This is a genomic window from Cellulomonas sp. P4_A2 (assembly GCF_056402515.1).
Genome location: NZ_JBFUHG010000002.1, coordinates 228,497 through 274,052, shown reverse-complemented (window position 1 = coordinate 274,052; position 45,556 = coordinate 228,497). Strand labels below are relative to the sequence as shown.

36 protein-coding genes and 1 pseudogene (1 of these 37 only partly in view) are annotated in these 45,556 nt (G+C 68.5%); 22 read left to right on the top strand and 15 right to left on the bottom strand.

Features of this window, described 5'->3' with window-relative positions; translation table 11 throughout:
* The coding region (locus tag AC1DUE_RS03975) for a substrate-binding domain-containing protein (protein WP_477038091.1) at window positions 1-480 on the top strand (480 nt) is incomplete at its 5' end.
* A gap of 456 nt (window positions 481-936) precedes the next feature.
* Here AC1DUE_RS03975 and AC1DUE_RS03970 read toward each other — a convergent pair.
* The 4 genes from AC1DUE_RS03970 to AC1DUE_RS03955 all read right to left on the bottom strand — a co-directional run bounded on the left by AC1DUE_RS03970 (window position 937) and on the right by AC1DUE_RS03955 (window position 6,065).
* Entirely contained in the window at window positions 937-2,862 is a 1,926-nt protein-coding gene (locus tag AC1DUE_RS03970; RefSeq protein WP_477038090.1) for a glycoside hydrolase family 127 protein, read from the bottom strand.
* The gene (locus AC1DUE_RS03965) at window positions 2,859-3,737 is read right to left on the bottom strand and encodes a carbohydrate ABC transporter permease (protein ID WP_477038089.1); all 879 of its coding nucleotides are present in this window, start codon (window positions 3,735-3,737) and stop codon (window positions 2,859-2,861) included. Before AC1DUE_RS03965 ends, AC1DUE_RS03970 begins: the two co-directional genes overlap by 4 nt.
* A gap of 10 nt (window positions 3,738-3,747) precedes the next feature.
* Window positions 3,748-4,656, bottom strand: coding sequence for a carbohydrate ABC transporter permease (locus AC1DUE_RS03960; RefSeq protein WP_477038088.1), 909 nt, complete (start codon window positions 4,654-4,656; stop codon window positions 3,748-3,750).
* An 89-nt stretch (window positions 4,657-4,745) separates the two neighbouring features.
* The gene (locus tag AC1DUE_RS03955) at window positions 4,746-6,065 is read right to left on the bottom strand and encodes an ABC transporter substrate-binding protein (protein ID WP_477038087.1); all 1,320 of its coding nucleotides are present in this window, start codon (window positions 6,063-6,065) and stop codon (window positions 4,746-4,748) included.
* Between the two features lie 302 nt (window positions 6,066-6,367).
* Between AC1DUE_RS03955 and AC1DUE_RS03950 the strand changes: the two genes are divergently transcribed.
* A complete protein-coding gene (locus AC1DUE_RS03950) occupies window positions 6,368-7,390 on the top strand; it encodes a LacI family DNA-binding transcriptional regulator (RefSeq protein WP_477038101.1) in 1,023 nt (340 codons plus the stop codon).
* A 154-nt stretch (window positions 7,391-7,544) separates the two neighbouring features.
* Here the strand turns inward: AC1DUE_RS03950 and AC1DUE_RS03945 are convergent, their stop codons facing one another.
* From AC1DUE_RS03945 to AC1DUE_RS03935, 3 genes are all read right to left on the bottom strand, one after another.
* The gene (locus AC1DUE_RS03945; protein WP_477038086.1) at window positions 7,545-8,288 is read right to left on the bottom strand and encodes an SGNH/GDSL hydrolase family protein; all 744 of its coding nucleotides are present in this window, start codon (window positions 8,286-8,288) and stop codon (window positions 7,545-7,547) included.
* A 258-nt stretch (window positions 8,289-8,546) separates the two neighbouring features.
* Window positions 8,547-9,563 (bottom strand): LacI family DNA-binding transcriptional regulator, encoded by a 1,017-nt coding sequence (locus AC1DUE_RS03940; protein WP_477038085.1) that lies wholly within the window; start codon window positions 9,561-9,563, stop codon window positions 8,547-8,549.
* A 4-nt stretch (window positions 9,564-9,567) separates the two neighbouring features.
* Window positions 9,568-11,079 (bottom strand): alpha-N-arabinofuranosidase, encoded by a 1,512-nt coding sequence (locus AC1DUE_RS03935; protein ID WP_477038084.1) that lies wholly within the window; start codon window positions 11,077-11,079, stop codon window positions 9,568-9,570.
* A 143-nt stretch (window positions 11,080-11,222) separates the two neighbouring features.
* Here AC1DUE_RS03935 and AC1DUE_RS03930 point away from each other — a divergent pair.
* The 18 genes and pseudogenes from AC1DUE_RS03930 to AC1DUE_RS03845 all read left to right on the top strand — a co-directional run.
* Window positions 11,223-12,368 (top strand): annotated as a pseudogene (locus AC1DUE_RS03930) (sugar ABC transporter substrate-binding protein); the annotation flags it as partial.
* 313 nt (window positions 12,369-12,681) lie between these two features.
* A complete protein-coding gene (locus AC1DUE_RS03925; protein WP_477038083.1) occupies window positions 12,682-13,452 on the top strand; it encodes a carbohydrate ABC transporter permease in 771 nt (256 codons plus the stop codon).
* A gap of 2 nt (window positions 13,453-13,454) precedes the next feature.
* Entirely contained in the window at window positions 13,455-14,276 is an 822-nt protein-coding gene (locus tag AC1DUE_RS03920; protein ID WP_477038082.1) for a carbohydrate ABC transporter permease, read from the top strand.
* 281 nt (window positions 14,277-14,557) lie between these two features.
* Window positions 14,558-14,962: a hypothetical protein gene (locus tag AC1DUE_RS03915; protein WP_477038081.1), complete on the top strand. Its 405-nt coding sequence runs from the start codon at window positions 14,558-14,560 to the stop codon at window positions 14,960-14,962.
* Window positions 14,963-15,056: 94 nt separating this feature from the next.
* Window positions 15,057-16,088, top strand: coding sequence for a zinc-dependent alcohol dehydrogenase (locus AC1DUE_RS03910; protein ID WP_477038080.1), 1,032 nt, complete (start codon window positions 15,057-15,059; stop codon window positions 16,086-16,088).
* Window positions 16,085-16,840: an SDR family oxidoreductase gene (locus AC1DUE_RS03905; RefSeq protein ID WP_477038079.1), complete on the top strand. Its 756-nt coding sequence runs from the start codon at window positions 16,085-16,087 to the stop codon at window positions 16,838-16,840. Before AC1DUE_RS03910 ends, AC1DUE_RS03905 begins: the two co-directional genes overlap by 4 nt.
* A 70-nt stretch (window positions 16,841-16,910) precedes the next feature.
* Window positions 16,911-17,762 carry a fumarylacetoacetate hydrolase family protein gene (locus AC1DUE_RS03900; protein ID WP_477038078.1) on the top strand — a complete coding sequence of 284 codons (852 nt, stop codon included), beginning with the start codon at window positions 16,911-16,913 and terminating at the stop codon, window positions 17,760-17,762.
* Window positions 17,763-17,773: 11 nt separating this feature from the next.
* Window positions 17,774-18,532: an SDR family NAD(P)-dependent oxidoreductase gene (locus AC1DUE_RS03895; RefSeq protein WP_477038077.1), complete on the top strand. Its 759-nt coding sequence runs from the start codon at window positions 17,774-17,776 to the stop codon at window positions 18,530-18,532.
* 191 nt (window positions 18,533-18,723) lie between these two features.
* The gene (locus AC1DUE_RS03890) at window positions 18,724-22,242 is read left to right on the top strand and encodes a PxKF domain-containing protein (RefSeq protein ID WP_477038076.1); all 3,519 of its coding nucleotides are present in this window, start codon (window positions 18,724-18,726) and stop codon (window positions 22,240-22,242) included.
* A 232-nt stretch (window positions 22,243-22,474) separates the two neighbouring features.
* On the top strand, window positions 22,475-23,575 hold the full coding sequence (locus AC1DUE_RS03885; protein ID WP_477038075.1) for a sugar kinase: 1,101 nt from the start codon (window positions 22,475-22,477) through the stop codon (window positions 23,573-23,575).
* A gap of 449 nt (window positions 23,576-24,024) precedes the next feature.
* Window positions 24,025-25,026, top strand: coding sequence for a LacI family DNA-binding transcriptional regulator (locus tag AC1DUE_RS03880; protein WP_477038074.1), 1,002 nt, complete (start codon window positions 24,025-24,027; stop codon window positions 25,024-25,026).
* Between the two features lie 433 nt (window positions 25,027-25,459).
* A complete protein-coding gene (locus AC1DUE_RS03875; RefSeq protein WP_477038073.1) occupies window positions 25,460-27,916 on the top strand; it encodes a CBM35 domain-containing protein in 2,457 nt (818 codons plus the stop codon).
* Window positions 27,917-27,959: 43 nt separating this feature from the next.
* Window positions 27,960-28,607, top strand: a complete 648-nt coding sequence (locus tag AC1DUE_RS03870; RefSeq protein ID WP_477038072.1) for a hypothetical protein — start codon at window positions 27,960-27,962, stop codon at window positions 28,605-28,607.
* Window positions 28,608-28,709: 102 nt separating this feature from the next.
* Window positions 28,710-29,750 carry a hypothetical protein gene (locus AC1DUE_RS03865; protein WP_477038071.1) on the top strand — a complete coding sequence of 347 codons (1,041 nt, stop codon included), beginning with the start codon at window positions 28,710-28,712 and terminating at the stop codon, window positions 29,748-29,750.
* Window positions 29,751-29,881: 131 nt separating this feature from the next.
* Complete coding sequence (locus AC1DUE_RS03860; protein ID WP_477038100.1) at window positions 29,882-30,922, top strand: LacI family DNA-binding transcriptional regulator; 1,041 nt, start codon at window positions 29,882-29,884, stop codon at window positions 30,920-30,922.
* Between the two features lie 622 nt (window positions 30,923-31,544).
* Window positions 31,545-33,812, top strand: coding sequence for an extracellular solute-binding protein (locus tag AC1DUE_RS03855; RefSeq protein WP_477038070.1), 2,268 nt, complete (start codon window positions 31,545-31,547; stop codon window positions 33,810-33,812).
* Complete coding sequence (locus AC1DUE_RS03850; protein WP_477038069.1) at window positions 33,809-34,627, top strand: carbohydrate ABC transporter permease; 819 nt, start codon at window positions 33,809-33,811, stop codon at window positions 34,625-34,627. Before AC1DUE_RS03855 ends, AC1DUE_RS03850 begins: the two co-directional genes overlap by 4 nt.
* A 219-nt stretch (window positions 34,628-34,846) precedes the next feature.
* Window positions 34,847-36,343 (top strand): amylo-alpha-1,6-glucosidase, encoded by a 1,497-nt coding sequence (locus AC1DUE_RS03845; protein WP_477038068.1) that lies wholly within the window; start codon window positions 34,847-34,849, stop codon window positions 36,341-36,343.
* A gap of 127 nt (window positions 36,344-36,470) precedes the next feature.
* Here AC1DUE_RS03845 and AC1DUE_RS03840 read toward each other — a convergent pair whose 3' ends face one another.
* The gene (locus AC1DUE_RS03840) at window positions 36,471-37,247 is read right to left on the bottom strand and encodes a FadR/GntR family transcriptional regulator (protein ID WP_477038067.1); all 777 of its coding nucleotides are present in this window, start codon (window positions 37,245-37,247) and stop codon (window positions 36,471-36,473) included.
* Between the two features lie 127 nt (window positions 37,248-37,374).
* On the opposite strand from AC1DUE_RS03840, the gene AC1DUE_RS03835 reads away from it, so the two are divergent.
* Both AC1DUE_RS03835 and AC1DUE_RS03830 read left to right on the top strand, forming a co-directional pair.
* Window positions 37,375-38,520: a mandelate racemase/muconate lactonizing enzyme family protein gene (locus AC1DUE_RS03835; protein WP_477038066.1), complete on the top strand. Its 1,146-nt coding sequence runs from the start codon at window positions 37,375-37,377 to the stop codon at window positions 38,518-38,520.
* Window positions 38,517-39,164, top strand: a complete 648-nt coding sequence (locus AC1DUE_RS03830; protein WP_477038065.1) for a bifunctional 4-hydroxy-2-oxoglutarate aldolase/2-dehydro-3-deoxy-phosphogluconate aldolase — start codon at window positions 38,517-38,519, stop codon at window positions 39,162-39,164. Before AC1DUE_RS03835 ends, AC1DUE_RS03830 begins: the two co-directional genes overlap by 4 nt.
* A gap of 181 nt (window positions 39,165-39,345) precedes the next feature.
* On the opposite strand, the gene AC1DUE_RS03825 is transcribed toward AC1DUE_RS03830, so the two are convergent.
* From AC1DUE_RS03825 to AC1DUE_RS03795, 7 genes are all read right to left on the bottom strand, one after another.
* Entirely contained in the window at window positions 39,346-40,329 is a 984-nt protein-coding gene (locus AC1DUE_RS03825; RefSeq protein ID WP_477038064.1) for an aldo/keto reductase, read from the bottom strand.
* Complete coding sequence (locus AC1DUE_RS03820; RefSeq protein WP_477038063.1) at window positions 40,329-41,171, bottom strand: amidohydrolase family protein; 843 nt, start codon at window positions 41,169-41,171, stop codon at window positions 40,329-40,331. The genes AC1DUE_RS03825 and AC1DUE_RS03820 overlap by 1 nt, the downstream gene beginning before the upstream one ends.
* Complete coding sequence (locus tag AC1DUE_RS03815; protein WP_477038062.1) at window positions 41,168-41,500, bottom strand: L-rhamnose mutarotase; 333 nt, start codon at window positions 41,498-41,500, stop codon at window positions 41,168-41,170. The genes AC1DUE_RS03820 and AC1DUE_RS03815 overlap by 4 nt, the downstream gene beginning before the upstream one ends.
* The gene (locus tag AC1DUE_RS03810) at window positions 41,497-42,339 is read right to left on the bottom strand and encodes a carbohydrate ABC transporter permease (RefSeq protein ID WP_477038061.1); all 843 of its coding nucleotides are present in this window, start codon (window positions 42,337-42,339) and stop codon (window positions 41,497-41,499) included. Before AC1DUE_RS03810 ends, AC1DUE_RS03815 begins: the two co-directional genes overlap by 4 nt.
* A gap of 91 nt (window positions 42,340-42,430) precedes the next feature.
* Window positions 42,431-43,372, bottom strand: a complete 942-nt coding sequence (locus AC1DUE_RS03805; protein ID WP_477038060.1) for a carbohydrate ABC transporter permease — start codon at window positions 43,370-43,372, stop codon at window positions 42,431-42,433.
* 1 nt (window position 43,373) lies between these two features.
* On the bottom strand, window positions 43,374-44,756 hold the full coding sequence (locus AC1DUE_RS03800; protein ID WP_477038059.1) for an ABC transporter substrate-binding protein: 1,383 nt from the start codon (window positions 44,754-44,756) through the stop codon (window positions 43,374-43,376).
* A 639-nt stretch (window positions 44,757-45,395) separates the two neighbouring features.
* A protein-coding gene (locus AC1DUE_RS03795) for an amidohydrolase family protein (RefSeq protein WP_477038058.1) crosses the window boundary here: on the bottom strand, window positions 45,396-45,556 show its end. Its footprint extends 745 nt past the window's final position; the window shows 161 of its 906 coding nt (coding positions 746-906); its start codon lies off the right edge, out of view; its stop codon occupies window positions 45,396-45,398.

Genomic DNA, 45,556 nt, shown 5'->3' with positions numbered 1-45,556 from the left:
AACGGCGACGAGGCCGAGTCGGGCACCTACTCCGGCGGCGACTACACGATCGTGTGCAACGAGGCCGCCCAGGGCAGCGAGGACGGCGGCACGACCGCCATGGAGACCTGCCTGTCCAAGAACCCCGACATCAACGTCGTCTACACCCTGAACGAGCCCACCGCCTACGGCGCCTTCCAGGCTCTGACGGCCGCCGGCAAGACCCCTGAGGACGTCCTGATGACCTCGGTCGACGGCGGCTGCGCCGGCGTCGGGTACGTCGATGACGGCATCATCGACGCGACCTCGCAGCAGTACCCCGTCCGCATGGCCGCGGAAGGCGTCGCGACGATCGCAGAGCTTGCCCGCGGTGGCGAGCCCACGCAGGTGAGCCCCGGTCTCGACTTCTACGACACGGGAGTCGCGCTCGTGACCAACACGCCGGTCGACGGCATGGAGAGTATCGACAGCACCGAGGCAGCCGAGATCTGCTGGGGCTGACGGATCCTGCCCGCCGGTGCCGCAAACGATGCGGCGCCGTCGGGCAGCATCGGCGACGACAAGGACGCCGCCGGCATGGCCGGCATGGCCGGCAACCGCGACCTCAGAGGACTCCGCGTGTCCCCCTGGACCACATCGCCGCCCAGACCCGGCACCGCCACCTGAAGGTCCTGATCGAGCACTACATCCGCCCCATGGAAGCACTCGCCATCACGACCAGCCGCGACCTCGGTGTCTAGCCGCCTGCACCGCTCCGGTCTCCGCATCACCGCTCGCAAGTCCAAGGTGCGCCACGCCAACCGTTGTCCCTCGCTCACGAAGGAGCCGCTGCGCGCCAGAATTCGCGCCCGCGAGCACCCCGACAGTGCCCCCGAGACGGACGAGCCGTGACCGAAGCAGATCGTGCGCTTGGTCGCTGCACGGTCTCGGTGCCTTTCGTGCTTTCGAATGATCCGATCACGCCAGCGGAATCCAGACCCTCATGGCCGCCGGCCCACGATTTGCCCAGTCGTGGTATTCGGTCAGTGCCACCTCTGTAGTCAACCAGTCGGATGGGCGCTCGTTTGTCGAACGGCCGTAGGGCCATGGGGCATCGGTGCGACGGTCTAGCTTGAAAGTCGCAATGACTTGCCCCGATGCCTCGCTGAGTGGCACCGTCGCATCCAAGCGCAGGTCGGCGATGTCGGCGCCCTCTCCAAGCATTCTGAGGTCTACAGACTCGACGCACAAGACGAGCGGCCCGCGCTCTACCGCGACACAGTTGCGGATTGCGTCGATGTGCGGGTCGGGGACGGACAGCCTCGCCGCCATCGGCAATGTCAACTCCACGACGTCACCCGCGAGGAACGCCCGACGCACGGACACCGTCCCAAGGGGCGCGGCGCGAATACCGTCTGGAGTCCGGAGCGTCGCTCCAGAGGCCCACGACGGCACTCGCAGGGTCAGCGTCCAGGGGTGTTCCTCGGTGGTGGCGACCGTCACCCGCACAGTTCCGTCGCGGGGGTACTCGGTCTCGACGTCGACAGCGATGGCGCGACCGTCGGCCAACGTCGTCCGGATGCGCGCGGGCGCGTACTGGTGGATCTGCAGTCCGTCGTCGTCGGCGGTCGCGACGTAAGTCGAGATGCTGGCCAGCGTGCGCGCCACGTTCGGCGGGCAGCAGGAGACCGCGAACCAGGGCGCACGCAGCGACGAGGACGCCCGTGGGACGGCCTGGTCCGTAGCCGGGACGGTCCCCGGGCGCCTCTGGTGCAGGGTGTTCGTGTAGTAGAACGCGGTCCCGTCGTGCGAGGGGGACGTGGCGACGACGTTGTAGAGCGTGCGCTCCACCAGGTCCGCGTACCGCGAGAGGCCCTGGGCGAGCAGGAGTCGCCAGGAGAACATGATCGACCCGACTCCAGCGCACGTCTCTGAATAGGCGCGGTCGGGCGGGAGCACGAAGTCGTCGCCGAACGACTCGTCCATGTGGTGCGAACCCTGGCCACCGGTGATGTAGGTCCGGTGCGCGACGGTGTTCTCCCACTGGGTGGTCAGGGCGGCAAGCAAGTCGGGGTCCTGTGTCTCCACGGCGACATCGACCGCACCGGCGGCGAGGTAGTTGGCTCGCACGGCATGCCCGCGCAGGACCGTGGCCTCCCGCACGGGGACGTCGTCCTGGTAGTACGCGCGGCCGTACTCGATGTCGCCGAGGGTGCCGGTCCCGCGTCGCTGGACGAACAGGGCCGCCTGCTCGACGTAGCGGGAGTCCCCCGTGGCCCGACCCAGCTCGGCGAGCGCGGGCTCGATCTCGGCGTGCCCGCAGACCGCGATGCGCCCGTCCGGCCCGAAGGTCGCGACGACGTGGTCGGCCGCGCGCCGTGCGACGTCCACCAGCCTGTCGTCCGCCGCCGGGCGCGTCCTGAGACGCGCGATCGCCGCCTGGAACAGGTGCCCATAGCAGTAGAGCTCGTGACCCCACTCGAGGTCGGAGTACCGGGCGCCCTGACCTGCGCGCCCGAACGCGGTGTTGAGGTAGCCGTCGGGTTCCTGGGCCGCCGCGATCCGAGCGACCAAGGCGTTGAAGCGGCGGTCGAGGTCTGCGTCGTCGGTCCGGCCGATCTCCCACGCCATACCCTCGAGCAGCTTGTACACCTCGGAGTCGGAGAATTCGCGTCCGGGACGGTTGCCGAGGGTGCCGTCCGCGGCGCGGTCGAAGTTGCCGATCCAGCCTTCCCGCTCCATCCAGTACTCGATGTGGGCGAGGGTCCGGGTGCCGTTGACCGCCTGCCGCTCCGCCCAGAACCCACCCGTGATCTCGACCTCGTCGAGACCTAGGGGGCGCAGCGCGCCCCGGGACGGGGCGACCGGCGTGGCCACGGTCGTCGTGGTGGTGGTCATGGTCATCCCTTGAGCGCACCCGACATGAAGCCGCGCACGTAGTGTCGTTGGAGCAGGAGGAAGAGCACGATGCAGGGCACGGCCAACACGACGACCCCGGCCTCGGTGGCGCCGTAGTCGATGACGCCCTGGACCTGCACGCGCAGGTTGGAGACGGCGAGCGGGAGCGTCATCTTGTTCGTGTCGTTGATCAGGATGAGCGGCGCGAAGAAGTCGTTCCACGCCGCGAGGAACGCGAACAGCCCGACCGTGATCAGACCCGGCCGCACCGCAGGCAGCAGCACCCTCCAGAGGGCGGAGAACGACGAGCACCCGTCGACGAGCGCGGCCTCGTCCAGCTCACGCGGGACGGACTCGAACGAGATCCGCATCATGAACGTCGAGAACGGCAGCTGGAACATGGTGAGCACCAGCGCGACGCCCACCAGAGAGTTCGACAGGCCCACCTTGTTGAGCAGGACGTACAGCGGGATCAGAAGCGAGGCGTACGGCACCATGAGGATGGCCAGCGTGACCATGAAGAGCAGGTTCCGCCCCGGGAACCTGAACCGCGCGAACGCGTAGCCGCCGAGCGTCGAGATAGTCAGCGTGAGAACGACGCACAGGCCCGATACGAACACGGAGTTGGCGAGGTACTGCCAGACGCCCGCTTGGTAGTGCACGAGCGTCTCGTAGTTGCCGAAGCCCCAGCCGTCCACCTGACCAGTCCCGGGCAGCGGGGAGACCGAGGCGACCCCGGTCCACACGAGCGGGTACAGGAAGATCAAGGCCAGCGCACCGGAGAACACCCAGAACGGGGTCCGCATCGCGACGCCGCCGATCCGGGTCACGGGCGCGGTGCGCGCGGGAGCAGCCGTGGGCCGTAAAGTTGTCGTCGTCATGATCGGTGCCTCAGTTCTCGTCAGAGCCGCGGAAGGCCCGCAGTTGGACGACGTTGATGATGACGAGAGCGGCGAGCACCATGACGGAGATCGCGGCGGCCTGACCGAGGTCGTTCTGTCCTTGGAACGCGACCGAGTAGATGAGCTGGACGACGGTGATGGTGCTGTTGTCGGGTCCGCCTTTAGTCAGGATGTAGAACTGCTCGAACGCGAGCAGGGACCCGGTCACGCACAGGATCGTGGTCAGGGCGATCGTGGGCTTCAGCAGCGGGATCGTGATCTGGCGGAACGTCTTCCACGGGCCCGCGCCGTCCATCCGTGCCGCCTCGAAGACATCGGTCGGGATGGCCTGGAGGCCGACAAGCATGAGCAGCATGTAGAAGCCGGCGAACCGCCAGACGATGAGGAACAGGGTCGAGGCGAGTGCGGCGTTCGGCGTCCCGAGGAACGACCAGCCGAAGTGGTTCATCAGCGGGGCGAACGGGCTGGCGATCGGGGAGTAAAGGACGTAGAACAGCAGCGACGCCGACGCAAGGCCCAGTGCGCTGGGGACCAGGAACGAGGTGCGCAGGAAGGCCTTCCAACGTGAGGACTCCTGCACCATCAGCGCCAGGCCGAGTCCGAGACCGATCAGCAGGATCGTCGCGAGCACCGTGTACTTCAAGGTGAACCGGATCGAGTCCCAGAAGAAGCTGTTGTCCACCGCGTTCGAGTAGTTGTCCGGGAAGTTGATGCCCTGGTCACCCGCGAGCAGCGGCCACTGCGACCCGCTCATCCGGAAGACGAGGATCAGCGGGATGATGAACAGGACGAGCACGAACAAGGCGGTGGGCGCGGCGTAGGCCCACCCCCGCAGGCGGGAGCCGTTGGCCCGCCGGTTCGTCGTGGCCGCGGCGAGCCGGGCGGTCTGAATCGACATGGGTTACCTCTCGGGCGACGATCGGGGAACCGTCCAGCCGGTGGGGCCGAGTGCCTTCGGGCACCCACCGGCGGGACGTTCAGGCGGGACTACTGACCGAGCACCGCGGTGATCGCGTCGTTGTCCTGGTCGATCGAGCTGCCGTCCCCGAAGACGGCGTTGTGCACGAGGGTCAGCCACGGGCTGTTCGGGGCGTTGAAGGCCTGCTGGAAGTTCAGCGAGACGGGCGTGTCGCCCTGGCCGGCCACCGTGTTGATCGTGACGAGTCGGGGGTCCTTCTGCGCGTAGACGTTGTCCGCCAGATCGCTGCGCGAGACGACGGAGTTGTTCTTTGCGAGTACCTCGACCTGGGCGTCCTCCGACATCATCCAGCTGAGGAAGTTCCACGCCTGGGCGGCCTTGGTCGAATCCTTCGACACGCCGATCCCGTCGCCACCGACGAACGTGGAGCCGCCACCCTTCGGCCCCGGAATTCCCGCGACACCGACGTCGAAGCCCTTCGTCGACGACAGCAGCGTCGCCGGGTACGGCATGAGGCCGACCTGGCCCTTGGTGAACGCCGCGGTCCAGGTAGGTCCGGTCTCAGCCTTCGACGCCGGGAGCACGACGCCCGCGTCCCACATGCCCTTCCAGGCCGAGTAGACGCTCTTGGCGGTGTCGCTGTTGAGCAGGGACTCGGTCCCCTCGGGGTTCATCACCTGGTCACCGTCTGCCCAGATCGACGGGAACCACGTGAACGCAAGACAGCCGCCGCAGCTCAGACCGTCAGCCGTGCCGTAGGTGTTGGGCTTGTTCAGTGCCTGGATCGCCTTGGCATCGGCCGCGTATTCGGTGAGGTCGGCCGGAGCCTTCTCCGGGTCGAGGCCCGCCTCCTTGAACAGATCCTTGTTCCAGAAGAGCATCGACAGGTCCAGCACGAACGGCAGCACGTGCTCCTTGCCGTCTTGGGTGCCCGCAGTGAGGTGGCCCTTGTTGATGTACTGCTTGTAGCTCAGCGCGTCGATCTGGCTGGTCAGGTCCTGGAAGAGTCCCGACTTGACCCAGTTCGGCACGTAGACGATGTCTGCGGCGAAGAGGTCGGGGAGGCCGCCGGAGCCTGCGGCAGCGCCGACCTTCGCCACGTAGTCGTCGTTGGGCACGACCGTCAGCTGGACCTGGTTCTTGTGGGACGCGTTGTACGCCGCGACTAGGAGCTTGGCCTGATTCTCAACAGGCGCACGCGTCCAGAGCGTCAGCTTCGCGCCGTCATCGACGCCTTCGGTGCCGGCGGTCACGGCCGCGCTCGCGCCGCCCGTGCCGCCGTTGTCGCCCTTGGCGCTCGTGCAAGCCGCCAGGCTGATCAGCAGCCCGGCCGTGACGAGCCCGGCGAGCAGGCCTCGACTTGCCGACCGGGTACGGATGTTCCTCATGCTGTCTCCTCGTGCTCTTCGTCGAGCGGGTGCCATCGGCGGCACTCCGGGGTACATGGGCGAAACCGCCATTCGGCGTTCCTAGTGGGGTGGAGCCTTGAACCTCGTCCATGGCTGTGGCTCGGCCCTGGGACGTGCTCGCGGACACCTGGCTTGCGGCCCGCGGGTCTTCCGAAACATACGGAAAAGGTTTTCATAGATTAAGCCGGAGAGCCTGGTGCGTCAACCACCCCGGGCGGTTACAGTTCGATCACGATGCGACAGGCGAGGTTTCGTCGACGAACCAGTTGGAAGGGGGTCCGGTGGCTCGCAAACCGCCCGCTCGCGTCGTCACGCTCTCGGACGTGGCGCGGCTGGCCGGAGTGTCGATTGCGACCGCGTCCAAGGCGCTCAACGGTCGCGACCAGGTCAAGGACACGACGCGGCAGCGCGTCGTCGACGCAGCTGAACAGCTCTCGTTCAGGCCGAATCCGCTCGCCCAAGGCTTGCTGGCCGGGCGCACCGGAACAGTCGGCCTTCTCACCAGCGACCTCGAGGGTCGGTTCGTCATCCCGATCCTCATGGGCGCGGAGGACGCGTTCGGGGCCGGCCAGGTCAACGTGTTCCTGTGCGACGCGCGGGGCGACGCGATCCGTGAGCAGTACCACCTGAAGGCGTTGCTGACCCGGCGGGTGGATGGCCTGATCGTCGTAGGCCAGCAGACCGACCCGCGGCCGTCGCTCGGCCACGACATCCCGGTGCCGGTGGTCTACGCCTACGCACCGTCGGACGACCCGTCGGACCTGTCCATCACACCGGACAACGTGCACGCGGGCCGCATGGCCGTCGAGCACCTGGTCGCGTGCGGTCGGACCCGGATCGCGCACATCACCGGTGAGGTCGCGTACGCGGCCGCCCGGGACCGCGCGCAGGGCGTGCGGGCGGCGCTGCAGGAGGCCGGCCTGGAGCTCGTCGGGGACGTGATGTATAGCGAGTGGTCCGAGGGCTGGGGGCGCGACGCGGCTGCAATGCTGCTCTCCCGGCACCCCGACGTCGACGCCGTCCTGTGCGGGTCCGACCAGATCGCGCGCGGCGTCTTGGACACCGCGCGCGACTTGCACCGGGCGGTGCCCGACGACCTGGCCGTCATGGGGTTCGACAACTGGGAGATCCTCACGACCAACTCGCGCCCTGAGCTGACCAGCATCGACGCCAACCTTCAACAGTTGGGCCGTACAGCGGCACTACGGATGTTCGCGGCCCTCGGCTCAGACGACATCGGCTCGGGAGTCGAGTACGTAGTCGGCAGGTTGGTCATTCGTGGATCGACCATTCCCCGCCGCTAGGGCTCGAACCTCGGCGCGAACATGGTGGACGATCGCAGCTGCAGCGCGGCGAGTTGGGTCTGCGAGTTCTCGCGCGTCTCGACATCGCGCGTCTCAGCGGGACACTCTGCCCGGTGCCAACTTGGTTCACCACCCAGGCATTTTTCGCCACCGCCTAGGAGTCTATGACCCCGAGTCTCTGGAGTTCGATGGTCATTCGTCGGGCGAGCTCGGCGTAACCGTTGTCGTTAGGATGCTGATACTGGTCGTCGGCGCGCCATTCCGGATGACCGGTGAGCCAGTCGCCTGCGCCGGCAACGTAGTCAGCACCGGCCTCAACCGCGCCCGCCCTCACCGCCTCGGCGACGGCGGTATATTCCGGTGAAACGGGTGCAGGAATCCAGAAGGGCTCGACCACGATGAGTCGCGCCTGAGGCGCCTCTGACCGGAATCGCGCGAAGTCGCTGTGGATCGCCGAGGCAATCGCGTCAATCTGCTGTCCGGCGATGAAGGTGTCATTTAGGCCCATGGTCACGACGATGACGTCGGGGTGCGCTTCGACCACTGTCTGGACGGCGTCGACGGTAACGTCGCGATTCGCGACGAACCCGAGGCCATTGATCGAGGCATTGGCCTCGATCCAGCCTTCCTGCTGACAAAGGAGCGTGCTCCAGCGATGCGCGGCTGAGCTTGCTTGCTCGCCGTACGTGTAGGAGTCGCCGTAGAAGGCAACTGTCGCCCCCATTGGCGCCGGCGTGCTGGCACCGATAAAGGGTGGTTTCGACCCCGACGGATTCTCGTTGGCGTGGCCGATCAATGTCCCCACGAGGATCGCAAGAGCGATCAGCACGAGGGCTAGAGCTGACGTGATGGCCGGACGTTTCGCCAGCAATGAGGAACGGGAATTCGGGATATCCATGATGAACAACCTAGATCATTTGATGCTCAGCGTGAACCCCTAATGGTGTTTGAATTCGGTTCGGACAATGCCGCCTAAGCAGCCATTAGCGTGCGCGGCGCAAAGCTTCTGCTCGGGTTCCAATTTCTCCTTGTTGGACAGGACGCGGCACCGGCGTGAGCGTTGCCCTATACGCCAGGGCGGCTGCGGATTTTCCGGGTCTGGCTGACTGCTGCCTTGGCCGATGCCCTGTGGGGCGAGGCGGCTGTTCCGCTCTAGTCAGGCCGACCTGCGGACGACCAGCGCGCAGCTAGTGAAGATCTCGGTCGGTGCGTCCGCGCGGCCCTCGACGCGGGCGAACAGAAGGTCGACGGCGTGCTTGGCGATCTGGTGCGTCCCGGGCTCGATCGTGGTGAGCGGGGGGACGCTGAACTCCGCCATGGGCACGTTGTCGAACCCAATGACGGCGACGTCGTCGGGGGCGGTCAGCCCTCGGGCGGCGAGCGCGTGTAGTGCGCCGAAGGCCATCGTGTCGTTGAAGCAGAAGACGGCGTCGGGGGGCTCGGGCAAATTCAGCAGCCGGTCCATCCCCGCGGCGCCGTCGCGCAGGTGCCAGTCCTCGGCGGTGACCACGTATTCGGCAGGGACGTCTCGTCCCTGGGCGGCGAGCGCCGCGCGGAACCCGTCGAGGCGCAGGGACGCAGCGCTGGTGGTGGCGACGCGGGGGTTCGAGCCGATCGCCGCGATCCGACGGTAGCCCCGGTCCACCAGGTACTGGGTGGCAAGGCGTGCGGCCTCGGTGTTGGCCATCGCGACGTGGTCGACGGGTGCCTGGAAGATCCGGTCGCCGAGGATCACGAGCCGATCATTGCCCGTCAGGTGCCGCTCGTCGCCTGGGCCTAGGGCGTGCGGTTGGAAGATCAGGCCGTCGGAGTGCTGCCGGCTCGCGCCGCTGAGGATCGCGAGCTCTTGGTCCCGGCGAGCTCCCGTCTGCTGGATGACGACCGACCAGTCGTGGCGCTCCGCCTCGATCATGATGCGACCGGCGAGGTCCGTGAAGTAGTCGATGCCGAGCTCGGGGATGGCCAGCGTGATCGATCCGGTGCGGCCGGTGCGCAGGCTGCGCGCGGAGGTGTTGAGGCGGTAGCCCAGCTCGTCGACGGCCCGCAAGACGCGGTCCCGTGTCTCGGGACGCACGGACGGGTGTCCCGAGAGCACGTTGGAGACCGTCCGGCCGGTGACGCCGGCGCGCTCGCCGACGTCCGCCATGGTGACGGGGCTCGTCCTGTTGGCCATGCGATCACCTGCCCTCGGTCGCGCACGCTACGCGGACGGTCGCCCACGATACGGGCGGCAGGCGCAGGGTGAGCCTGCCGTCTCGGATGAGAGCCGGCGCGGGGTGCGGGCTCACCGCATCGGGCGCGTCGATCGTGTTCGTCGTGTAGGGGTCCGGCGTCCAGAGTAGGTCCGCACTCACGACGTCGACCGCGCTCACGCCGGCCAGGTCGATCGTGACGTCGGCGGTCGTGCCGGGGGAGCGGTTCGCCAGGTGCACGAGCGCCTCGTCGCGGCTGGGGCTCACAGTGACCACGCAGGTGACGACGTCGTCGGGACCGTTCGTCGCGTGCACGGTGTGCCCGGCGCTCCGTGCGACCGCGGCGAACGGGTGGAACGTCGCCTGGCGCCACGCGGCCCGGCCCGGCTCGGCGCGGATGGGGCCGATGACGTTGACGAGTTGGGCCATGGCGGCGATGGAGACCACATCGGCGTGCCCCACGATGCTCTGCAGCAGCGTCCCGACGACGACGGCGTCCGCGAGCGTGTATGTCTCCTCGAGCAGCCTCGGAGCCTCCTCGAAGGGCCGGCAGTCGTCCAGGGCGTCGTACGCGGCGTAGTTCCAGACGTTCCACTCGTCGAGGCTGATCCGGATGTCGCGCGCGCTGCGGGTTGCCGCCCGGACGTGCGTGATTGTCGCGGCGACGTCGTCGAGGAACTGGTCGAGCACGTCTGACGAGCGCAGGAAGGCGCCAAGGTCGCCGTCGTCGTAGAAGTAGATGTGGCAGGAGAGATAGTCGACGACGTCGATGGTGCGGGTCAGGACGTCGCGTTCCCAGGCCCCGAACGTGCTCATCTGCGGGTTCGAGCTGCCCACGACGACGAGCTCGAGCGTCGGGTCGAACATCCGCATCGCCGCCGCTGTCGCGGCGGCTCGCGCGGCGTAGTCGTCGGCCGAGCGGTGCCCGAGCTGCCATGGACCGTCGGCCTCGTTGCCGAGGCACCACAGGCGGACGTTGTGCGGCTCGGGCGCCCCGTTGACCACGCGCTCGTCCGACAGTCGGGTGCCGCCCGGGTGGTTCGCGTACTCCAGCAGGTGCAGTGCTGACCGGGTATCACCGAGCCCCAGGTTGAGGGCGAGCATCGGCTCGACGCCGGCCCGCCGGCACCACGCAATGAACTCGTCGGTGCCGAAGGCGTTCGTCTCGACGGACCGCCACGCGAGGTCTAGCCGTCGTGGGCGCGCCTCCCGAGGGCCGATGCCGTCTCGCCATTCGTACCCCGAGACGAAGTTGCCCCCGGGATAGCGCACGACGCTCACGCCGAGTTCGCGGACCAGCTCGAGCACGTCGGCGCGGAACCCCTCGGGCGTGGCCGACGGGTCCTCCGGGTCGAACACGCCGCCGTAGACGCCCCTGCCCAGGTGCTCGACGAACGACCCGAACAGCCGGGGGTCGGCGGTCCCGACGCGACGCCCGATGGCGAGGGCCACGGAGACGACCGGGGTGTCGGCATGGTCGGCGGAGGGTGTGGTCACGGGCGAGTCTCCTTCGATTGGCAATTCATCGATGAAATTACGGCCAGCCGTCCCGGCTGTCAACCGACAGACACGATCCGGTCACGACGCTTGACGAAAAGGGTTTCAGGCCGGATCCTCGGTCCAGGGCGAATGGTTCAGCGATGAAATGGCGTCCGATCAAGTTCGCCAGCGTCCAGCAGATGCCCGGTCAACGAAGACAACGAGAGGCGGATTTGCTCATGAGGAACCAACGTCGATCCGGGGCGCTCCTCGCGCTCGCAGGGATCGCGCTCGCGCTGTCGGCGTGCTCGTCGGGCGGCGGCTCCGACGCCGGGTCGTCCAGCAGCGCCAGCAGCGCGGAGAAGGTCACGCTGACGGTGTGGCACTACTACAACACCGACGGCCAGGTGGCAGGCCTGCAGGAGCTCGCCGATGCGTTCGAGGCGGACCACCCGAACGTGACCGTCGAGTTCGAGTACGTGCCTGTGGAGCAGATGACGACCAAGGCGGTCACGGCCGCCGGCGCCGGGAAGGGTCCCGACGTCCTCGTCTTCGGGGCGTCCGGCACGTATTCGCTAGCCCAGGCTGGTGCGATCGAGCCGATGGACAGCTGGTGGGACGAATTCTCCGACAAGGACCAGTTTCCCGAAGGCGTGATGCAGCGCGTCGACGACCAGCTCTATGGGGTGCAGGGCTACGTGAACCTGCTCGGCCTCTGGTACAACCAGGATCTGCTGGACCAGCTCGGCGCCAGCGTGCCCACGACGATCTCCGAGATGGAGGACACCATGGCCGCGGCCGTGGCGGCGGGCAAGCAGGGGATCACACTGACCGGTAAGCCCGGGCTCGAGAGCCAGTGGCAGGGCTTCCCATGGTTCACGTCCGACGGGTTCTCCTACGGGGACCCGCAGGCCGCACCTATGGCGCAGACGTACTCGATGCTCCAGGACTGGACTGCCAAGGGCTACCTGTCCAAGGAGGCGTCCACGTGGGACCAGGCGGTCCCCTTCCAGGTGTTCGCCGCCGGTGACTCGGTCTTCGCGGCCAACGGCAACTGGCAGATCGGCGCCGCCGCGGAGGCCAAGTTCAACTACGGCGTCGCCGAGCTCCCCCTCACCTCGGACGGTGGAGTTCTGCTGGGTGGTGAAGTCCAGAACGTCGGTGCCTTCTCAGAGCACAAGGATCTCGCCGAGGAGTTCCTCGAAGACTCGTTCTTCTCGGTCGACGGGGAGCTCACCCTGCTCGAATCCTTCGGCTCCATTCCCGCACGGGCCGACGCGGCCTCGTCATCGACGATCAGCGACGACCCGTTGCTGGGCACGTTCGTGGACATCGTGCAGAAGCAGGGCCGGCCCTCACCGAGCCCTCAGGTGCCGTCGAAGAACGTCAACGCTGTCGAGACGTTGGTCGGTGACTACTGGAGCAAGGCCGTGGCCGGTCAGGGAACCCCTGACGAACTCGCCGACGAGCTCATGGTTCAGCTCGTCCTCGTCGGGACACGCCGTCCCGACGAGGGGGTCCGCCGGCAGGCGCGACCGCCGGCTGGCATTCGCCTTACCGGCCGCCGCGCTGCTGCTCGCGCTCGCGATCTGGCCCCTGGTGCAGCTCGGCGTGATGAGCGTGCACGACGTCACAGCCGCGACGTTGAACGACCCGTGGGCGTACATCGGGCTCGGCAACTTCACCTCAGTGCTGCACGACCCCGAGCTCACGGGCGTTGTACTGAACACTCTCGCGTTCGTGCTGGTAGTCACCGTTATCGGCATGGTCGGCGGCTACGTGGTCGCGGTCTCCATGTCGTCCTCGACACGAGGCGGCTCGTTCCTGCTCGGAATGATGGTCTTCGTGTGGGCGCTCCCGCCCGTGGTCAATGGGTCCATCTGGAAGTTCCTGCTCGCGGACAAGGGACTTCTCAACGGGGCGTTCCAGGCGCTCGGTGGGACGACGAGCATCGGCTTCCTGTACGACCGGCACCTGGCGCTCTGGTCCGTGGCCCTCGTCAACGCGTGGGCGGTTGTGCCGTTCAACGCACTGATCCTTCGGGCATCTCTGCTCAGCGTCGACCCGCAGGTCTTGGAGGCAGCAGAGATCGACGGCGCGGGCCCGTGGCAGCGCATCCGCTACGTGCTGACCCCCTCCGTACGGCCCGCCGCCACCGTTCTCTCCGTGCTGACCGTGGTCTATGCCTTCCGCAGCTTCGACTTCATCTACGTGATGACAGCCGGCGGGCCCGGTACCTCCTCCACGACGCTGCCGTACCTCGCCTACGTCCACGCGTTCGTCGAGCTCAACTACGGGCAGGGAGCTGCCACAGCGCTCATCGCTCTGGTGGTCGTGCTCGTGCTCGCCCTCGTCTATGCCCGTGATGTACGCCACAACGAGGAGGACTGACGATGACCCGGCACCGACGCGAACCGGTCGCCTTCAGCATCCGGACCGCGCTCTACGTCCTGTACGGACTCCCGCTGCTGTGGATCGTGCTCACCTCACTCAAGAGCCAAGGTGACGTGCTGTCCTCCCAGGCCTCAATCGTGTTCCGCCCGAACCTCGACGCCTACCGCGCGGCACTCGCTGACCCAGCCCTGCTCGACTCGCTCCGGCAGTCGGTGATCGTCTCGGTCGGCACGACCGTGCTCTGCCTCGTGTTCGCTGTTCCGGCGGCATACGCGCTCGCCCGCGTGCGTGCCCGGCTCGTCGTCCCAGCGCTCGCAGTCCTGGTCGTCCTGCAGATGGTGCCGCAAACCGCCAACCTCATCCCCCTGTTCTGGCTCCTGTCGAGCTGGGGCCTGATCGACACCACACGGGGCCTCGTGCTCGCGGACGCGGCGCTGTTCCTCCCGTGGGCGATCCTGCTGCTGCGCCCTTTCTTCGGGGCGATCCCCGTCTCGATCGAGGAGGCCGCCCGCATCGACGGCGCAGCGGTGATGCGCTCATTCCGCTCGGTTGCCCTACCGCTCGCACGAAACGGCGTGCTGACGGTCGCGGCGATCGTGTTCCTCGTGACGTGGGGCGAGTTTCTCTACGGCATCACGTTCATGCTCACCCCAGACAAGTACCCGCTCAGCGCGCTCATCGCCGTGCAGTCGGGCGCGTACGGCGTCGACTGGCCAGCGATGATGGCCTTCGCGGTTGTCTCGGCCGTGCCGGTGTTCTTCGTCTACGTCGCGAGCTTTCGTCTGCTGCGGACAGGATTGACCATGGGGGCCGTGAAGTAGTTCCGGGCCTTGCCACAGTACGAGCCGTGTCGGGCCGGTCTCGACGATCGCGGGACCGGCCCTCCGGCACGTGGCACCGCCGGCTGGCGCTGTCAGCTGCGGGGACCTCGAGCGGTCGACCTGTCCAGGCTGCGAGGTGGCCCGACGTGGCGGGCGTTCACAGAACAGCTCAGCGGCAACCGCGCCGACGTCGGCGGGGCGTTATTCAGGGGGTCAGGGATAGAATCCACCGAAAGTGCTGGTCAGAGGCCACGCCGGGATCCTGGAGACAGGAGCCTGACGTGGCCATCGGCCTTTTGTCGGACGTCGTGCCGACTCGACCTGTTGCCGGGTATCCGTTGCGCAAGGTCCTGACCTGCTCCATCTCCGCGCGGGGCCCCGGCAAGGTCGATGGACGCGAACGCCACGTCAACACCGACAGGCCGCCGCGCGCCAAGGTGCTCGGCTGCGTCCAGAAGGACGCTCATCGCTTCGAGAGCAGTGGGACCGCCAGCTCCCGGCGCCTCAGCCGTTGGACCGCGTGCTGCGGACTCCACAAACTCAGCGATGGGTATCAGGTCGGCCCGGGCTGCGACCACCAGCTACTACGCATCGCCGACCGGCTCCGGAACGGCGTGCTCGCAAGCCGCGCCCTGTTCGATTCGTCAGCTGAAGACGGCCGTTCGACAGAGCGACGAATGGACTAGATCATACATATGACGTTTCCTCGATCCTCCGGTAGAGTCCAAAACCGGATCGTGACCAACGACGGTCGCCGGCCGACACCGAAGGAGACGCGCTGTGCGCAGTGCTGCATATACAGGGAACGGGGCGGTCGAGGTCCTCGTGTCCGAGCCCGTGCCACCGACCAGCGGGCACGTGCAGGTCCGCGTGGCCTTCGTCGGGTTGTGCGGGACGGACCTGCACATCGTCCACGGGGCCATGGACGCCCGCGTGACCACACCGCTGATCTTCGGTCACGAGATGAGCGGGACGATCGAGAGGGTGGGCGAGGGCGTCGACGGCTGGTCGACGGGGGACGCCGTGACGGTCATGCCGCTCGCCTGGGACGGGACCTGCCCGGCGTGCCTGGCCGGTCACCAGCACATCTGCCAGAACTTGGAGTTCATCGGGATCGACTCCCCGGGTGCACTGCAGAGCCTGTGGAACGTACCGGCCCACACGCTCGTCGCGCTGCCCGCAGGCCTGGCCCTGGACGTCGCGGCGCTGGTCGAGCCCACCGCCGTCGCCGTCCACGACGTACGCCGCGGTGAGGTCGCGCCCGGCGACCACGTGGTCGTGCTCGGGGGCGGGCCGATCGGGGTGCTGATCGCGACCGTCGCGCGGCACGTCGGCGCGGTCGTCGCGATCGTCGAGCCCGATCCCCACCGTCGTGCGCAGATCGAACAGCTCGGTCACATCGCCCTCGACCCGGGCTCGACCGATCAGGCCGCCTGGGTCGCCGGATGGACGGACGGTGCAGGAGCCGACGTGGTCTTCGAGGTCTCCGGCGCTGCGGCTGCGGTCGCGGCCGCCACCGGGCTGGCCAAGGTCCGAGGGACGATCGTCGTCGTCGCGATCCATGGAGCCCCCAGAGAGGTCGATCTCCGGCAGGTCTTCTGGCGCGAGCTCCGCATCCTGGGTGCCCGCGTCTACGAACGGTCCGACTTCGAGACGGCGAGCTCCCTGCTGGCCGACGGGGTCGTGCCCAGCGAGCTGCTCATCTCGCAGGTCGTGCCCCTGACCGCTGTGCGGGCCGCATTCGACGACCTCGAGAGGGGACTCGCCATGAAGATCCTGGTGGACGTCGCCGCCGAGGAGGGCGCCAAGTGAACCCGTTCGACCTCACCGGACGGCTCGCCGTCGTCACCGGCGCGAAGCGCGGCATCGGCTTCGCCTTCGCGGAGGCGCTCGCCGCCGCGGGTGCCGACGTGATCGGCGTGAGCGCCACTCTCGAGCGCGACGGCAGTGCCGTGGCGCGGGCGGTCGAGTCGCACGGGCGCTCGTTCCAGGGCTACGCCGTGGACTTCGGCGATCGGGAGGCGGTCACCAAGCTCGGCGGAGAGCTCGCCGAGCGAGCGCCCGACATCCTCGTCAACAATGCGGGCATGATCGCCCGGATGCCGGCCGCGCAGCATCCCCTCGACTGGTGGGACCGCGTCCTGGAGGTCAACCTCACGAGCCACTTCGTGCTGACTCAGCTCGTCGCGCGCCCGATGCTGGAGCGCGGCTCCGGCAAGATCATCTTCACCGCGAGCCTGTTGAGCTACCAGGGCGGGATCAACGTCCCCGGGTACACCGCGTCGAAGTCTGCGGTCGCCGGGCTCACCAAGGCGCTGGCGAACGAGTGGGCTTCGCACGGGGTCAACGTCAACGCGATCGCACCCGGCTACATCGCGACCGACAACACGCAGGCCCTGCAGGACGATCCGGCGCGCTCGACAGCGATCCTCGAGCGGATTCCCGCCGGCCGGTGGGGCAGGGCCAGCGACCTCGGGGGAGCGGTCGTGTTCCTCGCGTCCTCCGCGTCGGACTACGTCGACGGTGTCACCCTCCCGGTCGACGGTGGCTGGCTCGGACGATGAGCCGGCGGCCTGCGACGTGGTGACGTCGCCGGCGTCCAGGAACTGAGTCGCGAGCAGAAGGGAAGAGTGGATGAGGATCGCCCGGCTCGGCCGTCCAGGCGGCGAGATTCCTGTCGTCGAGGTCGAGGGTGTCAGCTACGACCTCCGCACGATCACCGAGGACGTCGACGGAGCCTTCCTGTCGTCGCAAGGTGTGCAGAGAGCCCGCGAGGCACTGGCGTCGGGCAGCCTGCCTGAGCTGGTCGATGCCGAGTCGCTGCGGGTGGGCGCACCCATCCGCCCGCCCGGCAAGATCGTGTGCGTCGGGCTCAACTACCGCGACCACGCGCAGGAGTCGCACGCGGAGGTCCCCGCAGAGCCCGTCGTCTTCATGAAGGATCCGTCGACCGTCGTCGGCCCGTACGACACGGTGTACATCCCGCGGCGCTCCGTGAAGACGGACTGGGAGGTCGAGCTGGGCGTGGTGATCGGTGCTACGGCTCGCTATCTCGAGTCCCCGGCAGAGGCGCGCACGCATGTTGCCGGCTTCGTCCTCTCGCACGACGTCTCGGAGCGCGAGTTCCAGCTCGAGCGCGGCGGACAGTGGGACAAGGGCAAGAGCTGTGAGACCTTCAACCCGCTCGGCCCCTACCTCGTCACGGCTGACGAGATCGTCGACCCCCAGGACCTCGGTCTGCGCCTGTGGGTCAACGGGACCCAACGGCAGAACGGCACCACCGCACGCATGATCTTCGGCGTCGATCACCTGATCTGGTACCTCAGCCAGTTCATGGTGCTCCACCCCGGGGACCTCATCAACACGGGAACGCCGGGGGGCGTCGCGCTCGGCCTGCCCGACCACCCCTACCTTCGAGCCGGCGACGTCGTCGAGCTGGAGATCGATCACCTCGGCCGCGCCCGGCAGACCTTCGCCCAGGCCTAGGAGGTCCGGCAATGGCTGAGTTCGGGGGGCTCGTCGCAGCAGTCACCGGCGGAGCATCAGGTATCGGGCTCGCGACGGCGACTCTCCTGGCGGAACGTGGCGCGCGAGTGGTCGTGCTCGACATCGCCCCGCACGGCCTGCCTGCGGGGATCGTCGGCGTCGTGTGCGACGTGACGAGCAGGGAGTCGATCCACGCCGCGGTCCGGACGATCGACGTCGAGCTGGGCGCCCTGGACGTCCTGGTCAACAACGCCGGGATCAGCGCGGTCGGCACCGTCGAGGACAACGACGACGCCGAGTGGGCGCGGGTCCTGGACGTCAACGTGATCGGGATGGCGCGCGTGACTGCAGCCGCCCTGCCTCTGCTTCGCGCGTCGCGCTCGGCCGCCGTCGTCAACCTGGCGTCCATCGCGGCGCTCAACGGCCTGCCGCAGCGCGCTGTCTACAGCGCCTCCAAGGGTGCGGTGCTTGCGCTCACCCTCGCGATGGCGACCGATCATGTGCGCGAAGGAATCCGGGTCAACTGCGTCAGTCCCGGGACCGTCGACACGCCGTTCGTCAGCAGGATGCTCATGAACTTCGAGGATCCCGTTGCCGAGCGGGCGGCGTTGGAGGCGCGGCAGGCCATCGGTCGGATGGTGACCGTGGAGGAGGTCGCTCACGCGATCGCCTACCTGGCGAGCCCGCTCTCCGGCTCCACCACGGGTACCGCGCTCGAGGTCGACGGGGGCGTGAGCAATCTGCGGGTACGCGCGCCGCAGGCACGCTGACCGCGGTACTTCCGCCCCCGTGCGGAGGGCGCGACGGCCCCGGTGCACGCGGGGCCTTCGGCGTGGTCTCAAGGTTGCAGCGTTCGGAACCCAGCAGGGTCACATTGCGGACACACGGTGTCGTCATACGTCATACATGTGATAAACCTTCGACGTCAGGCATCGTCGCCTTCGCGAAGCGGGAAGATCACATGACATCGACGTCAGTTCTCCAGCCAACTACCCGAGGTCGGCGGCGCATAGCGCGCTCGTCGGCCGCAACCATCAGCGCCGTCGCCGTCGCCGTCGTCGCCTCCGCGTTGACCGCGACGAGTGCGCAGGCAGCGTCACCCACGACGTTCTACGCCGCACCCGACGGCGGCTCGTCAGCGTCCTGCACGCAGTCCGACCCCTGCTCGATCGAACAGGCCCAGGCCGTCGTCCACGGAGCGCCGAAAGACGGCGACATCACGGTTCAGCTCGCCGACGGCACCTACCGCATCGGATCCCCGCTGCGGTTCGATGCCGCCGACGGGGGCGGCGACCACACGGTCCAGTGGAGCGCCGCTCCGGGCGCGCATCCCGTGATCACGGGCGCGAGCGCGGTCTCCGGCTGGCAGAGGTCGACCGCCGGCGCCGGCATCTGGGAGGCAACGACGCCGGCCGGCCTCGACACCCGTCAGCTCTTCGTCAACGGGGTCATCGCGCCTCGGGCCGGCATCAAGGTGACGGGCTCCGACATCGCGCTCACAGCCACCGGCATCACGATCAAGAACGCTGCGCTCAACGACCTCGCGACGCTTCCCGACCAGGGCCGGATCGAGTTCGAGTCGATGGGCGACTTCACCGACCGGTACTCGCAGGTTCAGAGCATCAGTGGCAGCACCATCACGATGAAGCAGCCGGGCTGGGACAACAACACCTGGGGCTGGGACACGAACCAGAGCTCGTTGCTCGCCGCGCCGACCTGGTACCTCGAGAACTCGCTCCGCTTCCTGACCGATCCCGGGCAGTGGTACATCAGCCCCGGCGCAGGCAAGCTCTACTACAAGCCCGTGAGCGGCGTCGACCCCAACGACCTGGACGTGGAGCTGCCTCGGCTGCAGTCGCTGCTGAACATCGGCGGGACCTACGACGCGCCGATCTCGGGCCTGGCCTTCACCGGCATCCAGTTCTCGGGCACCTCGTGGCTCGGGCCGTCCTCGGCCGAGGGCTACGCCGACCAGCAGAACGGCACGTTCCTGAGCGGTAGCTACTCCTACCGTCCGAGCGATGCGTTCACGAGCTGCGCACGCGGGTGCGAGATGTTCGAGCGTGCCCGCACGACCTGGCACCAGGAGCCCGCCGCGGTGCAGGTCTCGGCCGCGAACCGGATCACGTTCACGGGCAACACGTTCACCGCGCTCGGCCAGTCCGCCCTGGGCATCGGCAACGACGCGAACGCGACGGTCACCGGGGTAGGCCTCGGGGCGAGCAACGTGCAGGTGATCGGCAACCGGTTCACCGAGGCCGCCGGGCACGGCATCGCCGTGGGAGGGGTCCTGCCGGACGCCCACCACCCGAGCGACCCCCGCATGACCAACCAGGACATCCTGATCCGCGACAACACGGTTGATCGCGTCTCGGTCGACTACAAGGACAACGGCGGCATCCTCAGCACCTACGTGACGCGGGCCCAGATCCTGCACAACGAGGTGCAGAACGTGCCCTACGACGGCATCGACACCGGCTTCGGCTGGGGCATCAACGACGCCGGCGGGTCGAACGACTACGTCGACCGCGGGTACTACAAGTGGAACCCGCTCTACACGACGCCCACGACCCTGAAGGACAACCGCGTCGAGGCGAACCTGGTGCACAACACCAAGGGTCGCTTCGCCGACGGCGGCACGGTCTACAACCTGTCGGCCAGCCCCGGGACCGTCATCGACAAGAACTACCTGTTCAACATCTCCGGTGTGGCGTTGTACGCCGACGAGGGTTCCCGATACCTCACGTACGAGAACAACGTCTTGCAGGGCGGCGGTGCGTGGGCGTTCACCAACGGCTACAGCCTGCGCAACAACACCAGCGACAACGTGCTGCAGAACAACTGGTACAACTCCGGCGGCGCGTCGACACCGAACGCGGCGGCGCACCGCAACCTGCTCATCAACAACGTCAAGGTGACCGGCGCCAACTGGCCGGCGGCCGCCCTGGCCGTGATGTGCGACGCCGGCGTCGCGCCGCAGTACCGGACGCCGCTGAACGCCAACCTCGTCGGGCTGAGCCAGTGCCCGACGACGGCCCCGGTCGACCCGGCCTTCTCGACCTACTCCTCAGCGATCACCTCGGTCTTCGGACAGTCCGGCTCCGGCTTCGGGATCGCGGCGAAGGGTGCGGACGTCTGGGGTGGCGGTGGCCAGCATGACGACCAGTACGGCTCCATCTACCGAGCAGCGTCCTTCACGCCCGATGCCAGCGTCGCTGCCCGGGTCGTCTCGGTGAACGATGCGAACGCGTGGGGAAAGTCGGGCGTCATGGTCCGCAACAGCATCTCGTCGGCCGGCTCGGCAGGCGGGTATGCGGTGGTCGCCGTCACGACTCGCAACGGGGTCGACTTCGAGTGGGACGCGAACGGCGACGGCTACCTCGACAGCAGCGCCAACGCGAAGGTCGACAGCTATCGGCCGGTGTGGGTGAAGCTGACGCGCCTCGGAAAGGTCTACACAGCGTCCTACTCGCTGGACGGGACCAGCTACGCACAGATCGGGTCGCCGGTCACTCTCGCCTCGGCGGCGCAGACGCAGGATGCCGGCATGTTCTCCACCTCGCACGACGCGACGCAGTCGGCGATCAACGTGTTCGACTCGTTCAGCCTCCGGGCCGCGAGCGTTCCTCAGGCGCCGAGCACTCCCCAGGTCATCGCGACGCCGACCGGCGTCACGGTCTCGTGGGCGGCGCCCAGCGACGGTGGGAGTCCCATCAGCGGATACCGCGTCTACCAGGACGGCGTGTCGGACCCGGTGGCAACGACCGGGCCAGGGGTGACATCGGCGACGATTGCCGGCTGGCCCGGCGACGGTGCGCGATTCTCGGTATCGGCAGTCAACATCGTCGGTGAGAGCTCCCGGTCCGACTGGGCGTCGCCGCTCGACGTCACCGCACCGGTGGTGGCACTGGAATGCCCGAGCAGCCCGGTGCTCCTCGGGGCATCAGCGACCGCTTCGTGGACCGCTACCGAGGAAGAGCACGGCTCGGGCCTGGCGACACCGTCAAGCGGTTCCCTCACGCTGGACACGTCCAGCGTGGGCACCAAGACCGCAGAAGCCCCTGAGGCGACGGCTGTCGACAACGCAGGCAATGCGTCCGTCGGCGTGAGCTGCAGCTACTCGGTCGTCTACGACTGGGACGGCTTCGCGGCCCCGGTCGACATGGGAGGCGTCGTGAACTCGGTCAAGGCCGGCAGCGCGGTCCCGATGAAGTTCAGCCTCCACGGCGACCAGGGCACCGGCGTCGTGGCGGCAGGTTCGCCGACGGTCTCGTTCGGATCGTGCTCTCCCACGGCGACGATCGACGCGATCGAGGAGACCGTCACGGCCGGGGCCAGCGGTCTCCAGTACGACCCCACCTCCGACCAGTACGTCTACGTCTGGAAGACGGACAAGTCCTGGGCCGGAAAGTGCGCCACCTTCTCGTTGCGGCTCGACGACGGGACGACGCACAGCGCGCTCTTCACCTTCCGTAAGTAGCACGTGGGATGCCGCGKGCCGCCCCGMCCGGCGGCACGCGGCATCTGCGTGTCCAGGTGCCCAGGGCTCGACGGGCTCTGAGCCGTCGCTGCTCGGACCGCAGCCACGGTCGAGGAGGTGCGCGCCGACCTGCCATCGTGGGCACTCGAGGACCATCTCGCCGTGCCCTGCGACGCTGCCCGCCTTCGTCCCTGAACCAGCTGTTCAACCGATCGATCGAGGAGAAGTCACCATGCCCCTGGACCTGCGTGCTGCGGCCGACGTCCGCTACGACGCCGTCTCGCTCGGCGAAGTCATGCTCCGGCTAGACCCGGGCGAGGGCCGGATCCGCACCGCCCGCCAGTTCCGCGCGTGGGAGGGCGGTGGCGAGTACAACGTCGCGCGGGGCCTTCGTCGCGCCTTCGGACTGCGCACCGCGGTGGTGACGGCGCTGGCGGACAACGAGGTCGGGCGCCTCGTGGAGGACTTCATCCTGCAGGGCGGCGTCGACACGTCGTTGATCCGGTGGATGCCCTACGACGGCATCGGCCGCACGGTCCGCAACGGGCTCAACTTCACCGAGCGCGGCTTCGGCGTGCGCGGCGCGGTCGGTGTGTCCGACCGTGGGAACACCGCCGCGAGCCAGCTCGGCCCCCACGACGTCGACTGGGACCACCTGTTCGGCGAGCTCGGCGTGCGCTGGCTGCACACGGGCGGCATCTACGCCGCCCTATCCGAGACCGCAGCCCGGACCGTGATCGCCGCGGTGACCGCTGCCAAGAGGCACGGCACCGTCGTCTCCTACGACCTGAACTACCGCCCGAGCCTCTGGAAGGCGATCGGCGGCCCGGAGCGGGCCCAGGAGGTCAACCGGGAGATCGCCCGCCAGGTCGACGTGATGATCGGCAACGAGGAGGACTTCACCGCGGCCCTGGGTTTCGAGGTCGAAGGCGTCGACGAGAACATCTCGGCGATCGACGTCGACTCGTTCGCCTCGATGATCGACCGTGTCGCGGGCGAGTTCCCGAACTTCCAGGTCATCGCGACGACGCTACGCATGGTCCGCACCGCGACGGTCAACGACTGGGGAGCGATCGCCTGGTCTCCGGAGACGGGCTTCGTGGAAGCCACGCGGCGCGCCGGCCTGGAGATCCTCGACCGCGTCGGCGGCGGTGACTCCTTCGCGTCGGGACTCGTCTACGGCCTGCTGGACGGCCAGAGCCTGCACACCGCCGTCGAGTACGGCGCAGCGCACGGCGCCCTGGCGATGACCACCCCAGGCGACACCACCATGGCCTCGAAGGCGGAGGTGCTCAAGCTCGCAGGCGGCGGCGGCGCCCGCGTCGACCGCTGAGCGCGCCCTTGGTGACGGCGTCGGGCCGGTCCTCGCCGGACAGGAAGAAGTCGTGCGTCGTCGCAACCCCCCGAGGCATGTGGTGGCTAGTTCCGGCCGGATTTCCAGATCACGATCTCGACCGCCGACAATGAATGCGCTGAACTCGAGATCGACGTCGACAATGCGACATTGTCTGCGGGCCACCAGGGTCCTGCCGAGCTGCGACGCCCCGCCGGCCAGGCGGTCCGAGCACCGAGGATCCAGCAAGGTCGTCCGCTTCGTGCAGGCCCGCAGGAGCGAGGCCGCCAACCGCCGCTGCCTCGTCGACCGCACGGCTGGAGCGGCCGGGCGGAGGCGTCCGAAACTCGGACGATCGGAGCCATTGCGGGCGAAACCCGGACACGCTAGGTTGATCGAACCGGTTCGACGGCGAACCGGTTCGACGGACTATCGGAAGGCACGCGGGCGTGGCGACGATCCATGACGTGGCGCGGGAGGCAGGTGTCTCTCGCAGCACCGTCTCGTACGCACTGTCGGGCAATCGCCCGATCTCTCGCGAGACGCGTGCACGCATCGACGACGCGATCCTCCGGCTCGGCTTCACGGTCAACGCCGGTGCGCGAGCGCTGAAGACTGCGCAGACGATGGTGATCGGCCTGCTCCTGCAGTTCCACGAGGACGAGTTCCCCCCCGCGATGCTGCAGTACATCCTGGCGGTGACCAACGCGGCACGCGCGAGCGGCTACGACACCCTCCTGATGACCGATGTGGACGGCCCGGCGGCCATTCGGCGCGTGACGTCCTCGAACATGGTGGACGGGCTGGTCCTGCTCGACGTCGCCCACGATGACCCTCGCCTCGATGCTCTGCGCGCTGCGCCGCAACCAGGTGCTCTGCTCGGGCTGCCGCGCGACTGGGCCGAGCTTGACGTCTTCGACCTGGACTTCCGCGCCTCGGCCTGGCTCCTGGTCGACCATCTCTATGGACTCGGCCACCGGGACATCGTTCTGGTGTCACCGCCCCGACACGTGTTCGAACGCGGCGGAGCCTACGCGTGGCGCTTCCGCGATGCTGCGCTAGAGCGGGCGGCAAGCTACGACCTCAACGTCTCCGCCTACTACGGCGAGTCGCAGGAGCCTGCGATCGAACGCAGTCTCAACGCGATTCTCGACGAGCGTCCCGAGGCGACCGCGCTGATCGTGCACAACGATGCGTCGATCGCCGCGCTGCCGGCCGTGCTCCGTCAGAGGAACGTGCAGGTGCCCGATGACCTGTCGGTCGTGAGCCTCTACTCGCGTGATTTCGGACGCACCTTCCTCCTGCCGTACACGGCCGTGGAGACGTCTCCCGACCGGGTGGGTCGCGAAGCCGTGCAGCACCTGGTTCGACGAATCGTCGATCCCGGATATGCGCCGCCGGTCCTGAACCTGATCGCGCCGGAGCTGACGGATCGCGGCAGTACGGCCTAATCCGGGATCGAGAAGCGGCCTCTTTTGACGCCCTCGAGCGAACCGGTTCGATAACCGAATATGACTGGCCTCACACGTTCAGAGAGGAATCGCTGTGAAGACGCATCTCGCAGGTCGTGGCATGCCGACCCGCCACGCCATCCGTCGGCCACCAGCGACACGGGGCACTGGCCCGGGTGAGTGGTCCTGGCCTCCGCCGCTCGCGGCGGTTTCCCAGGCCGCTGCGCAACGCGGAATCGCGGCGATATGCGATCCGCCCGGTCGATTGCGGGCCGCGCGATTGTGCCACCTCAGCGGCCGGGCCGCACGAGAGCTCGATCGGTTGGATTGCTTTGACGTCAATTCTCCGCCGGTCGTCAGAAGAAACAAGTGCAAAGGAGCATGACATGTGTGCAGAACGACAGCTGGACAAGAACAAGGCGGTGATCGTTCGATGAGTGCCACGCGAAGCGGACGGCTCCGCTGGGCCATCGCGAGTGCCGCGGCCGCCGCCGTCGGCCTGAGCATGATGGGCTTTGCCACGTCGAGCTCAGCCGCAACCGGGCCGACCAAGGAGCTCTCGGTCGATCTGGCCACGACCACAGGTCCGTCGATCGGGGTCGCGCAGGGCCTCCTGTACGGGATCACCCAAGACGGGTCGCAGCCCAGCGACGACTACGTCAAGCCCCTCAACCTCAACTCGTTCCGCGGGGGCGGTTGGTTCGCGGGCGGCTGGAGAGGGGACAACTACGCCCTCGGACCGAAGACCCAGTCCGAGATCGACTCGATCATCGCGCAGGCGACGAGGCTCAAGGCGGCCTCGAGCAACCCGGCCGGCTTCCACTACGAGGTCATCCTCAGTGACTTGTGGGGCTCGACCGGTGGCGCACCCGCGAACTCGCAGTGGCCGTGCAACAACGGCGACTGCACCAACTGGGTCCAGTTCATCACCCAGACGGTCACGCAACTCGAGGCATCGGGGATCACCTTCTCCTACGACATCTTCAACGAGCCGGACCTGTCGATCTTCTGGGCCCCCGGGGTGAACACCCCGCAGTACTTCCAGATGTGGGACGTCGCCTACTCGACGCTCCGCCAGGTTGCGCCGGGCAAGCTCATCGTCGGCCCGTCGTTCGCGTACACGCCGCAGCGTCGCGCGTCGCAGTGGACGTCGTTCTTCGCGCACGTCAAGGCCGCCGACACGGTGCCGGACTGGGTGTCGAACCACAACGAGGGCGAGGGCGGCGTGCCGGAGGGCGTCGACGACCCGGTGGTCGTCGGGCAGTCGATCCGCGACGCCATGACGGCGGCTGGGATCAGCCAGCGGCCGTTGTCGTCCAACGAGTACCAGGGTGCCGGGCACCAGACGGCCGACAACACCGCGTGGTACGTCAACCGCCTGGCGCAGTCGAGCTACACGACGGCCATGCGCGGCAACTGGAACTGCTGCATGATCCCCAACCTGACCGGTCTCCTGACGAACGCGCAGACCGGCTGGGCGCCCACGGGCAACTGGTGGGCGGAGAAGACCGGTGCGGACATGACCGGTTCGCTGGTGCAGACCTCCAACGAGGTCGACACGATGTCCATCTCGGCCGCCAAGGACGACACCAAGCAGCAGGCGGTCGCATTGCTCGGAGACATCAACGCGTTCACCGGATCGGCGAACGTGAAGTTCACCGGTCTGGACTCGACGCCCTACCTGGTGAAGAACGGCATGGTTCACGCCACCGTGTACGGGATTCCCCAGGGCGTCCTGTACGCGCCCGTCGTGCAGTTCGCGGGGGACCTGCCGGTCGCCGCTGACGGGTCCGTCACGGTGCCGGCGAACTTCCTCGGTACCCACGATGCTGCCTCCATCTACCTGTCCTGGGCCGGCCCGCAGACGGTGTCCATCGCTGCGCCTGCCGCGCTCGTTCCGGGGCAGGCGTACGACGTGCCCGTGACGATCACCAACAGCGGTGGCGTGTCGGCCTCCCAGGTGGCGACCTCGCTCGGCATCACCGCGAGCGACCCCACCAAGACGGCTGGGATCGTCATCACGTGTGCTGGCGGTGGTGCCACGTGCCCCACGGTCGACCAGCTGGCCCCGGGTGAATCGACGATCGCAACGTTCCACGTCGCTCTCCCCGCGTCGGCCCCGACGATGGCATACCGCCTGGTCGGGACCGCAAACCTGGTCGTGGACGGTGCGCCGAAGACGATCAGCAACTCCGTCGACATCGTCAGCACGTGCGTGACGGAGATGAACTGCGAGGCTGAGGACGGCACGCTCGCCGGTGGCGCCTGCTACGCCACGAACCACACCGGTTTCACCGGCAGCGGCTTCGTGGCCTGCTACGACACGACAGCGTCGGGGCGCAGCGTCACGCAGAAGTTCTCCGTCGCATCGGCCGGCACCTACACGCTGGACCTGCGCTATGCAGCCGGTCACGACGGTCCCGCGGCGAATGCCAACCGCACGGCGACGCTGACCGCCAACGGCTCGTCGCAGCAGATCTCGCTGCCCCCGACCACCAACTGGAACACGTGGGCCGTCTCGACGGTGACCGTGAACCTGGCGGCCGGTACCAACAGCGTGTCGATCGTCAAGAACGCCGGCGACAACGGCTGGTTCAACCTGGACCACCTGGTGCTTCACGCACCGGTTCCACCCGGGCCTCAGGTCGTCGTCACGGCTGCCACCCGCTGCGTGGCGGGCAAGGTCGTCGTGACGGTCACGGCGAACAACCAGGACCAGGGCTCCGCGACGGTGACGACGGTGACCCCGTACGGCACCGCATCGTTCGGGTCGATGGTTGCTGGCTCGAGCGTCAGCAAGGCCCTGACCACCAGGCTGGCGGCCCGTGCCCTGACAGCCAGGTCACGGGCCACCGCGAAGGCACCACACCGGCCCCAACGGCCGGTCTAGACATGGGGCGGCGGATGACGCCGTCCACCGAATGGAGAACTCGATGAAGAGGACCAATCCCATGGCGGCGCGAGTCGCGCTGGTGGCCGTCAGCGGAGTACTGATGCTGGGGGGAGTTGCGGGCGCAGCCTTCGCCGATTCAGAGCAGGGGTCGGACGACGTCGACGTCAACGTCACGATCGACCCGTTGACGGTTCCCGGCACTCTCGCGATGACCGTCGCTGCCAACACGACGACGCTGACCGAGGGCACGTCGTCCGACCTGACCCAGCGTCAGTTCTTCGGCACCCTGCCGTCGGTCACGGTGACCGACACCCGCACCACGATTCCGGCGGGCGCTGCATGGGCCGTTCTCGGCCAGGCGTCCGACTTCGTCGCAGCCGGCGGCGGCGGCCAGCCCGACATCTCCGCCGCCAACCTGGGATGGACGCCGAGCGTGGTCGATCCCGGCACCACCAACGACGTCATCGCCGGCCCGCAGGTCGACACCGTCCTAGATCCCGGTCCCAACAACGTCGGCCTCGAAGGCGCGGCAGGCCCTGAGCTGCTCGCGCTGACGAATCCCGACTCCGCAACGGCGCAGGCCACCGCGGGCTCGTGGACCGCAAATGCCGACCTGTTCCTGAAGGTGCCCGTGGACACCTCGGCCGGCACCTACACGTCGGTGCTCACGCTCTCGCTGTTCGAGTAGCCGGTTCGCGGGCGGGGCGGTGGGGTCGCTGGGCCCCACTGTCCCGTCCCGCACCTGCTGAGGAGGTAGACCGTGTTTCCCCATCGTGTTCGGTCCGGCCGCTTGCGCACCCTTGCGCAGGCGGCGACTGCTGCATTCCTCGGGTGGCAGCTGATCGTGCCGACCGCCGTGCCTGCCGCCGCCGCGGATGACAGCGACTCGGCGGTCACCTGGTCGGTGCAACCTGCCGACGAGGCCGGCCCGGACGGGCGTCCCTGGATCGAGGACACCCTGGACCCAGGGGCGAGCGCCGTGGAGCATCTCGCGGTGCGCAACTTCAGCGATCATCAGGTCGACTTCGGCCTCGCCGCGGCAGACGGAGTCTTCAACCAGAACGGCCGCTTCAACATCCTGCCGCCCGACACGAAGTCGACCGGCGCAGGCACGTGGATCGCCATCGCCGACTCGGTCACGGTGCCTGCCGGTCAGACCGTCGTCGTGCCGTTCACGATCACCGTGCCGCCGAACGCGGAGCCAGGCGATCACGCTGCGGGAGTTGCCGCGTCGATCATGTCGACGTCGACCGGCAAGAGCGGCGCCAGTGTCGGCATCGAGAGCCGCGTGGGCTTTCGTGTCATGACCAGGGTGACCGGCGACTTGGTGCCGGGGGCGAAGACGGAGAACCTCACGACCTCCTACCACCCCTCGTGGAACCCGTTCGCACCTGGCGACCTCACCATCGAGTTCGACGTCGTCAACACCGGGAACACTCGGCTGCGGGTGACCGGACAGGCCACCGCCGGTGGTCACACAGGAGCGTTCCCACCCAAGGACGAACCACAGGAGCTGCTCGTGGGGGACAGTCGGCACTTCTCGGTGACGGTCGCCGACGTCTGGCCGTCGGTCCTGGTACCGGTTTCGACACGTGTCGCCCCGGAAGTGGTCGTCGTGAGCGGCGTGGCTCCCGGGCTCGCATCGATCAGCACCGCGACGACGGCGGTGGCGGTGCCGTGGCCGCAAGCGATCCTGCTCGTCGGCATCGCCCTGATCGTCGTCGCCGTCCTCATGCAGCGGCGCCATTCGAAGCGACGTCTCGACCGGCTGCTCGAGGGCGCTCGCGAAGAGGCGCGTCGCGATGCGCTCCAGGTCGAGAGGACTCCATGACGCCATTCGTTGTCGATGATGTGGTATCCGCGCCGGAGCGACAGGTCGGTCTGACGGCGGGCAACGCGGACCGGGTGTCGCGCGACGACGCGGCCCGGCACGGCACCCTAAGGTAAGACCGCTCGTCGCCCCTGTTCGCGACGGCTAGGGAGAGGCAGATGGCGACGATCGGCGACGTGGCACGCGAGGCCGGCGTGTCCCGCAGCACCGTGTCGTCGGTCCTGACCGGTCGCAAGTTCGTGACGCCGGACACGCGGGCGCGGATCGAGCAGGCGATCGAGAAGCTGAACTTCACCGTGAACTCCGGCGCTCGTGCGTTGGCGACCTCGCGGACGATGGTGATCGGGGTCGTCGTCCAGCTGCACGGGCTCGAGTTCAGTCCCGCGCTCGCGCCGTTCGTGTTCGCGGTCTCCGACGTCGCGCGCGGCTTCGGCTACGACGTCCAGCTCCTCACGGAAGCGGACGGGGTCGCGGCCATCAAGCGCGTGACGAGCGCGCACCAGGTGGACGGGCTGATCCTGCTCAACATCATCGACGACGACCCGCGTCTGCCGTTCCTCGAGGGGAGGAACATGCCCGCGGTGCTGCTCGGCATGCCGCGCGACTCTCGGGGCGTCGACGCGGTCGACCTGGACTTCGCCGCGGCGGCCCGACGGCTGGTGACCTACCTGCACGAGCACGGGCACCGCGACGTGCTGTTCGCGCGCTGGTCGCCCGCGATGTTCGAGGCCGGTCATGCATTCGTCCGCCGATTCAGCGACGCGGCCTTCGCCGCGGCCCACGAGCTGGGCATGGGCATGGTGGCGTTCGACTGCCCGACCGAGCCGTTGCAGGTGCCGCACGAGCTCGCGCGCGCCCTGCGCGACCGCGGCCGTGCCACGGCGGTGCTCGTGCACGACGACGCCGCGACCGCACTGCTGCCGGCCGCGCTGCACGAGGCGGGGCTGTCGGCGCCTGACGACGTGTCGGTGGTCAGCCTCCACTCCGCTGAGCTGGGACGCTCGCTCGCCCTGCCGTACACGTCGGTCGAGTCCGACCCGGGCCGCGTCGCGGAGGCCGCCGTCGCTGTGCTGATGCGGCGGATCGCCGCCTCTCCGTCCGACGACTCGGGCGCCGTGCACGAGCTGCTGACACCTCGCATCACCGAGCGGGGCAGCGTCCGTGTCCTCTGAGCCGTGCCGCGCGACCGTCGACGACGCGACGGCTTCGGACCGCACCTGAAAGTTGCTCGGGGCGGACGATCCCGGGCGTCCGACGGCTCGGCCGGACGGTCGGGGCGTACCGGTTCGCTGAGAGTGCGCTGTGTGCGGGCCTCAACCCGACATTCGTCCCCGACAGGGCACGGCGGTCGAGGGAGCCGCCCGGGGACCCTCACAAGCAGCACAGCCCGCCTCCGAGACGACTGCTGAAAGAAAAGAGGCAAATGACCTGCACCGATACCCGGTGCTCTCCCAGCCGGGGCAGGACGACGAGCTGGCGAAGGGTGCGCGGTGTATAACGATTCGATCACGGCGAACCGGTTCGCTTGACGACCGGAGCCTTCGACGCCGAGACTCCTGATGAGCGCGCGAGCGCTTGCATCACAAAGGACGTGATGCGCCGGTCCGTCAAGGAGGACGCCCGATGACCGAGGCCCCACCGCGTGGCTCACGCGCCGACTGCGACACGCACTCGACGACCACGCGCAGCGAGAGATAGCGGCGTCCGGCCGACCCGCCACCCCTACCGATCGAAGACATCGCCCCCGCAGTCGCCGGCGAGATCGCCGGTAACAGGACTTGGAGAGGAACACCCGTGTTGAAGACCACAACGACGAAGCGTCTCGCTTTCGTGGCTGCCACCGCGACGATGGTCGCCGCGCTCGCGGCGTGCAGCAGCGGCGGCGGCGGCGGCTCGACCGACACCTCGAGCAGTGGCAATGCGCTCACTGACATCAAGGTGTGGGACCCGTACCCGCAGAACGACGACAGCTCGGACTGGGCGAAGTACCTCCAGACGTGCGCTCCCGAGGGCACGACGATCACCCGGACGACCGCCGCCACGGCCGACCTGCTGAACAACCTGACGTCCGCGGTCAAGGAGGGCAACGCTCCCGATGTCGTCATCCTGGACAACCCGGCCGTGCCCGACGCCGCGTCGTCAGGTCTGCTGGCCACCGCTGAGGAGGTCGGCATCGACACCTCCGGGTTCGACGCCAACCTCGCCGGCCCCGGCACGGTCGACGGCGTGTCCTACGGCGTCCCGATCGGCGCCAACACCCTCGGCCTCTACTACAACAAGGAGATCCTCGCCGACGCGGGCGTCGACCCGGCGAGCATCACCGACTGGGCGACCCTGAACGACGCACTGGCGAAGGTCACGGCGAAGGGCCACTCCGGCATCACCTTCTCGGGCATCACTGGCGAGGAGGGCGTGTTCCAGTTCCTGCCCTGGTTCTGGGGTGCCGGTGCCGACCTGAACGACCTGGGCTCGGACAAGGCGATCGCGGCGGGGCAGCTCGTGTCCGACTGGATCGGCAAGGGCTACGCGCCCAAGTCGGCCCTCACTGACAACCAGTCCGCGTCCTGGGACCTGTTCCTCACCGGCCAGTACGCGTTCGCAGAGAACGGCTCGTGGTTCGCCAAGGCCGCTTCCGAGCTGACGGACTTCACGGCCGTGGCCATGCCCCTGCCGGGTCAGGACGGCGGCGCTGCGCCCGCGCCGACCGGCGGCGAGTTCGTCCTCGCGCCGCTGCAGAAGGACGACGCGTCGGCGCACTACGCCAACGCGTCGAAGGTCATCGACTGCCTCGTCGGCAAGGACAACCAGGTCAAGACCGCCGACGCCCTCGGCTACTTCGCCGCGAACAAGTCGCTGCGTGACGGCCAGATCGCGGCCGACCCGATCTGGGCGCCGTGGACGGAGTCGATCGAGAGCGCCCAGGGTCGCACGACGGACCTCGGCGCCGACTACACGGCGGCCTCGGCCGCCCTGTCGACCGCACTGACCGGTGCGATCAACGCCGCCGGCGACGCCGGACAGGTCAAGGACGGGTCGCCGCGGCATACCGTACCGAAACCGACATGCGCACACGATCGAGTGGTGAAGACGTTGGACACGCACGCATCACCCCGGGTAGCGGATCCGACCCTCGGGGACCGGCTCTCCGAGCTCGGAGCACCGCGGACGGCCAGGCGCCGACTGCGTCCGACCTCCTGGGCGGGCCTCGCGTTCGCCGCCCCGCTGCTCGTGTACCTGGTGGTCTTCTACGCGTACCCGCTCTACGAGAACGTCTCGATGAGCCTGCACCGGTTCACCCGGGCAACGTACGTGACCGGCAAGGCGCCGTTCGTCGGGCTCGACATCTACCGCGAGGTCGTCGCGTCGCCGCAGTTCTGGCCGACGGTCCGGCACACCGTGATCTTCGTCGTGGTGTCGCTGTTCTTCCAGTACACGATCGGCCTGGCCCTGGCGGTGTTCTTCCGGCGGTCGTTCCCGCTCTCTGGCGTGCTGCGAGCCCTCTTCCTGGTGCCCTGGCTGCTTCCGCTCATCGTCTCCGGCACCACGTGGCAGTGGATGATGGACGCCGACTCGGGCATCCTCAACCGCTTCCTGGGCCTGTTCGGCGTCGACCCCGTCTGGTGGCTCAACGCCCAGCACGCGTTGATGTCGGTCACGATCGCGAACATCTGGCTCGGGATCCCGTTCAACCTGGTGATCCTGTACTCCGGGCTGCAGAACATCTCCACCGACCTGTACGAGGCGGCGTCGCTCGACGGCGCCGGGCAATGGCGGCAGTTCTGGTCCATCACGTTCCCGCTGCTGCGCCCCGTCACCGCGATCACCCTTCTGCTGGGCTTCGTCTACACGCTCAAGGTCGTCGACATCATCTGGATCATGACGTTCGGCACCGGCTCGTCGCAGACCCTCGCCACCTGGGCGTACGCCATGGCCTTCGGCAAGGGGTCGTCCGCGGTCATCCAGTACTCGCAGGCGTCCGTCGTCGGCACGATCCTGCTGGTCGTCGCCCTGTTCATGGGGTTCGTGTACCTGGCCACCCAGCGTCGGCAGGAGGAGCGATGAACACCGTGCGCCGCGCCTGGTGGAAGACCGCCATCGGCACGTTCCTCGTCGTGCTCATGCTGTTCCCGGTGTACTGGATGGTGAACGTCTCGCTCACGCCGCGCGCCGACATCCGCAAGGCCTACCTGTACCCGAAGAACCCGACGTTCGAGCACTACGCCGTCGTCCTGCACGACCAGCTGCCGTACCTCGCGACGAGCCTCGTCGTCGGGCTCGGCACGGTCGCCCTGACCCTCGCCATCGCGGCACCCAGCGCCTTCGCGTTGTCCCGCTTGTTCGTCCCGGGCCGGCGCACGCTGAACTTCCTGCTGATCGTCGCGCAGATGATCCCGGCGGTCGTCATGGCGCTCGGCTTCTACACCATCTACTCGCGGCTCAACGTCCTGGACACCGTGCCGGGCCTGATCCTCGCCGACTCCACGGTCGCGGTGCCGTTCGCCGTCATGCTTCTCACCGCGTTCATGGTGGGCATCCCACGCGAGCTGATGCAGGCCGCGCAGATCGACGGCGCCTCGCACTGGCGATCGTTCATCTCGGTGGTCATGCCCGTCTCGCGCAACGCGGCCGTCACCGTCGCGCTGTTCAGCTTCCTGTGGGCGTGGTCGGACTTCCTGTTCGCCTCGACGCTCAACAGGGGCGGCGGGAAGCTCCGCCCGATCACGATGGGCATCTACGACTACATCGGCGCCCAGAACCAGGAATGGGGTCCGATGATGGCCACCGCCGTCGTGGCCTCGATACCGACCGCCCTCCTGCTCATCGTCGCCCAGCGCTATGTCGCCGCCGGTGTCACCGCCGGCGCCGTGAAGGACTGATCCCACATGACGCACACGCCCTCGTTCGTGCTGCCTGCATTCGACGTTCGAGACATCCCGTTCTCGGTACGCGGGTCGTGGCTGAACCTGTCTCCCGTGGTTGCACTGCACACCCGGTCCGACCGGATTCACCTGGTATCGCACCGCAACGGAATGCACGCGGTCCTGCGCTGCGAACCGGTCACGACCGCGCCGGTCGAGTGGGCAGCGGACCCGGCCATGTTGACGTGGCGGGTGGGAGGGAACACCGTCCGTGCCGTCTTCGTCGGACCGAGGACGCTACGACTGCGTGGCGAGGGTCTGGCCCTGAGGCTGGTCGACGCGGCCGGCGGACTGACCCCGTTCACCGGCACGTACCTCTTCACCGACCCGATCGACAGAAGTGCGGTCTTCACGTCCTACGAGACCGGTCGCCGCTATCGAGTGACGTCCCTCTCCGGCGACCTCGAGGTTCATGGGGGAGAGGCGCTCGGACTGGCGGAACGGAGCGTCGTGCTCGGACGCGACGATGCTGTGTGGGAGGCCACGGTCGAGGAGATCGATGCGGCGGCTGACGTCGTGCCGCCCGGCGGGTCGTTCTTCGACGCAGTCGCTGCCGTGACCGCGTCGTTCGGCGAGTACGTCGACCGGATCGCTTCGTGGCGGACCGCGGACACCCCGGCGGCCTCGCTCGCGGCGTACGTGCTGTGGTCTGCGACGGTGGCGCCCGAGGGCTTGGCGACCCGTGAGTCGGTGCTGATGTCCATGCACTGGATGGACAAGCTGTGGAGCTGGGACCACTGCTTCAACGCGTTGGCGCTGGCCCACGGGGAGACCGACGCGGCCCTCGACCAGTTCCTGGCACCGTTCGACCACCAGGACGCCACGGGCGCACTGCCCGACTCGATCACGCACTCCGAGGTGCTCTACAACTACGTCAAGCCCCCCATCCACGGGTGGGCGCTGCGTGAGCTTCGCAGCCGTACCGACCGTCCGCTGACGAGGGCCGAGCTCGTCGAGATCCACGGCCGGCTGGCGAGGTGGACCGGGTTCTGGCTCGACCACCGCCGCGCGCCAGGCCACCCGCTGCCGTACTACCAGCACGGCAACGACAGCGGCTGGGACAACGCGACGACGTTCGACGTCGACCGGGTCATCGAATCGCCCGATCTTGCGGGCTTCCTCGTGCTGCAGCTCGACGTGCTCGCAGACCTGTCCGACGAGCTGGGCCTACCGGAGGACCGATGGCGTGCGGCGAGCGCATCGCTCATGGGGGCGCTGCTGCGCGACCTGTGGAACGGCAAGGAGTTCGTCGCGGTCGGTGCCCTGTCGGGACGGCCGAGCACCGCAACCAGCCTGCTCAACCTCCTGCCGCTCGTCCTGGGCCAGCGATTGCCCGCGGACGTCAGGGACGCGCTCGCCGCACGCGTCGAAGGCCATCTGACCGACTTCGGCCCGGCGACCGAACCGGTTGACTCCCCGCACTACGAGGACGACGGGTACTGGCGCGGCCCGATCTGGGCGCCGTCGACCGCCCTCGTCGAGAGTGGGCTGCGCGCCTCCGGTCACGTGCAGCTCGCGGACCAGGTGAGCAGCCGCTTTCGCGCGCTGTGCGAAGCCTCGGGCTTCGCCGAGAACTTCGATGCTCGGACCGGCGCCGGGCTCAGAGATCGCGCCTACACCTGGACAGCCGCCGTCTATCTGACCCTCGCTGCGGACGCCGTCGCCCGCGGCTGAGGGTGCGACCCTGCACTCCGCGGGGATGATCCTGAGCCTCGCACGTGCTCGCGTGTGGCACCGGTCGGCATAGCGGCGAGACTCGTCGACGGGCTAGGCGTCGGCCAAGAGAAGCCTGACGCGGCGCCTACGAGCGGCGCGGCTTGGTGCCGGAGTGGTCGGGCAGGCGTCGACGCTGCCACGCGTCGATGATGTGGGAGTACATCGCGTGCTCGGCCGCCTCGGTGGTGCGGGCCTCGATCGTCGCGAACACGGCCTCGTGCTCCCGCAGCGTCTGCTCGTGGAACGACGGCGGTGTCATCCCGTGGTACCGCGCACTGTCGCGCGCGCGCTCGAACAGTGACCTGGCGATGCTCTCGGCGAGTCGGTTGCCGGAGATCTCCATGACGATGTCGTGGAAGCGCACGTCGGACGCACTGAATGCGGTGGGATCGTCGAGGGACTCGCGCATCGACTTGAGGGCCTGCCGCAAGGTCTCGAGCTCCTCCAACGAGCGGACGCGAGCGGTGTCGGCGGCCATGGCTGCCTCCAGGCGTGCCCGGACGATGCTGAGCTCGTCGAGGACGCCGAGCGTCTCGTCGTGCGCGATGAGCGCTGTCAGGACGACGCGGTCCATCATGTTCCACGACCGTGTCGGCTGCACCGTGGTCCCGCGACCTTGACCGACCGACACGAGCCCCTTCTCCTCGAGGCGCTTGACCGACTCCCGCAGGACCGTCCGGCTGACCCCGAACTGCTTGGCGAGCGGGACCTCCGGGGGGAGCGTCTCGCCCGGCGCGACCTGTCCCGTGACGATCACGTTGACCAGCGCCTCGACGACCGCCACGCCCAGGCGCTGAGCAGGCATCCGGTCCTGGATGGACGGGATACGTGGGCCGCCGACGGCCGATTCAGGAACGGTCATGGCGGGAGTATATGCGGTTGTATTCACTGAGCAGACGTGTGATGTATGCTCTTTTCGTGGCGGCACTGCGGCCGACCGCGCGCGGAAGAGGACGTGTGAGCGAATGAGAATCACCGGTTACCGGACCGTGACGACACTCCAGGACTGGGGGCGCCCCGTCGGAGACGTCAACGGCTTCATCCGGGACGGCATCACCGAGGTGCCTGTGGTCGTCCTCGAGACGGACGAGGGCCTCGAGGGGATCGGCGTCGGGTCGCACGCGGACATCGAGCGTGTCTTTCCCGCGATCGAGGGCGAGGACCCGCGCGCGGTCGTCGCGCTGTACGACCGGATGCTGGCCCGGGTGTTCAAGAGCGGACACGTGGGTGCGACGTTCGGCGGCATCGGTGCACTGGACATGGCCCTCTGGGACCTGAAGGCGAAGATCGCCGACGAGCCCCTGTGGCGCACCCTGGGCGCGCGCGACCGGTTCGTGCCGGCCTATGCCTCGGCGCTGGAGATCGCGATCCCCGACGACGAGCTCGACGACCTGTACGGCGAGTGGGTCGCCCGCGGTTTCACGAGCGTCAAGGTGAAGGGCGGCCTGAACCTGGACAGCGACCTCGTCAGGTTGGCGCGCGTGCGCGACATCTTCTCGGCCAACACGCCCCGACCGGGCATCATGTTGGACGCCAACGAGTCCTGGAACCGCAAGCAGGCGATCCGGTACATCCACGCCGTCGAGCAGCAGATCGACCTGTCCTGGGTCGAGGAGCCGTTGCGTCGGTGGGACGCCGACGGCATGGCGATGGTCAGTCGCGCTGTTCGCGCGGGGGTCGCGACCGGAGAGAACCTGACCGGTCTGGAGCAGTTCAAGCCGCTCCTGGACGCCGGCGCCGTCGACATCGTGCAGGTCGGCAGCATGTGGGGGATCACGCACTTCCTGCGTGTCGCGGCGGTGGCGCACAGCCGCGACCTGCCAATCAGCCCGGTCGGATCGACGGCGAACCCCGTCTTCCATGCTGCTGCGGCCGTCCCGAACCACCTCTCGGCCGAGCTGCAGGACCTCGGTGCCCCGCTCGGCATGGCGGTCGACTACGAGGTCGCCGACGGTGGCATCGTGCTCGGGGACAAGCCGGGCCATGGCACGACGATCGACGAGACACGCATCGCTCGGGCGGTGCCGCTGGACGGGTGGGCCCAGAAGGATGGGCCGCACGTCCGCCCCGATCGCGCCGGCCTGCGACTCGTGCCCGAGTCGCGATCGGACGACGCTCGCCAGAGCGGCCGATGAGCCTCGTCGACTCGCTCACGGCCCACCGGCTCGTCCCGGTCGTCATCGCGGACGACGAACGGTGTGCGGCCCCTCTGGCCGAGGCGCTCGTGGCGGGTGGCCTACCGGTCGCCGAGGTGACACTGCGCACGTCGGCCGCGCTCGACGTCATACGGACCATGTCGCGACACGGCGGCCTCCTCGTCGGTGCCGGCACCGTGCTGGACGCCGATCAGGTCGACGCGGCGGCCGATGCCGGCGCCTCCTTCGTGGTGTCGCCCGGGCTCGACGGATCGGTCGTCGAGAGGGCACGGGAGCGCGGACTCCTGCCGGTGCCCGGAGTCGCGACGGCGACGGAGGTGCAGGCGGCACTGAAGCTCGGGCTCGGCCTGGTCAAGTTCTTCCCCGCCGAGACCTCGGGCGGGGCCGCCGCGATCGCTGCGCTCAGCGCGCCGTTCGCCGGCCTGCGCTTCCTGCCCACCGGAGGGATCGGGCCGCGGAACGCCGCGGAGTACCTCGCCCTCGGCGCGGTCGCCGCCGTGGGGGGCTCGTGGATGGTGCCGCGCGACGTGGTCGCTCGTGGTGACGTCGGCGCCCTCACGGCGCTTGTCGCGGGAGCGGTGGACCTTGTCGGAGCGGCGATGGTCGCGCACGGGAGTCGTTGAGGTAGACGTGCTGCAGGACCGCATCCGCCCGGGTGGATCGGGCGGGTTCGACGTCGTCGCGCTCGGTGAGGTCATGCTGCGGCTGGACCCCGGCGACCGTCGGATCCGCACGAGCCGGGAGCCGCCGCGGCAGAGGGTGGCGGTGAGTACGACGTCGCCCGGGGAGCCGGGTGGTCGGACGTCAGGACACCGACGCCAGAAGACCCTGGCTCTGCAGGTCGGCCCACAGCGCCGCGGGGACGTCCTCGGAGTACCGGTCCAGGTTCGCGTCGACCTGCCCGACGGTACGCATCCCCAGAACGACCCCCGCGACTGCAGGGTGCTGCAGAGGGAACGCGATCGCAGCGGCCGGGAGGGTCGTGCCGTGGTCCTCGCAGACCCGGGCCAGTGCCTGCGCCCGCTCGATCAGCTCACGCGGTGCGCGCTGGTACTCGTAGCGGGCGTCATCCGCGGGCCATGGGCTGCTGAGGAGGCCGGAGTTGAACACGCCCGCCACGACGACCGCGACGCCGTGCGCGCGGGCGGGCTCCAGCGCGGTCGCGAGTCCGCCCTGCTCGAGCAGGGTGTAGCGGCCGGCCACCATCGCGACGTCGGCCAGGCCGCTCGTGAAGAGCCCCGGCACCTTGTCCGGCGCATTCGTGCCGACACCGATGGCTCGCACGACGCCGTCCGCACGGAGCTCGGCGAGCGCCTCCAGCGCCTCCCGGCCGGCCGACGGGCTCACGAGGTCCGGGTCGTGGGCATACGCGATGTCGATCCGGTCGAGCCCCAGACGATCCAGCGACTCCTCGACAGAGGTGCGCACGCCCTCGACGGTGAAGTCCCACTCGCGCCTCAGGGAGCCCGGCACCACGAAGCCGTCGTCGTCGAGCTCCGTCGGCCGTGGGTTCGGACGGATGAGACGACCGACCTTGGTGGACACGACGAACTCGTCCCGGGGGAGTCCCTGCAGCACCGTTCCCAAGCGGCGCTCGGACAGGCCCAGGCCGTAGTGCGGCGCGGTGTCGAAGTACCGCACCCCCCGCTCCCAGGCACGCTCGACCGCCCGGGAGGCGTCGTCGTCGGTCATCGGCCGGTGCAGGTTGCCCAGCGTCGACGCGCCGAACCCGATCTCGGAGATGTGCAGACCGGTGCCGCCGAGCGGGCGGGCGGGAAGGGCCGTCATCACAGCCCGTAGACGCGGGTCGCGTTGACACCGTCGATCGCGTCGCGCTCGGTCTGCGACAGGTCGTCGGTGAGCTCGAGGTAGGCCGTGAGCCAACGGCCGTACCCGCCGGCGAGCTCGACGACCGGCCAGTCGGAGCCGAAGAGCAGCCGTTCCGACCCGAACGTCGCGAACGCATGCTCGAACACAGGGCGCAACCGCGGAGTCGACCAGCCGTGCCAGTCGTCCTCGGTGACTATCCCCGAGACCTTCATGGCCACGTTCGGGCAGCCCGCGAGCTCGGCGAGGTCCCGGGCCCACGTGACCAGCTCGGTACTGCGCATCGGGACCTTGCCCCCGTGGTCGAGGACAAAGCTCGTCCCGGGGAGGCGGCGGGCGACGTCGGCCGCCAGGGGGAGCTGGTGGTGGGCGATCAGCACGTCGAACACCACGCCGGCGTCGCCGAGATCCGACAGCCCCCGCCGCACGTCGTCCCGGGCGAGCCAGCGCGGGTCCTCTTCGACAAAGGTGACGTGCCGAACGCCGACCAGCCGGTCGCCGCCTGGCAACCCGCGAAGCGTCCGGATCTGCTCCGGTACGTCGGCCGTGAGATCGAGCCAACCCACCACGCCGCGGATCTCCGGCGTGGCATGAGCCACCGCGAGCAGGTCGACCGTCTCCGAGAACTCGTTGACGGCCTGCACGACCACGCAGCCGTCGACACCGTGGAGGGCGAGCTCCGCGACGGCCGCGCCTGGTGGGAAGTCACGATCGATCGCCGACATCGGCTGTGCGTCGAGCCAGGGTTGCGGGTGCTTGGCCCGTTCCCACATGTGCAGGTGGGAATCGAGGAGGTGCCTCACGGAAGGTGCCAGAGCTCCTCGAGCCGGCGCCACCCGTCCGTCGGCGCGGCGGAGCGTCCGAACGGTGTCTGGCAGGGGCCGGTGAGCGCGAGCCACTCCCGCGTGACGGGATCGGCGTCCACGACGGCCAGATCGGCCTCGTGGTCGTCGCCGGTGTACTCGTAGTACCCGAACAGCGTGTCCTCGATCAGGAAGATCGAGTAGTTCGTCACGTGGTGCGCCGAGAGCAGGGCCTCGACGCCCGGCCAGACGTCCGCGTGCAGACGCAGGTACTCCTCGCGCTTGTCGGGGACCAGGTCGACGACGAAGGCGAATCGTTGCGTGCTCACTCCTTGGTCCCTCCCGCTGTGAGCCCGGCGACGAGGAAGCGCTGGGAGAACAGGAAGATGAGCAGGACGGGGAGGACGGACAGGACTGTCGCGACGGCGAGGGTGGGCAGCTGGATGGCGGTGACGCCGGCGGACGTGGGGTTGAACGACGGGACGTTCGAGAGCAGGTCGGTCAGGCCGACCTGGATGGGGGAGCGGGGGCCGGGGACGGTGAGGAAGGGCAGGAAGAAGTTGTTCCAGTTCGCCACGAAGCTGAAGAAGCCGACCAGCGCGATCACGGGTGTGGCCAGGGGCATCGCGACGCGCAGGAAGACCGCGAGCTCGCCGCAGCCGTCGATGCGGGCGGCGTCGAGCAGGTCGCGCGGGACGCTCGTCGAGAAGTAGATGTAGGTCAGGTAGACGCCGAACGGGAAGAAGGAGAACGGCAGGATCGCTGCGAGCGGTTTGCCGATCAGCCCGACGGCGGACAGCTCGAGGAAGATCGGCAGGACGAGTGCGGTGTTCGGGATGAGCATCACCACCAAGGTCGTGGTGAGCAGCAGCTGTCGTCCGCGGAAGCTGCTCAGGGCGAGCGCGTATCCGGCCGGGATCGTGGTGACCAGGGTGATGACCAGGGCCGCCAGGGAGTAGTAGGCCGAGTTCCCGAGCCAGCGGAAGACGATGCCGTTCTGGAACGTGACCAGGGCGTGCCAGTTGGCCGCGAGGTCGGAGAACGTCCCGGCCGTGAACGGACCGGTGGTGATCAGGTCGTGGGGTGACTTGCTGGAGGCCAGGAGCAGCCAGACGATCGGGATGACGAAGAACAGGACGAAGAAGACCGCGATGAGGATCTTCACCACGTCGGCCAGCCAGGCACCGGGAGTCTTGTCGAGTCTGGCCTGTCGACGCCGTCCCTCTCGGGTGGCTGGCGTGCGAGCGTCGCGGGCGACGTCAGTCGCGCTCAAAGAGTCCTCCTCGGATGACGAAGAACACGCTCAGGGAGAGGGAGACCACGAGCAGCATCACCGCGATCGCGGCCGAGCCGTTCAGGTCCTGCTGCTTGAACGCGTACAGGTAGGCGAGCTGGTTGAGCGAGTAGTCGTTGGGCACCACGCCGTGGCTGGCCTGCGAGAGCACCTTGGGCTCGACGAACAGCTGGGTGCCGGCGGCGAGCGAGATGATCGCCATGTAGGAGATCCACTTGCGCAGCATCGGCAGCTGGATGTGCAGGGCGGTCCGCACCACACCGGCGCCGTCGATGCGGGCGGCCTCGAGGACTTCGGTCGGGATGCTGTTCAGGGCGCCGTACATCACGACGATCCAGCCGCCGGCTCCCGTCCAGAACGCCATCACGGCGAAGATGACCGGCAGGTTCCCCGGCGAGATGGTCTCCACGAAGCTGTTGAAGCCGAAGGCGTGCAGGACCCCCGAGACGGGGCTCACGGTCGGGTCCAGGACGAACAACCAGAGCACCACCGCCGAGGCGCCTGCCAGAGCGCCGGGGATGTAGTAGATGAACCGCACGCCCGAGCTGAGCCAGCGGGTGCCGATCTGGTGCACGAGCAGGGCGAGGATCGTCACGAAGATCAGCAGGCTGAACAGCCAGATCACGACGAATGCCGCGACGTGCTGGACCGCGGGCCAGAAGCGGAAGTCGTCGATCACCCGCTGGAAGTTGTCGACACCCGAGAACGTTCCCTCGGCGCTGGTGAACGACATCCGCAGGGCGTAGATGGTCGGGAACACGCCGAACGCGAGGGCGAGGAGCACGTACCCAGAGACGAAGGCGTAGGAGATGCGGTTCCAGCGGCCGGTCAGCGAGCGGGGGCGACCTGCCCGCCGGTCCCGGGTTGCGGGACCGGCGGGCGAGGTGGTGCGTTGTGCGATCGACACGTCAGCTGACCTTGTAGCCGTTCGCCTGGGCCTCGTTCTTCAGCGCCTTCTCCCAGGTGGGGAGCAGGTCGACCAGGCTGTCACCGCCGGCGAGCTTCGGCGTGACCGCCTTGGCCCAGACCGACTCCTGGCTGAACTTGGGGTAGCCCCAGCCGTCCCAGATCGCGCCGGCCGCTCCCGTGACGTTCTGCGCGAAGTCGTCGCCGAAGAACCCGGACTCGGCCTGCTTGGCGAGCCACTTGTCGGCCGCAGCCTGGTACGCCGGCAGCCCTGAGGCGAGGTCCACCTGGTAGCGGTCGTCACTCGTGACGAAGGTCAGGAACTTCTTGGCGGCCTCCAGGTTGGCCGAGTGCTGCGAGATGAACCACGTCCCGCCACCGACGTTGCCGGCAGCCGCGTCTTCGCCGTCCCACGCCAGAGGCGGGCCTGCGGCGATGGTCCCCGGCTGGGCGTTCAGGGAGTCCGGGTTGCTGAACAGCGCGCCCGAGAACCACACCGGCCCGGGAAGCATCAAGACCTTGCCGGTGTACTTCTGCACGAAGTCCGGGCTGAAGACACTCTCCTGAGCGAGTGAGCCGGCGTCATTCAGGCTGTCGATCACCTTCGCCATGGCGACCGTCTTCGGGTCGGATGCGTCGGCGCTGAACTGGTCGACGCCGGTCACGGTGTTCATCGGCGCCTTGCCACCCCAGAAGTACACCTCGGGGGTCCAGGAGTCGCCGATATCGCCCACGATGTAGCCCGGGTGCTCTTCGGCGACCTTCTTGCCCAGCGCCTCGTACTCCTCCCACGTCGTCGGAGGCGTGTACCCGAACTGGTCCATGAGCGACTTGTCGTACCAGGTCACGGTCGGTGCGAGGTCGTTGCGCAGGCCGTACACGGTGCCGTCGACCGTCAGCGGTGCAAGAGCACCCTTGGTGAAGCCGTCCAGGAACGACTGGTCGAACAGGCCCTTGTCGACCGGTGCCGCGAACGGGTCCGTGCCCTGGCTGGCCCACGCGGCGTCATTGTTCTGCGTCGAGAAGACGACATCGGGCCACCCGCTGCCGGCCTGGTTGAACGCCTCGATCTTGGTCTGGAACGACCCGGAGCCGTCCGCGCCTCCGTCGTAGGTCTCGACGTTGAGCTTGACGTCGGGATAGGCCTTCTTGAACGCGTCGACGGCCGGTTGGCGAGACGCATCCACCCAGACGGTGATCGGTGCGGACGGGTCCTGCTTGACCGCATCGAAGCCGTAGGCGCTCGACGCGCCGTCATCCGTCGACCCGCCTTCGCCCGAGGAGCCCGAGCAGGCGGTGACGGTCAGGAGCGAGGCTGCGACCGCGGCCGCGAGCAAGAGGTGACGTGGCCGCCTCAGCACGGCACGCGAGGGCTGTCTGGTCATGTGTCCTAGTTCCTTCTTCCTCGGAGAAACAGGCGCCTCAACGGTGAGCCGGGCGACCAATGGAGTAGATCATACATGTGACGTTTATTCAATCTCCGGTGCAGCCCGCCACCGGATCGTGACCAACGACAGTCATCTGCCGGCTCCACGACAGGCACGGCACTCCAGGTCGACGGCGGCGTGCGCAACCTGCGAGCGCGCCCGCTCCAAACCTTCTGGCCTGCACCTGCACCGCCCCAGGGGCTAGGACAGTGCGCGGGTGAGCCACCCGCCGTGCAGCTTGGTCGTCGTGCTCGACCTTGCCGTCAGCCGACCACCCGTCGGGAGCAGGCGTCGGTGACGAAGGCCGCGTAGGCCCAGCGTGCGGACGTAGGTGACGTCGGCGACCCGTCGCGGTCGGGCGCGGCAGCGGGAAAGTCCCGCTCGACCAGGTCCGGTCGAGTCAGCCGCTCGACCGTGCAGCGCGCTACCAGATGGCCCGCCCGGATCATCTCGGCGTGAACCTTCCTGGCCTACGCTCCGAGCCGGGTGGTCGGATCACGCCGCAGATCGGCCGCCCTCCGTATCGCTCGCTCCCGAAGCTCATCCGGGCACTTCCTCGGCGCTCCCACGACTCGCGTGGGCGCGGCGGCGTTCGGTTCAGACGCCATAGAAGCGCGACGCCGTGCGCCAGGACAGCTGTTCGCGCTCCGCGGGGCTGGCGGCCAGCTCGTCCAGGACGATGGACAGCCATCGGCCCGGGGCCAGCCGTCGGGGCGACATCGCCGAGATCGGCCAGTCGCTGCCCACCATCGCCCGGT

What these genes read in the sequence shown, in the direction of transcription:
- AC1DUE_RS03900 (WP_477038078.1), top strand. Translation starts at nt 16,911, where the DNA reads ATGAGGATCGCCCGGCTCGGCCGTCCAGGCGGCGAGATTCCTGTCGTC.
- AC1DUE_RS03940 (WP_477038085.1), bottom strand. Translation starts at nt 9,563, where the DNA reads ATGGCCAACAGGACGAGCCCCGTCACCATGGCGGACGTCGGCGAGCGC.
- AC1DUE_RS03875 (WP_477038073.1), top strand. Translation starts at nt 25,460, where the DNA reads ATGAGTGCCACGCGAAGCGGACGGCTCCGCTGGGCCATCGCGAGTGCC.
- AC1DUE_RS03840 (WP_477038067.1), bottom strand. Translation starts at nt 37,247, where the DNA reads ATGACCGTTCCTGAATCGGCCGTCGGCGGCCCACGTATCCCGTCCATC.
- AC1DUE_RS03825 (WP_477038064.1), bottom strand. Translation starts at nt 40,329, where the DNA reads ATGACGGCCCTTCCCGCCCGCCCGCTCGGCGGCACCGGTCTGCACATC.
- AC1DUE_RS03800 (WP_477038059.1), bottom strand. Translation starts at nt 44,756, where the DNA reads ATGACCAGACAGCCCTCGCGTGCCGTGCTGAGGCGGCCACGTCACCTC.
- AC1DUE_RS03830 (WP_477038065.1), top strand. Translation starts at nt 38,517, where the DNA reads ATGAGCCTCGTCGACTCGCTCACGGCCCACCGGCTCGTCCCGGTCGTC.
- AC1DUE_RS03965 (WP_477038089.1), bottom strand. Translation starts at nt 3,737, where the DNA reads ATGACGACGACAACTTTACGGCCCACGGCTGCTCCCGCGCGCACCGCG.
- AC1DUE_RS03970 (WP_477038090.1), bottom strand. Translation starts at nt 2,862, where the DNA reads ATGACCATGACCACCACCACGACGACCGTGGCCACGCCGGTCGCCCCG.
- AC1DUE_RS03885 (WP_477038075.1), top strand. Translation starts at nt 22,475, where the DNA reads ATGCCCCTGGACCTGCGTGCTGCGGCCGACGTCCGCTACGACGCCGTC.
- AC1DUE_RS03870 (WP_477038072.1), top strand. Translation starts at nt 27,960, where the DNA reads ATGAAGAGGACCAATCCCATGGCGGCGCGAGTCGCGCTGGTGGCCGTC.
- AC1DUE_RS03920 (WP_477038082.1), top strand. Translation starts at nt 13,455, where the DNA reads ATGACCCGGCACCGACGCGAACCGGTCGCCTTCAGCATCCGGACCGCG.
- AC1DUE_RS03955 (WP_477038087.1), bottom strand. Translation starts at nt 6,065, where the DNA reads ATGAGGAACATCCGTACCCGGTCGGCAAGTCGAGGCCTGCTCGCCGGG.
- AC1DUE_RS03850 (WP_477038069.1), top strand. Translation starts at nt 33,809, where the DNA reads ATGAACACCGTGCGCCGCGCCTGGTGGAAGACCGCCATCGGCACGTTC.
- AC1DUE_RS03960 (WP_477038088.1), bottom strand. Translation starts at nt 4,656, where the DNA reads ATGTCGATTCAGACCGCCCGGCTCGCCGCGGCCACGACGAACCGGCGG.
- AC1DUE_RS03890 (WP_477038076.1), top strand. Translation starts at nt 18,724, where the DNA reads ATGACATCGACGTCAGTTCTCCAGCCAACTACCCGAGGTCGGCGGCGC.
- AC1DUE_RS03895 (WP_477038077.1), top strand. Translation starts at nt 17,774, where the DNA reads ATGGCTGAGTTCGGGGGGCTCGTCGCAGCAGTCACCGGCGGAGCATCA.
- AC1DUE_RS03845 (WP_477038068.1), top strand. Translation starts at nt 34,847, where the DNA reads ATGTTGACGTGGCGGGTGGGAGGGAACACCGTCCGTGCCGTCTTCGTC.
- AC1DUE_RS03945 (WP_477038086.1), bottom strand. Translation starts at nt 8,288, where the DNA reads ATGGATATCCCGAATTCCCGTTCCTCATTGCTGGCGAAACGTCCGGCC.